The 57671-nt window shown below is 34.4% G+C and carries 49 protein-coding genes and 2 pseudogenes (1 of these 51 running past the window's edge); 39 read left to right on the forward strand and 12 right to left on the reverse strand.

Annotated elements, in window-relative coordinates:
- Positions 1 to 313: 313 nt before the first annotated feature.
- Positions 314 to 1273 (forward strand): OmpA/MotB family protein, encoded by a 960-nt coding sequence (locus tag JJQ60_RS00005; RefSeq protein WP_201915861.1) that lies wholly within the window; start codon positions 314 to 316, stop codon positions 1271 to 1273.
- 55 nt (positions 1274 to 1328) lie between these two features.
- Here the strand turns inward: JJQ60_RS00005 and JJQ60_RS00010 are convergent, their stop codons facing one another.
- Positions 1329 to 1733, reverse strand: coding sequence for a hypothetical protein (locus JJQ60_RS00010; RefSeq protein ID WP_201915863.1), 405 nt, complete (start codon positions 1731 to 1733; stop codon positions 1329 to 1331).
- Positions 1734 to 2043: 310 nt separating this feature from the next.
- On the opposite strand from JJQ60_RS00010, the gene JJQ60_RS00015 reads away from it, so the two are divergent.
- The 9 genes and pseudogenes from JJQ60_RS00015 to JJQ60_RS00055 all read left to right on the forward strand — a co-directional run bounded on the left by JJQ60_RS00015 (position 2044) and on the right by JJQ60_RS00055 (position 10574).
- The gene (locus JJQ60_RS00015; protein ID WP_201915865.1) at positions 2044 to 2580 is read left to right on the forward strand and encodes a hypothetical protein; all 537 of its coding nucleotides are present in this window, start codon (positions 2044 to 2046) and stop codon (positions 2578 to 2580) included.
- Positions 2581 to 2858: 278 nt separating this feature from the next.
- Positions 2859 to 3539: a TerB family tellurite resistance protein gene (locus JJQ60_RS00020; RefSeq protein WP_201915867.1), complete on the forward strand. Its 681-nt coding sequence runs from the start codon at positions 2859 to 2861 to the stop codon at positions 3537 to 3539.
- 240 nt (positions 3540 to 3779) lie between these two features.
- Positions 3780 to 4943, forward strand: a complete 1164-nt coding sequence (locus JJQ60_RS00025) for a tetratricopeptide repeat protein (protein WP_201915868.1) — start codon at positions 3780 to 3782, stop codon at positions 4941 to 4943.
- 23 nt (positions 4944 to 4966) lie between these two features.
- Positions 4967 to 5209 (forward strand): annotated as a pseudogene (locus JJQ60_RS22355) (tetratricopeptide repeat protein); the annotation flags it as partial.
- 57 nt (positions 5210 to 5266) lie between these two features.
- Complete coding sequence (locus JJQ60_RS00035; protein WP_201915869.1) at positions 5267 to 7042, forward strand: CHAT domain-containing protein; 1776 nt, start codon at positions 5267 to 5269, stop codon at positions 7040 to 7042.
- 135 nt (positions 7043 to 7177) lie between these two features.
- Positions 7178 to 7483: a GIY-YIG nuclease family protein gene (locus JJQ60_RS00040; RefSeq protein WP_201915870.1), complete on the forward strand. Its 306-nt coding sequence runs from the start codon at positions 7178 to 7180 to the stop codon at positions 7481 to 7483.
- 296 nt (positions 7484 to 7779) lie between these two features.
- Positions 7780 to 8052, forward strand: a complete 273-nt coding sequence (locus JJQ60_RS00045; protein ID WP_236668997.1) for a hypothetical protein — start codon at positions 7780 to 7782, stop codon at positions 8050 to 8052.
- Between the two features lie 191 nt (positions 8053 to 8243).
- The gene (locus JJQ60_RS00050) at positions 8244 to 8957 is read left to right on the forward strand and encodes a DUF434 domain-containing protein (protein WP_201915871.1); all 714 of its coding nucleotides are present in this window, start codon (positions 8244 to 8246) and stop codon (positions 8955 to 8957) included.
- A 585-nt stretch (positions 8958 to 9542) separates the two neighbouring features.
- A complete protein-coding gene (locus JJQ60_RS00055; RefSeq protein ID WP_201915872.1) occupies positions 9543 to 10574 on the forward strand; it encodes an aldo/keto reductase in 1032 nt (343 codons plus the stop codon).
- Between the two features lie 207 nt (positions 10575 to 10781).
- Here the strand turns inward: JJQ60_RS00055 and radA are convergent, their stop codons facing one another.
- From radA to panC, 5 genes are all read right to left on the reverse strand, one after another.
- Positions 10782 to 12149, reverse strand: coding sequence for a DNA repair protein RadA (gene radA, locus JJQ60_RS00060; protein WP_201915873.1), 1368 nt, complete (start codon positions 12147 to 12149; stop codon positions 10782 to 10784).
- A 112-nt stretch (positions 12150 to 12261) separates the two neighbouring features.
- Positions 12262 to 13422, reverse strand: a complete 1161-nt coding sequence (locus JJQ60_RS00065; RefSeq protein ID WP_201915875.1) for an alpha/beta hydrolase — start codon at positions 13420 to 13422, stop codon at positions 12262 to 12264.
- Between the two features lie 39 nt (positions 13423 to 13461).
- Positions 13462 to 14427: a lysylphosphatidylglycerol synthase transmembrane domain-containing protein gene (locus JJQ60_RS00070; protein ID WP_201915877.1), complete on the reverse strand. Its 966-nt coding sequence runs from the start codon at positions 14425 to 14427 to the stop codon at positions 13462 to 13464.
- A gap of 2 nt (positions 14428 to 14429) precedes the next feature.
- The gene (gene panD, locus JJQ60_RS00075; protein ID WP_201915879.1) at positions 14430 to 14780 is read right to left on the reverse strand and encodes an aspartate 1-decarboxylase; all 351 of its coding nucleotides are present in this window, start codon (positions 14778 to 14780) and stop codon (positions 14430 to 14432) included.
- A 19-nt stretch (positions 14781 to 14799) separates the two neighbouring features.
- Positions 14800 to 15648, reverse strand: coding sequence for a pantoate--beta-alanine ligase (panC, locus tag JJQ60_RS00080; protein WP_201915881.1), 849 nt, complete (start codon positions 15646 to 15648; stop codon positions 14800 to 14802).
- A 111-nt stretch (positions 15649 to 15759) separates the two neighbouring features.
- On the opposite strand from panC, the gene JJQ60_RS00085 reads away from it, so the two are divergent.
- From JJQ60_RS00085 to JJQ60_RS00110, 6 genes are all read left to right on the forward strand, one after another.
- Entirely contained in the window at positions 15760 to 16569 is an 810-nt protein-coding gene (locus JJQ60_RS00085) for a glycogen/starch synthase (RefSeq protein WP_201915882.1), read from the forward strand.
- 82 nt (positions 16570 to 16651) lie between these two features.
- Positions 16652 to 18403, forward strand: a complete 1752-nt coding sequence (locus JJQ60_RS00090; protein ID WP_201915884.1) for a DUF4270 domain-containing protein — start codon at positions 16652 to 16654, stop codon at positions 18401 to 18403.
- A gap of 24 nt (positions 18404 to 18427) precedes the next feature.
- On the forward strand, positions 18428 to 20275 hold the full coding sequence (gene glmS / locus JJQ60_RS00095; protein WP_201915885.1) for a glutamine--fructose-6-phosphate transaminase (isomerizing): 1848 nt from the start codon (positions 18428 to 18430) through the stop codon (positions 20273 to 20275).
- 465 nt (positions 20276 to 20740) lie between these two features.
- Positions 20741 to 23482, forward strand: a complete 2742-nt coding sequence (locus JJQ60_RS00100) for a TonB-dependent receptor (RefSeq protein ID WP_201915886.1) — start codon at positions 20741 to 20743, stop codon at positions 23480 to 23482.
- A 218-nt stretch (positions 23483 to 23700) separates the two neighbouring features.
- On the forward strand, positions 23701 to 26463 hold the full coding sequence (locus tag JJQ60_RS00105) for a TonB-dependent receptor (RefSeq protein WP_201915887.1): 2763 nt from the start codon (positions 23701 to 23703) through the stop codon (positions 26461 to 26463).
- Between the two features lie 28 nt (positions 26464 to 26491).
- Positions 26492 to 28027, forward strand: a complete 1536-nt coding sequence (locus JJQ60_RS00110) for an SGNH/GDSL hydrolase family protein (protein WP_201915888.1) — start codon at positions 26492 to 26494, stop codon at positions 28025 to 28027.
- A 55-nt stretch (positions 28028 to 28082) separates the two neighbouring features.
- Here the strand turns inward: JJQ60_RS00110 and JJQ60_RS00115 are convergent, their stop codons facing one another.
- Positions 28083 to 29357, reverse strand: coding sequence for a sterol desaturase family protein (locus JJQ60_RS00115; protein ID WP_201915889.1), 1275 nt, complete (start codon positions 29355 to 29357; stop codon positions 28083 to 28085).
- Positions 29358 to 29477: 120 nt separating this feature from the next.
- Between JJQ60_RS00115 and JJQ60_RS00120 the strand changes: the two genes are divergently transcribed.
- The 12 genes and pseudogenes from JJQ60_RS00120 to JJQ60_RS00170 all read left to right on the forward strand — a co-directional run bounded on the left by JJQ60_RS00120 (position 29478) and on the right by JJQ60_RS00170 (position 42882).
- Positions 29478 to 30125, forward strand: coding sequence for a TetR/AcrR family transcriptional regulator (locus tag JJQ60_RS00120; protein ID WP_201915892.1), 648 nt, complete (start codon positions 29478 to 29480; stop codon positions 30123 to 30125).
- A gap of 5 nt (positions 30126 to 30130) precedes the next feature.
- The gene (locus JJQ60_RS00125) at positions 30131 to 30922 is read left to right on the forward strand and encodes a class II aldolase/adducin family protein (protein WP_201915894.1); all 792 of its coding nucleotides are present in this window, start codon (positions 30131 to 30133) and stop codon (positions 30920 to 30922) included.
- Between the two features lie 48 nt (positions 30923 to 30970).
- Positions 30971 to 31816: a bile acid:sodium symporter family protein gene (locus JJQ60_RS00130; RefSeq protein WP_201915895.1), complete on the forward strand. Its 846-nt coding sequence runs from the start codon at positions 30971 to 30973 to the stop codon at positions 31814 to 31816.
- A 231-nt stretch (positions 31817 to 32047) separates the two neighbouring features.
- Positions 32048 to 33556 carry a F0F1 ATP synthase subunit beta gene (gene atpD, locus JJQ60_RS00135; protein ID WP_201915896.1) on the forward strand — a complete coding sequence of 503 codons (1509 nt, stop codon included), beginning with the start codon at positions 32048 to 32050 and terminating at the stop codon, positions 33554 to 33556.
- An 89-nt stretch (positions 33557 to 33645) separates the two neighbouring features.
- Entirely contained in the window at positions 33646 to 33924 is a 279-nt protein-coding gene (locus JJQ60_RS00140) for a F0F1 ATP synthase subunit epsilon (protein ID WP_201915897.1), read from the forward strand.
- 192 nt (positions 33925 to 34116) lie between these two features.
- Positions 34117 to 35118, forward strand: a complete 1002-nt coding sequence (locus JJQ60_RS00145; RefSeq protein ID WP_201915898.1) for a hypothetical protein — start codon at positions 34117 to 34119, stop codon at positions 35116 to 35118.
- A 180-nt stretch (positions 35119 to 35298) separates the two neighbouring features.
- Positions 35299 to 36561: a choice-of-anchor B family protein gene (locus JJQ60_RS00150; RefSeq protein WP_201915899.1), complete on the forward strand. Its 1263-nt coding sequence runs from the start codon at positions 35299 to 35301 to the stop codon at positions 36559 to 36561.
- 356 nt (positions 36562 to 36917) lie between these two features.
- Positions 36918 to 38099 (forward strand): annotated as a pseudogene (locus JJQ60_RS22360) (choice-of-anchor B family protein); the annotation flags it as partial.
- A gap of 6 nt (positions 38100 to 38105) precedes the next feature.
- Positions 38106 to 39614, forward strand: coding sequence for a GEVED domain-containing protein (locus tag JJQ60_RS22365; protein ID WP_394369532.1), 1509 nt, complete (start codon positions 38106 to 38108; stop codon positions 39612 to 39614).
- A gap of 26 nt (positions 39615 to 39640) precedes the next feature.
- Positions 39641 to 41017, forward strand: a complete 1377-nt coding sequence (locus tag JJQ60_RS00160) for a hypothetical protein (RefSeq protein ID WP_201915901.1) — start codon at positions 39641 to 39643, stop codon at positions 41015 to 41017.
- A gap of 10 nt (positions 41018 to 41027) precedes the next feature.
- On the forward strand, positions 41028 to 41807 hold the full coding sequence (locus JJQ60_RS00165) for an MbnP family protein (RefSeq protein WP_201915903.1): 780 nt from the start codon (positions 41028 to 41030) through the stop codon (positions 41805 to 41807).
- Between the two features lie 7 nt (positions 41808 to 41814).
- Entirely contained in the window at positions 41815 to 42882 is a 1068-nt protein-coding gene (locus tag JJQ60_RS00170) for a cytochrome-c peroxidase (protein WP_201915904.1), read from the forward strand.
- A gap of 9 nt (positions 42883 to 42891) precedes the next feature.
- Here the strand turns inward: JJQ60_RS00170 and JJQ60_RS00175 are convergent, their stop codons facing one another.
- Positions 42892 to 43434 (reverse strand): GNAT family N-acetyltransferase, encoded by a 543-nt coding sequence (locus tag JJQ60_RS00175; RefSeq protein WP_201915905.1) that lies wholly within the window; start codon positions 43432 to 43434, stop codon positions 42892 to 42894.
- A gap of 78 nt (positions 43435 to 43512) precedes the next feature.
- Between JJQ60_RS00175 and JJQ60_RS00180 the strand changes: the two genes are divergently transcribed.
- The 3 genes from JJQ60_RS00180 (at position 43513) to bioA (ending at position 46668) form a co-directional block, all read left to right on the forward strand.
- On the forward strand, positions 43513 to 44679 hold the full coding sequence (locus tag JJQ60_RS00180; protein WP_201915906.1) for an aminotransferase class I/II-fold pyridoxal phosphate-dependent enzyme: 1167 nt from the start codon (positions 43513 to 43515) through the stop codon (positions 44677 to 44679).
- A gap of 22 nt (positions 44680 to 44701) precedes the next feature.
- Positions 44702 to 45319, forward strand: a complete 618-nt coding sequence (gene bioD / locus JJQ60_RS00185; RefSeq protein WP_201915907.1) for a dethiobiotin synthase — start codon at positions 44702 to 44704, stop codon at positions 45317 to 45319.
- An 83-nt stretch (positions 45320 to 45402) separates the two neighbouring features.
- Positions 45403 to 46668, forward strand: a complete 1266-nt coding sequence (gene bioA, locus JJQ60_RS00190) for an adenosylmethionine--8-amino-7-oxononanoate transaminase (protein ID WP_201915908.1) — start codon at positions 45403 to 45405, stop codon at positions 46666 to 46668.
- A 2-nt stretch (positions 46669 to 46670) separates the two neighbouring features.
- On the opposite strand, the gene JJQ60_RS00195 is transcribed toward bioA, so the two are convergent.
- Positions 46671 to 47105 (reverse strand): cytochrome c oxidase assembly factor Coa1 family protein, encoded by a 435-nt coding sequence (locus tag JJQ60_RS00195; protein ID WP_201915909.1) that lies wholly within the window; start codon positions 47103 to 47105, stop codon positions 46671 to 46673.
- A 134-nt stretch (positions 47106 to 47239) separates the two neighbouring features.
- Here JJQ60_RS00195 and JJQ60_RS00200 point away from each other — a divergent pair, with 134 nt between their 5' ends.
- The 3 genes from JJQ60_RS00200 (at position 47240) to JJQ60_RS00210 (ending at position 50542) form a co-directional block, all read left to right on the forward strand.
- Positions 47240 to 48403 (forward strand): beta-ketoacyl synthase N-terminal-like domain-containing protein, encoded by a 1164-nt coding sequence (locus tag JJQ60_RS00200; protein ID WP_201915911.1) that lies wholly within the window; start codon positions 47240 to 47242, stop codon positions 48401 to 48403.
- Between the two features lie 111 nt (positions 48404 to 48514).
- The gene (gene bioB / locus JJQ60_RS00205; protein ID WP_201915913.1) at positions 48515 to 49618 is read left to right on the forward strand and encodes a biotin synthase BioB; all 1104 of its coding nucleotides are present in this window, start codon (positions 48515 to 48517) and stop codon (positions 49616 to 49618) included.
- Between the two features lie 54 nt (positions 49619 to 49672).
- Positions 49673 to 50542, forward strand: a complete 870-nt coding sequence (locus JJQ60_RS00210; protein ID WP_201915915.1) for a cupin-like domain-containing protein — start codon at positions 49673 to 49675, stop codon at positions 50540 to 50542.
- Here JJQ60_RS00210 and JJQ60_RS00215 read toward each other — a convergent pair.
- The 3 genes from JJQ60_RS00215 to JJQ60_RS00225 all read right to left on the reverse strand — a co-directional run bounded on the left by JJQ60_RS00215 (position 50539) and on the right by JJQ60_RS00225 (position 53543).
- Complete coding sequence (locus JJQ60_RS00215) at positions 50539 to 51021, reverse strand: regulatory protein RecX (protein ID WP_201915917.1); 483 nt, start codon at positions 51019 to 51021, stop codon at positions 50539 to 50541. The genes JJQ60_RS00210 and JJQ60_RS00215 overlap by 4 nt on opposite strands.
- A gap of 398 nt (positions 51022 to 51419) precedes the next feature.
- A complete protein-coding gene (locus JJQ60_RS00220; RefSeq protein WP_201915918.1) occupies positions 51420 to 52958 on the reverse strand; it encodes an Rne/Rng family ribonuclease in 1539 nt (512 codons plus the stop codon).
- A 294-nt stretch (positions 52959 to 53252) separates the two neighbouring features.
- Positions 53253 to 53543 carry an HU family DNA-binding protein gene (locus JJQ60_RS00225; RefSeq protein ID WP_130285404.1) on the reverse strand — a complete coding sequence of 97 codons (291 nt, stop codon included), beginning with the start codon at positions 53541 to 53543 and terminating at the stop codon, positions 53253 to 53255.
- Between the two features lie 130 nt (positions 53544 to 53673).
- On the opposite strand from JJQ60_RS00225, the gene mutY reads away from it, so the two are divergent.
- The 5 genes from mutY to JJQ60_RS00250 form a co-directional block, all read left to right on the forward strand.
- Positions 53674 to 54729 (forward strand): A/G-specific adenine glycosylase, encoded by a 1056-nt coding sequence (gene mutY / locus JJQ60_RS00230; RefSeq protein ID WP_201915919.1) that lies wholly within the window; start codon positions 53674 to 53676, stop codon positions 54727 to 54729.
- A gap of 108 nt (positions 54730 to 54837) precedes the next feature.
- Entirely contained in the window at positions 54838 to 55296 is a 459-nt protein-coding gene (locus JJQ60_RS00235) for a single-stranded DNA-binding protein (RefSeq protein WP_201915920.1), read from the forward strand.
- Positions 55297 to 55320: 24 nt separating this feature from the next.
- Positions 55321 to 56652, forward strand: a complete 1332-nt coding sequence (locus JJQ60_RS00240) for a gliding motility-associated protein GldE (protein WP_201915921.1) — start codon at positions 55321 to 55323, stop codon at positions 56650 to 56652.
- Positions 56633 to 57205, forward strand: a complete 573-nt coding sequence (gene gldD, locus JJQ60_RS00245; RefSeq protein ID WP_201915922.1) for a gliding motility lipoprotein GldD — start codon at positions 56633 to 56635, stop codon at positions 57203 to 57205. The genes JJQ60_RS00240 and gldD overlap by 20 nt, the downstream gene beginning before the upstream one ends.
- Positions 57206 to 57279: 74 nt before the next feature.
- A protein-coding gene (locus JJQ60_RS00250) for a DMT family transporter (protein WP_201915923.1) crosses the window boundary here: on the forward strand, positions 57280 to 57671 show its 5' portion. It continues 484 nt past the right edge of the window; only the first 392 of its 876 coding nucleotides appear in the window; the start codon lies at positions 57280 to 57282; the stop codon falls past the right edge of the window.

A 57671-nucleotide genomic window follows, 5' to 3' on the forward strand; every position in this document is an offset into this window, starting at 1 on the left:
AGAAAAGTAGAAGAAGGTAAAAATAAAATGAGTGTACTAAATGCTGTAAGAAACAAAATTATACACATCATTTTTGCTTTGATTAAAAATCAAACTTTTTATCAAAACCGCTTGAATTTGTCATAGAAATCGAATTGACGAATTTTGGATCAAAAAAGTGAAAATGTGTAACAGATCAATTTAATTTAGTTTCTTCTCCTTGGGGAGAAGGCTAGGATGAGGGGATCAAGACAAAAAACCCTCACCTTAATCCTCTCCCAAAGGGAGAGGAGACTTAGAAATAATAATTTTACTTCAAACAAAACCCCATAATATGATTAAAAAAATCGCATTACTTGCACTGGCAGGAACATTAATGACCTCGTGCGTGTCTTCTAAAGTACATAAAGAATTAGAAGGTAAATATGCTAGTCTTAAACGTAAATATCGGAAGACAAACGATAAATTTACCGCTTTAAAAAGAGCGAACGATGCCGATAAAAAAGCATTAGCACAATTAGAAGACGAATATCAAAAACTCAAAGCCGAAAGAGATAACCTGGAAGGAAAATACAATGCCGCCCAGGCAAACTACAACAACATCAAAGATTCTTATGATGCCCTTGAGCGAAATAGTTCTGCGGCAATTGCTGCCAATAGCAAAAAAAACAGAGAGTTATTAAGCAAACTCGAAGACAAAGAAAGAGCACTGGCCGAAGAACGCACACGTTTAGATAACCTGCAAAGAGATCTTGAGGCGCGATCACGACGCATTAATGAGTTAGAAAGTCTTATTGCTGCCAAAGATGCCAAAATGCAAGGGCTAAAAAATGCTATATCTAAAGCTTTGCGTAATTTTGAAGGCAAAGGTCTTACGGTAGAAGAGCGTAATGGAAAAGTGTATATCTCTATGGAAAACAAACTCTTATTTGAGTCTGGGAGCTGGGCTGTTGGTGCACAAGGGCAAAAAGCAGTAAGACAACTCGGTAAAGTATTGGGTGGCAATCCTGATATTGCCGTATTGATTGAAGGCCACACCGATGATGACCCTTTTACCGGCAATGCACAGTTATCGGGCAATTGGGATCTATCGACCAAAAGAGCCACTGCGATTGTAAACATCTTGCTACAGAATAAGCAAATCGATCCACAAAATCTAACGGCCGCCGGTCGAGGAGAGTTTGCTCCTGTAGCCAGTAACGAAACCAACGAAGGCAAAAGTAAAAACCGACGTATCGAGGTGATCTTAACTCCAAAACTAGATGAGATCACGAAGTTATTGAATGATATCTAAACAAAAAAAGCGACTCATTTGAGTCGCTTTTTTTATGTATTCTGTGTGTTTATTGTTAATTGAATAAACTATCTAGAATATTTTGTACGTCAGCATCTTGATTTTCTGCTAATGTGGTTTTAAGTTCTAAAAGCTTAGCTTGAAAAGTTTCAATAACACGTTCAGAATTCATTTTATCTAATAGAATGTCTTTACCATTAGTAGTTAATAAATGATATTCGAAATGATTTAAATGTTTAGGTTTTGATTTGTCTAATTTTTTTTGAACAGAAACAGCTCCTTTACTTGTAATAATGGAAATCACGTTTCCCGCAGCAGTTACTTTGTCTGTTTGCTCACCTAAATCGGTAGCTAAAGAATATACTCTGTCAAAAATCTCTTTTTGTTTACTCCAATCTTCTTGAGCTTGTGAAGTTACACTTGCGCCTAGCACGAATAGAAGTAGAAATAATTTTTTCATAATGTTTGGGTGTTAAAAAATGTATTAAAAGTTTATAGGTTAATTACACCGGCTATCTAACGCAAAAAACATATTTTTTATTGTTAAAACAACCTTAAAAAGCGCCTCAAAATAGGCATTTTATTCGATAAAAACCAAAAAGTGTGCCAAGAATTTAGTAAACAAAAATAAAATCCTTAATTATGCATATATTGAAAAGGCATACTGTTTTTTATATTTTATATAAAAACATAAAAATAAGAAAAACAGATAACAAAAAAGCGTTGCCAGACGTTTATAATACCCCAATTAATCTAAAACTACAGAACCCATGAAAAGGTTATTGATTTTTATACTAGTACTAGCATCCATGTTTAAAGGAGTGAGCCAGGAAAGCGAAGAAGAGTATCAGGAAGACGAAGGATATCAGAACGAAGAGGAAGTACAAAGTGAAGAAGAGGGACAAGAAGACGAAAATGAAGATGACAACTACTTTGATATCTATAACTATTTTAGTTTCACCAATGATGAGTATGCTAATGCCATGGATAAGGTGAGTGATATGAATCCAGAAGATCAAAATGTCCTAAATAAACTGGTATTAGAAGTTCAAAAAGATAAAGTATTAAAAGATCGCTTGTTTGGAGAGTTGATCGCAAAACCCAAAAAAAAGCATCCGTACAAGGGCAAAGACAGCCCCGGGTTTATGTGTGTCTTACGTGGTCTTATAGAAAACAAAACAGTATATGACGGGATTGTTAACAACGGAGGGGCCGAGGATCAGGCCAGAAATGTTGCAGCACTCGCCGAAAGAACCGTTCGTAGAAAATGCGGTATCGCCAAAAAAGTGAATGGAGAGGAAGAATAGCACAGACTGTTTCCATATTCTGGTAAACTGCCTTAGGGTGAGCTCTTTTAAGCTACCATTAAATTAATTAGTTATAGAGCGTTCCTTCTCCTTGAGGGAGAAGGTTAGGATGAGGGTGCTTTTCACAACAAAAACCCTCACCTTAATCCTCTCCCAGAGGGAGAGGAAACTTAAATTAGAATAAAACAAGAATTTACACGCGCAATTTCAAATTAATAAACCATTCTCAATTATTATTTTATCTTTACCACACCTAAATCTATAAAAATTAAGCTATTATGTTTGTTATCTTCGGAACAAGAGGACTAAAACACACCGTGAGTGATAGTCCCGTGTTAACCAATTCATGCCCAAATTGTAATAATGGAAACCTTGTAAATAAGTTATATCGCCGGTGGTTTACCTTATTTTTTATCCCGGTAATTCCTTTAGATACAGTAGATCGTTTTTATGAATGCGATAGTTGCAAAAGTGCGTATAACGAAAACATCAAAACCATTTTGCAAAAATCGCAGGACGAGATCAATGAAAACCAAAAGCAGGCAAAACTGATTTTTGCCAAAGCATTGGTGGCTTCGATGACGCATATGTCGATTATCGATGGGGATTTTGCGGCAGAAGAAGAACGTGAGATTATGGATGCTATCGAAGGGTTTCCCGAAATGAAAGAAGATCTTATGGCTGTGCATCACCATGTAAAAGAGCATGCTAATAAAGATAACCAGGTGTTTAATTATTTAAATGATGCCAGAAATGCATTATCCTCTGAAGCATTGATTAATATTTTGGCACAAGCAGCCGTAGTATTACTTGCTGATGGCGCTATTGAAAAGGAAGAAGAAAACCTGATGAAAGAATACCTAATCGCCTGCGGATTACCTAAAGAAATGTATCAAAACCTGATCGATCGATTAACACAAAAAGACATCTCTGAGCTCAAAGAAGGGCAGTTGAATTAATGTTCGGTTTTAAATACCCGTCAATTCGAGTACTTCGACCTAAGGGAGGAGTGTATCGAGAATAGGGTATTGAACATAAATTGGAAACGAAATATCAAACTACTCTTTTTACGAAAACGATTAAAAAACAGCCAATAATCATTGGCTGTTTTTTGGTTACAACAGTAACATTTTTGGTTTCTTTGCTATACACCTTAAAGGAAAATTGCTAAAAAAAGGACTCTTAATAGTACAAAACCTATGGACACCAAAAAAACCTTATCCCTGCTAACTCTTATTTTTATTGGATTTTTTATCAATTCGCTACATGCCCAGGTGGCAACTGATACCTTATTGGCTTCTCAGTATTTTAAGAAAGGAGATTCGTTTTTAGAAGAAAGAAAGCTGGACAGTTCTTTGGTGTATTTTAAAAAAGCGTTGCCTATTTATGAGAAGGCTAAAGCTTGGGAAAAAGTGGCTAGTTGCAATAATAAGATTAGTGAAAACCATAGGAGAAATAATGAATATGAAAAATCCTTATCTGCAGCTCAAAATGCACTAAAGATTAGTAAAAATCATTTAAGCAAAAATAATCTTGAAGAAGCCAATGCTTACAACAATATAGGAGGAATATATTATTCCAAATACAAATTCAACGATGCCTTAGAGTTTTATGAAAAAGCATTAAGAATTAGAGAGAATCACTTAGGACTGAATCATTTTCAAACTGGCAATTCCTATTTTAATATTGGACTTGCAAACTACAGAAAAGAAAAATTTGAGTTAGCAATATCTTATTTAGAAAAAGGACTATCTATTAAAACAAATTTTTATGGAAAAAATCATAGGGAGATTGCTGAAAGTAATTATGCAATAGGTCTTCTATATCAAAGAAAGGGAGAGTATGATAAAGTACTACCTTATCTCAGAGAAAGCTTATCAATATTAGAAAACATTTATAAAAACGAGCATCCAAGTATTAGTAGAACTTTAAACCTAATAGGTATAATTTACAAAAATAAAGGAGATTATGATAAAGCTTTAATCTATTACACAATGGCCTTAAACATTGTAAATAAGTTATCTATACAAAAGAATTCTAGATATACTACAAGTTTGCTAAATAATATTGGGGTAGCTTACAAATACAAGGGAGAGTACAATAAAGCTTTAGAGTATCAAAAAAAATCACTTCATACCAATAGTCAATTTAATGGAAAGTATCACCAATATACTGCCAGTAATTATAATAATATAGGAAACATTTATAGATTAAAAAAAGATGTTAATAATGCCTTAGTAAATTATCTAAATGCATTAGAGATAAGAAAAAAAATATTTGCAGAGAATAATTCTAATGTTGCAGAAACCTATAATGATATTGGATCATTATATAATGAACAAAAAAATATAAAAAGGCCATAGAATACTATAAAAAAGCCTTAAAAATTAGGACTTATGTTTTTGGAGAAAAACATGTTGATGTAGCTAGCACGTATCTTAATTTAGGTAAAATACATTTTCAGAAAAAAGATTATAATATCACATTAAAAAACTATCAAAAAGCATTATCAATACAAGAAAATTTATTTGATGAAAATCATCCTAAAGTAGCGAAATCTTACAACTACATTGCAGAAACATATCTAATCCAAAAAGACTATCAAAAAGCACTGACCCAATATGAAAAAGCTCTTGAGGCCAATATCTTTCCTAGCACAAAAGATCAATATTTTGATAAAAAGATATTGCTTACTACCCTTCAAGGCCAAGCCAAAACTTATAAAAAATTATATCAGCAAAATAAAAGTATAGCCAATCTAAATAAAGCAATTACTACTTACCAAAAAGCAGATACCATAATTAACACCATCCGGCAAAGCTTTACCAACTATCAAGACAAAGTTACCTTTGCTAAACAAGCCAAAGAAGTCTATCAAGGAGCCATAGAATCCCAATTATTACTCTATGCTGCAAAAAAAGATCAACAGGCGCTTAAAAAAGCGTTTTATTATGCTGAAAGAAGTAAAGCCAATACCTTAAAAGAACTCTTAAATGATGCCAACGCCAAAAACTTTACAGGTTTACCTACCGATCTTGTGGGCTTAGAAAAAGACCTTAGAATCGATAAAGCCTTTTATCAATCTAAAATAACAGAGGAACATTCACAACCCTTCGACAAGCTCAGGGCAGGTATAGATACCACAAAAATCACCCGATACGAAAACAAACTCTTTGAGATTAATCGTAGACAGGATTCATTAACCGAGGTCTTAGAAAAAAACTATCCTAAATACTATCAGTTAAAGCACAAAAATGATGTAGTTTCGGTTGGTGAGCTCCAGCAACAACTTAATGAGCGTACTACAATGGTTGAGTTTTTTACCTCTGATAGTACCACCTATGCTTTTGCGATCTCTAAAAACAAGATTGCTGTAGAAGAATTAGCAACGGCCGATCTAACTAAAAAAATAGAAACTTTTAGAGCCGTTATCACCTCAAAACATGTAGGCGATTTTAAAACATCGGCGCATCAATTGTATCAAGAGCTTATCGCTCCCATAGCCCACCACTTTGTGGGAGATGAGTTAATTATCATCCCCGATGGTCCGCTTTGGCATCTTAATTTTGAGTTACTACTTACTCAACAAGAAGAGACGAATAATCCTGTAGATTTTTCATATTTGTTACATAACTATGCCATTAGTTATGCCAACGCTGCAAATATCTTGTTTTCTGGTAGTCAAGACACGCCAACATCTAAAAAACAAGAAGAATGTTTGGCCTTTTCGTTTACAGATAGTACTAATATAGTAGATGCTACATCGATGAGTTTAGCTACCCTTAGAGATGCAGGTGATGATCTACCAGGAACACGTAAAGAAATCAAAGCCATTGCCGAGATTATCGATGGTCAATATTATTTTGGATCAGAGGCCATAGAAGCTAACTTTAAGAAAAATGCCAATCAATACAACATCCTTCACCTGGCACTACATGGTGAGGTAGATAACGAACGACCAGAGAATTCTAAACTCTATTTTACAAAAACTAAAGATACTATAGAAGATAACTTGCTCTATGGCCATGAACTCTTTGCTTTGGATATTCCTGCAGAGCTTACGGTATTGAGCGCCTGTAATACAGGATCTGGTAAAATCGCCAAAGGAGAAGGGATAATGAGTTTAGGTACTGCCTTTCAATATGCAGGGACCAAAAGTTTACTCTTAACCAGTTGGGAGGTATCTGATCAAACCACTCCAGCGTTGATGAAATACTTTTATACCAACCTAAAACAAGGGATGAGTAAATCCAAAGCCTTGCAACAAGCCAAATTAGACTATCTAAAAACCGCAGATATCAATAGAACTCATCCTTTTTACTGGGGTGGATTTTATCTGGTTGGAGATACCGCTCCGATACCCTTTAGTGATCATACCTGGTGGTATTGGGTGATAGGGGTAGGTGCTTTGGCAATTTTATTCTTTTCTTTGTTTTGGTATAGAAGGAGGGTAAAGTCATAATTTGCCTTCGACTGGCCAGTGCTGAGCTAAGTGGAAGTACTTAGACTGACGACATTGTAACTATTATCGACAATTATGAAAACGTCTGTCACCCTGAGCCTGTCGAAGGGTAAAAACCTAATATAAAGATCAATAATGAAATACTATTATACCTATATTGTTGAATGCAGTGATGGATCTTTTTATACCGGAATGACTAATGATTTAGAACGAAGGATAGATGAACATAATAATGGCAATAAAATAGATAGTTACACTTATGATAGACGACCTGTAGTTTTAAAGTGGTTTGAAGTATTTACTAATCCTAGTGAAGCCATCAGGATAGAGAAACAGATAAAAGGATGGAGTAGAAGAAAGAAAATAGCTTTAATTGAAGAAAACTGGGATAAATTAATAGAATATTCTAAAAACTATACTCAGTTTAATAATAAAATTTAGGAATAAAATATGTCTTCGACAAGCTCAGACTGACACAGATGTTCTTAATAGATTAGACAATTGTTCTAAGTACTAAATACTAACAACTCAACATAATTCCCTACTTTTGCAATGTACAGATGTACATGTTCTTTGTAAAACCATACTCCATAGTTTTTGAATTTATGTTTAATTAAAAACTATGATTATGAAATGAGCCTTGGAAAAGGGTTTGTTTATGATGTAAGTTTTTGGCGAATTCGATCTGACCCCTAGAGCAGTATATAAAACAGATCAATTGGAAAATTCAAAAACTATTGAATGGAGAGACAATTGTCTCCAAAGAACCAGGTAATTCTATGTTGCCTATTCTGAAATCTAAACAGCCTGTAATTCTTGAACCCATACACTGGGAAGATTGTAAAACAGGAGATATTGTTTTTTGTAAAGTAAGAGGAAACTGTTTTACACATTTAGTCAAAGGCAAAAATGTGAAACGAGGATTACTAATCGGTAATAATCGAGGCCATCTAAACGGATGGACCAAAAATGTATATGGCAAAGTGATAGAGATATTACCCATGTCATAGAAGTAGCGCTAAGAGCGCTTTTTTTGTTTATAAATATCATATTTATTGATCTGAGTTTGATACAACATTTATGTTCAATATAAAAATTACGTCAGTTTGAGTGTTTTTGTGGTAGCAAAAATGTATCGACCCTTCGACAAGCTCAGGGTGACGAGTAATTTTTCACCAAAAATGTTTCTTATTTATTAAAGATGCCAACCCGAAACCGAGGAAAAGAAGCTAGCGACGATCGCCTGTTTGGAGATCCACAAATGAAGCAAAATATGAAAGAAGCGGCAAAAGACATGTGTTATTTGTTGTCTCGTGGTTTTGCCGAAAAATCTTCAGTACAATTGGTGGGTAATCGGTATAGGCTTAACGCCCGACAGCAAAAAGCACTGCAGGGTATGAGTGCCAGTGAACAACAAATTACATCACGAAAAAAACGAACCGTCTTACCAAAACAATTAAAGGGTAGACATGTAGCCATAGACGGATTTAATTTGCTCATCATTCTGGAAAGTGCCTTGTCAGGAGCGTATATCTTTAAAGGCCTCGATGGATACTATCGGGATATCTCTGGGGTGCATGGGACCTATAAAAGGGTTCAAAAAACCGAAGAAGTACTTGTAATGGTAGGAAATGTTCTTAATACTTTAGAAGTCGCATCTGTACACTGGTATTTTGATACCCCAGTATCTAATAGTGGTAGACTTAAAACAATACTTCGAGAAATAGCAGAACAGCATCATTTTCTGTGGACTATAGATTTGGTGAATAACCCCGATAAAGCCCTGGCAGAATCTAATGATATTGTAATAAGTTCTGATGCCTGGGTATTAGATAGGGCTCAAAAAAACGTTAACCTAGTCGCACACCTTTTAGATGGTCATATCAAAGATGCCAATGTCATTTATCCAGAATAATACTTCAAAATAACATTTCCCTAACTCAACATAGCCGTTTACTCATTCTGCCTTCTGTAAAACATAATCCTGCTTTACATTTGGGATATACCTATCAAAATTAAATTGTTGGATGTTGGAGGAATTAATTTTTTAGGTTGGTTAGTTGTGAAGGGCAGATGCGACAAGGGGGTAAGTCGTATCTGTTTTAATTAAAAAAAGAGCTTGTCATAACGATAAGCTCTTTTTCAGGTTAAAATTTGGGCAGTCAGTCATTACCCTTCTTTATTTGGATCAAACCATATCATACCCCCTACCTGATATAGTATATATAGTTTGAATACCTAAAGAAGTATGTAGAAATAATTATTCCAAAAGTTCGTAGTATAGTTTAATTGTTTGTAAAAACATGATTTACAAGTGATTATAAGATATATTTTATTTGAGGGTTTTTCAAGAATTGTAGAGGTAATACGATCCTAATGTGGATATATTTCACATCATTTTTCTTTGGATAGATTTATTATGATAATTTTTACAATAGTTTAAGTGAAGAGTTTCTACTTTTGGAAGCATTAATCGACTAAATAACTAGAGTTCTATACTATGAAATACACTACATTACCCAATACCAATATTAGAGTTAGTAAAATATGTCTGGGAAGTATGACCTGGGGTGAGCAAAACACTGAAGCAGAAGGGCATCAACAGATAGATTATGCAATTGATCAAGGGGTAAATTTTATAGATACCGCAGAGTTATATTCTGTTCCTTCGAAAAAGGAAACCCAAGGAAGTACAGAAAAAATTATAGGAACCTGGCTTCAAAAAACAGGAAAGAGAAATGATGTAGTTATTGCATCCAAGATTGTTGGGCCGGCGCCATTTACAGAACACATAAGAAGTGGTAAGTTTATCAAGACTGAAATTGAAGATGCGATACACAAAAGTTTGCAAAGATTACAAACAGATTATATTGATTTATATCAATTGCATTGGCCAGAACGACAAACTAATTATTTTGGTAAACTAGGATATACCCATGATAAAGATGATGCTTGGACCGATAATTTTGCCGAAGTACTACATCATCTGGAAGGGTTTATTAAGGCGGGCAAAATAAGACAAATAGGAGTATCTAATGAAACGGCTTATGGTGTGATGCGTTATGTTGAAGAAGCCCGAAAAGGAGCGTCAAAAATGATAACGATCCAGAATCCATACAATTTATTAAACCGAAAAGATGAAATAGGATTAACAGAGGTGCTACATCGTGAAAATATTGGGCATTTACCATATTCTCCTCTTGGTTTTGGAATGCTAACCGGTAAATATTTAGAAGAAATCCCTAAAAACTCTAGAGTAGATTTATTTCCAAATTATAATCGTTATATGAATGAGAACAGTTTTAAAGCGACTAGGGCGTATAACGAAATTGCTAAAAAACATGGGATTAGTCTTACTCAAATGGCGTTAGCATTTGTTACTGATCGTCCATTTGTAACTAGTAATATTATTGGAGCTACATCTTTAGAACAGTTAAAAGAGAATATAGATAGCATTAATCTTACACTTTCTGATGAAGTTTTAAAAGAAATCCAGGCCGTTCATGACAATATTCCTAATCCGGCGCCTTAAATTAATATGAATTATGAGATAATTTTGGGTATAATCAAAAGCCGTCAAATTGAGTGGTTTTTCATAGTGAAACGAAGAAAAATTGTATCGAAATTAGGCTTTTACATGAATTTACTTGTCTTCGATAGCCCTGCTGAGCTTGTCGAAGTACATTTTTCTATCGAAAATTACTCTGACTGACGTAAATTTTCTTATTACTCACATAATTTATCCAAACAAATACTCAACTACGTCTTCAATTTTAGCAACTAATTGAACTTTGATTTGAGTATTTCGCAATGATATTTTATTGTATTTAGAAATAAAGATTGTAGAGAAACCAAGTTTCTCTGCTTCTTGTATGCGTTGGTCTACTTTGGTAACCGGGCGTATTTCTCCGGCAAGGCCAACTTCAGCTGCAAAACAATAATCTTTTGGGATTGGGAGGTCTTCACTAGAGGATAAAATTGCTGTAACTACTGCAAGATCAATAGCAGGATCGTCAACCGATATTCCTCCGGTAATGTTGAGAAACACATCTTTTGCTCCTAGCCTAAAACCTGCACGTTTTTCTAAAACGGCAAGAATCATATTAAGTCGTTTTAGGTTATACCCTGTTGCACTACGTTGAGGTGTTCCATACACCGCAGTACTTACCAATGCCTGGATTTCAATCATTAAGGGTCGCATACCTTCTAGTGTAGAAGCTATGGCTGTACCACTTAATTCTTCATCTTTTTTAGAAATCAGGATTTCACTGGGATTATTCACTTCACGTAAACCGCTGCCTTGCATTTCGTAGATACCTAGTTCTGAGGTAGACCCAAATCTATTTTTTAAAGCCCGCAGGATTCGATATACATGATTGCGATCACCTTCAAATTGCAATACCGTATCCACCATATGCTCCAGGATTTTGGGTCCGGCAATATTACCATCTTTTGTTATATGTCCAATTAATATGACTGGCGTCGCCGTTTCTTTGGCAAATTTGATCAGTTCTGTTGTGCATTCTCTGATTTGAGAAATGCTTCCGGCACTACTTTCGATATAATCACTATGTAATGTCTGAATAGAATCAATGATCACGATATCAGGTTCGGTCGCTTCAATTTGTCTAAAAATATTCTGAGTCTTCGTTTCAGTTAGGATAAGGCAATTATCAGTTTTAGATTGTATGCGTTCTGCCCGCATTTTGATTTGTTTCTGACTTTCTTCGCCAGAAACATATAAAGTTTTATAAGGTAGTTGAAGACTAATCTGAAGTAAAAGTGTACTTTTTCCTATGCCAGGTTCTCCTCCTAATAATGTTAAAGATCCTGGTACTAAACCACCACCTAGTACACGATTGAGTTCGGCATCATCTGTATTATACCGGGCTTCCTGGCTAGTATCAATTTCTGAAATTCGTAAAGGTTTAGCTACTTTACTAGCTTTTGAAGTAGAAGAAGCATTTTTCCAGTCGGCGGTAGAAGGTTTCTGAACCACTTCTTCAGCAATAGTATTCCATTCCTTACACGATGTGCATTGTCCTTGCCATTTGGCATATTGAGCTCCGCAATTCTGACAGAAAAAAACAGTTTTGGTTTTAGCCATAACAAAATAATGAGGTGTAAAAATACTATTATTTAGATGTAAAACTAAAAGAGTGTGTATAAAAAAAAGACCCTTAAAAAGGATCTTTTATATTCTTTGTTTTGAGAAGGTTTTAGTAACCAAAATCTTCTTTAATTTTGTTTACTTTGTCCAGCATATAATCTTTTGTAAGGAAGGCAACTTCAGAAAGCTGAAAACCGTTTTCATACGCTCTCATTGCCTTTTTAGGTTCTCCGGTTTGCTCATAGAACATTGCCAGGTAGTAATGACCAAGCATAGTATCAGGATGTTCTTTTAAGGCTAATTTACCTAATGGTTCTAATTCGTTCCATCTTTCATTTTCGTCTCTTGCCTTTTTTTCGATAGCCGTAGATACCGCAATAAAGTCATTTACACGTATTTTACGTTTAAAACCATATAATTTCTCGGTAGTTCTATACATATCTACCAGGTGATCATAGACAGAAGTTTCTAATGGAAGTAATACTTCTTTATAGGTTTTTTTGCTTATTGGACGATACATTTCAAAAATAGCTTCTAAAGCTCTGGGGATTCCTCTTCCTACCAGTGTATAATGCGAGGATTCTTCAAAATTGTCAAAGAAATAATGCACTTCTGGATTTTCGATAGCTTGCAATTTTTCATCTAATGAAACAAGATCTTTTTTGATATTCTCGGCATCATTGGTTGCGGTAGCAAGATAATACCAAATGTCATTCGATGAACTCAATACATTTTCGATACGTTCTCCCATAGGAGGTCCAAATTCTGGGCTTAGACATATATATCCTTGAAATATAGGATTGTCTTTAAACAAGAAATAGTTAATAAAGTTAGCTGTGTAATCATGACCAACAATAATTTTTAATTGAGCGGTACGATAGGTTTTGTTGATATACGGAACAAGTTCCTGGCCTATAAATTCGAAAAACTCTGCGCCTTTTTGAGAAGGAAGAAACTCTGCCACATCATATCTGCAGTCGTCCTCTCTGGTTTTGCGTTGATTAACTCCAACTACAATAGATTCGGGCATATCTTCCCAATACGAAAAGTAGTCTACATTTCCGGTAACGGGTTCAAATAAGTAATCTCCATCAAGGACAACAATTAACGGATACGTCTTATCAACATTTTTCTTATAATTTCGAGGAAGTTGTATCTTTAATTCTCTGTTCTGATCTAATTTTATGGATCTAAAGGATTCGTATATGGCTTGAGAATATCCTGTGGTACAGAATATGAATCCTATTATAAAAATTCCAATTTTTTTCATAAGTACATGATTATGGTTAAGCACCGGACAATATATAAATTATTTCTCTCTGTTTAAAATAGGAAGAAATAAAAACGATAACGCACCAATAATTATATTTATTGCGGTTTGAGATCCCCATAAGATCCACCCAAAGGCTTCACCAGCAGATTTGTCTACATTAAAAAGTAATAATATTGCTGCCGTAGCGATCGGGAAAGCTCCAATTCCTCCATTAGTTGTAGACATAGCAATAGAACCTGCTACAAAAGTTGCAAGCATAGGTCCAAGAGATAAATGTGCAGTTTCTGGCACGGTGAATTTTATCACATAGAACATGGCTACATACAAAATCCATATTAAGAACGTATGAAAAATAAATGCCTTTCTTTGTTTTATCTTTGAAATACTTTTGATTCCTTCTAAAATTCCATTTCCGAAATTACGGATTTTGGTGAGGATTGGATGTTTTGAATTTTTTAGCACTCTTAAAAAAAGAACTCCCAAAATTATTAAACCAAGCAGAGCAACAAGAGTAATCACTGGACTTGCTATTTTTTCTTGTAAATATGAGAGTAGAAGTTCTGACTGAAACAATAGGGTAATGGCAATAATTAATAAAAGCATTAAAGAATCAATAACCCTTTCAGAGATAATAGTGCCAAAAGCTTTTTTAAATGGAATTTTTTCGTAGGTAGAAATTGTACCGCCTCTAATAATTTCTCCAGATCTTGGGATTCCCATATTGCATAAATATCCTGCCATAACAGCCATGTAGCTATTAGATAATTTGATCGAATGACCAAGAGGTTGCAACAAAAAATTCCATCGATAAGCTCTAGAAAGGTGGGAAGCAATACCCATCAAAACTGATATAAGCACCCATATTGGATTGGCTTGAGAAATATATTGAAGTGTTTTTTGTCGTTCTTCGTGCGTGGCAGAAGCAATAGAATACCAAATTAAAAAAACTCCCAGGGCAAGTGGGAGTATGATTTTAAAAAACTTTATCAGTTTATCCTTCACTTTTACTTAAGTAAATTATTTTCCTCGTTAGGGAAAAGAAGTTTCGGTTTGAATTTTTTAGCATCTTCGATATCCATCATAGCATAGGTGATTAATATAAGTACATCTCCTTTTGCTACTTTTCGTGCAGCAGCACCATTTAATGTGATTTCACCACTATTTCTGGGCCCAGGTATGGCATAGGTTTCTAGTCGCTCGCCATTATTATTATTAACGATCTGCACTTTTTCGCCTTCAATAATATTGGCGGCATCCATTAGATCTTGATCGATGGTTATACTACCAATATAATTTAAATCGGCACCAGTAACCTTAACGCGATGAATTTTTGATTTTACTACGTGTACAAACATGTTACAAAGTTAGTTATTTTTAGTTTAGGGCAATGTTATCTATAAGTCTAATTTTTCCGGCAAATACAGCAATAAATGCTCGGTATTTAGTGTCTTTTCGTTTTCTTTTTATGGATTTCAAATCTGATACCTTGGCAATTTCAAAATATTCCAATTCCAATTCAGTATTATTTTTGAATTGATCTGATACCCATTCATTTAGCTTACTAACACTTTTTGTGCCAAAATCTTTTTTTACCTGCTTAAGTGTTTTGTAAATTAATGGCGAAGCTTCGAGTTGGCTGTTGTTTAGCCTTTTATTTCTGGAACTTAATGCTAAACCACTTTCTTTTCGATATATCGGACAGCCAACCACCTGTACTGACATTTTTTCAATTTCGACTAATTTTTTAACGATTTGTAATTGTTGAAAATCTTTTTCTCCAAAATATGCTTTTGTTGGAGATGTTATGGTAAACAAATGTTTTAGTACAGTTCCAACGCCATCAAAATGTCCTGGTCTGAATTTACCCTCCATTTCATTTTCGAGCCCTTTAAAGTTGTACTTTGTAGATTCTGGTCGTTCGCCATAAATTTCTTTGGCTGTTGGAGCAAAAACAATAATTTCTTTGGATAATCCAGACAAAAGATCAACATCAGAAGCCAAAGTTCTTGGATAATTTACTAAATCTTCTGAAGTATTGAATTGAGTTGGATTTACAAAAATACTTACAATAACAGCTTCGTTTTCTTTTAAAGCTTGTTCTACTAATGCAAGATGACCTTTGTGTAAAGCCCCCATAGTCGGGACAAAACCAATACTTTTGTTTTGTTTTTTTAGAGTTGCAACATTAGCTGTTATGTCTCGTCTTTTTTCGTGTACTTGCATTGAGATGAAACTTAAAGGCGTGCAAAAATAAGATATTACTGGCAGACTGCATAAATTTTCGTAATTTTGCAAAATTAATTCCAAAAGGAGGACGATAAAAGTATCGATTATATGAAAGATAAGAGGATATTGTACGTATCATCAGAAGTAATACCTTACCTGCCAGAGACTGAAATCTCATCAATGTCGTTTGAAGCACCGAGAATGGTAAACAATAAAGGAGGACAAATTAGAATTTTTATGCCTAGGTATGGCAATATCAATGAAAGAAGACACCAATTGCATGAGGTGATTCGTCTTTCTGGTATGAATTTAGTAATTAATGATTTAGACATGCCCCTGATCATTAAAGTAGCTTCTATACCTAAAGAGCGTATGCAGGTGTACTTTATTGATAATGAAGATTATTTTAAAAGAAAGGCAACACTGACCGATGAAGAAGGAAATTTATTTCCTGATAATGATGAGAGAGCTATCTTTTTTGCAAAAGGTGTAATAGAAACCGTTAAAAAACTGAATTGGTCTCCAGATGTAATTCATGTTCATGGATGGTTAGCTTCTCTTTTGCCATTGTATTTAAAACACTATTATGCAAATGAACCTCTTTTTGGTCATAGCAAGATTGTTACTTCGGTATATGGTAATGGTTATGAAGGGATACTGGATAAAAATATGATGGAAAAAGTAAAGTTTGATGGTATTGGAGAAGAGAAAATCAATGATCTGGCAGACCCAACATATGCTAACCTTATGAAGGTAGCTATAAATAATTCTGATGCTATTATTGTTGGATCTGAAGAAATTCCTGAAGAACTTACAAAACACCTAGAGAGTATTGACCAACCCGTTTTAGAATATAAAAAGCCAGATGAATTTGCAGATGCTTATGAAGCCTTCTATGAGACAGAAGTTTTGGTTTAGGCAGAAGTAATTATTATGCGAATTCCATTTTCATACTAGTTAATGCTGAAGTATGATCTTAGAAAACAATAGACAAAAATTGATGAAATTGATAAACGTAGTACCCAAAATACTAGCTATAGTAGCTATTATTTTTACAATTGTATCCTGTGATGATGATTTTAATTCTGTTGGTAGCGAAATTATAGGGGATGTTAATTTTGAGGATAAGCTATATATTGCAAAACCCATTGCTTTCAATAAAAAATTCGAAAAAGTACAAACAAATAGTCTGATTAGGTCAATTCAGGGAACTCAAATTGACTTTCATGCTAATTTATTAGGAGTGTATAATGATCCAGTGTATGGGCCTTCTACTTATAGTGTATTGTCACAAGTACAACCCATACAGTTTCCTATAGCATTTGAAGATAATGCCGTTTTGGATAGTGTAGTTATAAGTTTACCATATTTTAGTAATCTAATAAGTACACAAACCAATGATGCTGGTCAGGTTACCGGAAATACGTATACATTGGATTCAATTTATGGAAATCAGGCCATTAGATTATCAATATACCAATCGGATTATTTTTTAAGAAATTTTGACCCGGAGTCTGATAATAGTCAGGTGTATTACTCTGACGATCTCCAGGGATTTGGTTCAGCAATTGAAAAACCAGAAAATCTGTTGCAAACTATCGATAGTTATATACCATCTAATGCTGAAATAGTTTTGGATGTTAAAGATGAAAACAACAATGGAGCTGTAATAGATTCTACAAGGGTAAGTCCTAGGCTAAGAGTTAAGCTTTCTGATGATGTTAGAGATAAGTTCAAAACACAATTTTTAGATAAATCAGGTAGCACAGAATTAAGTAATTTAAATAACTTTCAGAATTATTTTAGAGGTATTTATTTTAAAGCAGAGGCACTAACAGGTGGTGCCGGAAGCTTGACATATTTTAATATGCGAGAAGGGGATGTTATTTTGCATTACACCTTTGATAAGGTAGATACTCAGGATGAGGATGAGGATGGAAATGTTACTGAAATCATTAGAGAAAAAGGAACTTTGGAGTTGGGGTTTGCAAGTACTATTGTAAATTCGATAACGACAGATCTAAACCCCACTATCGCGGATGAATTGAGAATAGAAAATCAGGATACGATTAATGGTGAAGCGAATCTTTATTTAAAAGGCGGAGATGGTTCAATTGCTGTACTTGATTTATTTAATCGCTATGTGGAAACCGATGCCAGTGGAAATTTTGTTTTAGATGAAAACGACAACCCAATATTTATCGAAACTCCTTCAGAAATTACAGATAATGATAAAACAGAATTGGATTTTCTTAGAACTCAAGACTGGTTAGTTAATGAGGCTAGTTTTAAAGTATATATCAATCAAGGTAGTGTAACATCAGGTGATGCAGAACCAGAAAGAATTTATATCTTTAACTTAGAAACAGGACAACCTCTTATAGATTATAGCTCTGATGGTACACTTAGTAATGATGATCCTGTAAATTCGGTTACTAATCATTTAGAGAGAATTAGTAGAGGTTCTGACGAAAGAGGAGAATTTTATAAAATACGATTAACACAATACGTTATTAATCTTTTAAATGATGAAGATTCAGATAATGTAAAACTAGGGTTATCGGTTTCTCAAAATGTTAATAGTATTTTAAGTGCATTTGGGAATACTGACCCATCAAAAGCAGATGAGCTAATCCCCACCTCATCAATAATATCTCATGAAGGAACTATTCTATATGGAAATACAGAAAATGTTCCTGAGGCAAAACAATTGAAACTGGATATTTTTTATACCACTTCAAAAAGTAACTAACAATAACACTTAAAACTTAAAATTATGTGCGGGATAGTAGGGTACATAGGTCACAGAGAAGCTTATCCAATTGTATTAAAAGGATTAAAAAGACTAGAGTATAGGGGATATGACTCGGCAGGGATCGCTCTTTATGATGGAAATGACATAAAACTGTCAAAAACTAAAGGTAAAGTAGCGGATCTTGAAGAAAGATTAACAAAAGAAATAAGCACCGAAGGAACAATCGGGATAGGGCATACAAGATGGGCAACTCATGGTGTGCCAAATGATGTGAATTCGCATCCGCATTATTCTAATTCTGGAAACTTGGTTATCATTCATAATGGAATTATAGAAAATTATGAATCCCTTCGTAAAGAATTATTAAAACGAGGGTATAATTTTACATCAGAAACCGATACAGAAGTATTAGTAAATCTAATAGAAGATGTAAAAACCAAAGAGAACGTTAAGCTTGGAAAAGCGGTACAGATAGCTTTAAATCAAACTATAGGTGCATATGCAATCGCTGTCTTTGACAAACAAAAGCCAGATGAGATAGTAGTCGCAAGGTTAGGTAGCCCTTTGGCTATTGGAGTTGGCGACGATGAGTTTTTTATAGCCTCAGATGCTTCCCCTTTTATAGAATATACCAATAATGCGATCTATCTTGAAGATGGTGAAATGGCAATTGTTAGAAGAGGTAAAGAAGTTAAGGTTCGAAAAATTCAAGATGATAGTTCTGTAGAACCTTATTTACAAGAGTTGCAAATCAACCTTGAGCAAATAGAAAAAGGAGGCTACGATCACTTTATGCTAAAAGAAATTTATGAACAGCCTAATGCAATAAGTGACACGTATAGAGGAAGAATGAGGGTTGCAGAAGGGATCATAAAAATGGCAGGAATTGATGATAATCTTGCAAAGCTTCTTAATGCAAAGCGTATCTTAATTATAGCATGTGGTACATCGTGGCATGCTGGGCTAGTAGCAGAATATATATTTGAAGAATTAGTTCGCATACCTGTTGAGGTTGAGTATGCTTCAGAATTTAGATACAGAAACCCTGTAATACACCAAGATGATGTTGTAATCGCGATATCACAAAGTGGAGAAACTGCAGATACTATGGCAGCCATTAAGCTTGCTAAAGAACGTGGAGCTTTTGTATTTGGAGTTTGTAATGTAGTAGGATCGTCTATTTCAAGAGAAACACATGCTGGAGCTTATACCCATGCAGGGCCAGAGATTGGAGTTGCATCGACTAAAGCATTCACTACTCAGATTACAGTATTGTCATTGATAGCATTAAAGCTAGCTGAGCGTAAAGGAACAATTTCTAACAGTGATTTTCATTATTATTTACAAGAATTAGAAAGAATTCCTGAAAAGGTTAAGCAGGCATTAGAGTCTAATGAGCATATTAAGTTTATAGCAGACACCTATAAAAATGCAAAAAACTTCTTATATCTAGGTAGAGGTTATAATTTCCCTGTTGCCTTAGAAGGGGCTTTAAAACTAAAAGAAATATCATATATCCATGCAGAAGGATATCCGGCTGCAGAGATGAAGCATGGTCCAATTGCACTAATTGATGAGCATATGCCAGTGGTTGTAATAGCTACTAAAAAAGGACATTATGAAAAAGTGGTAAGCAATATTCAAGAAATCAAATCCAGAAAAGGAAAGATTATTGGAATAGTAACTGAAGGAGATGTTACTGTAAAAGAGCTTGCAGATCATGTGATTGAAATTCCGGAAACTGAAGAGTTTCTAACACCGCTGCTTACTACAATACCATTACAATTGTTATCATACCACATTGCAGTAATGCTAGATAAAAATGTGGATCAACCAAGAAATTTAGCTAAATCAGTAACTGTAGAATAACTGATCTAGGAATTTAGTATAGCAAATCTAAAAAGACCGCCTTATTATGGGTGGTCTTTTTTTATTGAGAAACTGATATTTTTTGGTTCATAGATATTGTGTTTACTAAAAAAAGACAGATAATCCAGTGGCTAAAACACATTTCATATTGGGGTTTCTTTAGGTGCTACGGTTTTCACACGATATTTATACGTAATGTCAATTAATTTGTTAAATCTAATTTTTTTTGCTTAGTTTTATATGTAAACATTTGTAAATCAGTTTTTTCTATTCAATTAACACAGCAAGTTTGGAGGTTTCTTTATGAAATTTTGCAAGATTATTAGTCGTTGAAAAACAATTTTTTACGATAAAATGCGCTTTTTCTTTGTTTTTAATGAAAAAGGTTTAATTTTGCATCCCAAATGTTAAATTTTTATTATGCTTGCATAAGGAAATACTAACTTAAATTAAAATAATCTACTTATGAAAACAATTACACTAGTTTTAATGCTTTTTGTTGGCGCTATCGGTGTTTCACAAAATGTAATAAACGGTAGGGTTATAGATGGTTTCGATGAACCAATACCTGGCGTTAGTGTTACAGTGAAAGGTACCGAAACTTCAACTATTACCGATTTTGACGGTAATTTTTCTTTATCAACAGATAAAGATTTTCCATTTACATTAGAAGCATCAAGTATTGGTTTTGACCCTACAACAGTTGTGGTTACATCTGATACTCAAGAAGCTTTAATAGTTTTAGAAGATATTACATTTTTAGATGAGCTAGTAATCTCAGCGTCAAGAGCGCCAGAAAGATTATTTGAGTCTCCTGTAAGTATTGAACGTTTTGGTATTAAGCAAATCAAGAATACTACAGCAGCAGATTTTTATGGAGGTTTAGAAAACATAAAAGGTGTAGATATTAATACAAACAGTTTAGTGCTTAAATCTGTTAACACCAGAGGTTTTGCAACATTTGCAAATACACGTTTTGTACAGCTGGTTGATGGTATGGAAAATACAGCTCCTATATTAAATTTCGTTTTAGGAAACTTAGTAGGTATGAGTGAGCTTGATGTTAATAATATAGAATTATTGCCTGGTGCATCTTCGGCATTATATGGTGCGAATGCATTTAACGGTATACTTTTTATGAATAGTAAAAACCCTTTTGATCATCAAGGTATCAGTGCCTATGCAAAAGGAGGTATTACTTCTCAAGAAGCAGCTGGTGATAATGAGTTTTATGATGTTGGAATTAGAATGGCACATGCTTTTTCAGATAAGTTTGCTGGTAAAGTGAATTTCACGTTTTTAAATGGTACAGATTGGTTAGCTGCAGACTTGCAAGACTTAAACAACCCAGGTGCTACAAGATTAGATCCTGGATACGATGGATTAAATGTATATGGAGATGTTGTTGCTCAAACCCTAGATAGAGTAGGACAGCAATTAGTGGCTATTGGGGCTTTAGACCCAACTTCAGCAAGTTTTTTACCAAACACACTTGTAAGTAGAACGGGATATACCGAAGCAGATCTTAGTGATAATAAGGCCGAGAGTTTAAAATTTGACGCATCACTACACTATCGTCCGTTTGCAAATGATTTTGAGATTATATACAACGGTAAATTTGGTAGAGGTACTACAGTTACGCAGGATGCAAACAGAACTTCGTTACGTAATTTCTTTTTACAACAGCATAAATTAGAGATAAAAAATGATAATTTCTTTGTAAGAGGATATATTACAGATGCAGATGCAGGGGATTCTTATGATATCCGATTTACTGGTATTAACCTTAACAGAGTTTGGAAGAGTGATAACCAATGGTTTGGTGAATATGCAGGAGCATATCTTCAGGCATTAGCTGCAACTGGATCAGAAGAACAAGCACATCTAGCGGCTAGAGGAGTTGCAGATACAGGACGTTTAATCCCAGGAACTCCTGAGTTTCAGCAAGCCTTTGATCAAGTAACATCAAATCCAGATTTAACGGAAGGATCTAGGTTTCAGGATGAATCTAATTTTAGACATGCAGATGCAAACTATAATTTTAGTCATGTAACCGGAGATTTTGCTGACATCCAGGTTGGAGGATCTTTTAGAGAATACAAGCTAAACTCATTTGGTACGGTATTTACAGATGCTGATGGACCAATTAAGTATTCAGAATATGGTGTGTATACACAGATTCAAAAGAAATTATTAAATGAAGAACGATTAAAACTTACAGGATCTGTACGTTATGATAAATCTCAATTGTTTGATGGTAATTTTTCACCAAGGATATCTGTAAGTTATACTTTTGGTCCTAATAAAACACGTAACCTTCGTGCTTCATATCAAACAGGATTTAGAAACCCAACTACACAGGATTTATATATAGGTTTAGATATTGGTGCAAATGCCTTATTAGGTTCTGCTCCTGATAACTTAGATAGATACGTTATTGCCGATCCTTCAGGAAATATAATAACAGGTAGAGATGCATATGAAAACTCATATTCTCTAAGTTCAGTACAGGCAGGTAATCCAACTGCTGCTAATATCGATATTGTAAAACCTGAAAGAATTACGGCTTATGAGGTAGGATATAGAGCACAGTTTGGGTCAGTAATCTTAGATGGTAGTGTATATTATAACCAGTATGAAGATTTTATTGCTAACGAGAATGTTGTTGTTCCTGGAGTTGGTAGAGTTAATGGTACGCCTGCAGAACAACAAGCTGCGTTACTTGCAATTTCAGATATTCAAACTAGAAAAATATTTACTGCTTCGACAAACTCTGATGTTGATATCAATTCTTATGGTTTTATCGCTGGAGTTACGACTCAAGTAAACGGTTTTGATTTAGGTGTAAACTATACATTTGCAGAACAGGATTTTGATCAAAGTGACGATCCGAACTTTAGAAGTGCTTTTAACACACCAAAACACAAAGCAAAAGCATCTATTGGTAAAGTAGATTTATTCCAAAACTTTGGTTTTAATGTTGATGGTATCTGGAGTGATGACTATTTCTGGGATGCTGATTTTGGTAGCGGAGAAATCCCTTCTTATACTGTAATCAATGCTCAGATCAACTACAGAATTCCTTCTCTAAAGGCTAAATTAAAAGTTGGAGCAAATAACCTATTAGGAGAAGAATACTTTACTGCAATTGGTTCAGGATTCATAGGTTCACAATATTATATAGGATTGACTTTAAACAATCTATAAGAAACTACGTTAATCTTTTAACACATGTTTTTAAACCTGTCTGTAAAATCAGACAGGTTTTTTTGTTTTCTTAACTGAAAAAAAATAACACATCAGTCTATTGTCAATACTGTTGATTAAGCGTTTTATTTGCTATAAAAAAACAAAGGTTTAACAGATTTATTAAAAAATTCATAAAAAAACGTATATTGTTGTCGTAACTATAAAATTTTTGGGGCATGAGAAAAATTACATTAGTGGTAATGCTGATAGTAAGTGTTATTGCTACTGCGCAAACAACAATTAAGGGAACGGTGGTAGACGACAGTAATCAACCGATCCCCGGGGCAAACATAGCACTACAAGGTGCTGGAGTAGGTACTGTCACAGATTTTGACGGTCTTTTTTCTTTAACTGTAGACCAGGTACCACCATTTACGATTACAGTTAGTAGTATTGGTTTTGAAGCTACCTCGGTCGTTATTTCTTCTGATATACAGGATTTAAATGTCGTATTAAAGGAAGGTAATGAGCTTGATGAAGTGATCGTTTCTGCATCAAGAACGCCAGAACGTATTTTCGAATCTCCTGTAAGTGTGGAGCGTTTTGGGATTAAAGAAATTAAGACGACACCTTCAGTCGATTTTTATGATGGTTTGGAAAACTTGAAAGGTGTTGATATCAACACTAATAGTTTAACATTCAAATCAGTAAACACTAGAGGTTTTGCCACATTTGCAAATACACGTTTTGTTCAATTGGTTGATGGTATGGATAATACAGCGCCAGCATTAAATTTTGTTCTCGGTAATCTTATTGGGATGACAGAGTTAGATGTAAATAGTGTAGAATTATTGCCAGGTGCATCATCCGCACTTTATGGAGCAAATGCTTTTAATGGGATTTTATTTATGACCAGTAAAAGCCCTTTTGATCATCAAGGTATTAGTGCTTATGCAAAAGGAGGGATTACTTCACAAGAAGCTGCAGGAGACAATAACTTTTATGATTATGGAGTTAGACTTGCACATGCATTTTCTGATAAGTTTGCAGCTAAAGCTAATTTCTCTTACTTAAGAGGTACAGATTGGTTCGCTAATAGCGAAGTTAATGTCCTAAATCCTGGAACAAACAGATTAGATCCTAATTATGATGGATTAAATGTTTATGGTGATGAAGTAAGTACTAATATTAGAGGAGTTGGTGAAGTACTTGTTGATAGAGGGATACTTCCTGCAGGCGCCGAGAATTTATTACCAGACGCTAATGTTAGTAGAACAGGATATTTAGAAACCGACTTAAATCAAAATAGAGCAGAAAGTGTAAAATTTGATGCGGCAATGCATTATAGACCTTTTGCAGATGATTTTGAAGTGATTTATCACGGAAAAATAGGTAGAGGAACAACCATTTATCAAGGAGCAAACAGATATTCTATACGTAACTTTTTTATACAACAACATAAGTTAGAATTTAAGAATGACAATTTTTTTGTTAGAGGATACATAACAGATGAAGATGCTGGAGATTCTTATGATATCAGATTTACAGGAATAAATATTAATAGATTATGGAAAGATGATCAAACTTGGTTTGGAGAATATGCAGGGACTTTCGCTCAAGCAACTTTGGCAGGTCAATTACCAGAACAGGCACATGCCCTTGCAAGACAGGTGGCAGATACTGGTCGTATTTTACCTGGAACTCCTGAGTTTTTGCAAGCTTTCCAAACTGTAACATCAGATCCGGATTTAGCTACGGGGTCAAAGTTTCAGGATGCAACTCAATTGAGACACGGGGATGTTAACTATAACTTCAGTCATATTACTAGCGATTTTGCAGATATACAAGTAGGAGGATCATTTAGAGAATATAAACTAAACTCTTCGGGTACCATTTTCACAGATTTTGACGGTCCTATTCGCTATTCAGAATTTGGTGTATATACACAAATTCAAAAGAAATTTGCAGACGAAAGAGCTAAAGTAACAGCTTCGGTGCGTTACGATAAGTCAGAGCTGTTTGACGGTAACTTCTCCCCGAGATTATCATTGGGATATACGTTGGGTCAAGATAGAAACCATAATATTAGAGCTTCAGTACAAACAGGGTTTAGAAATCCTACAACGCAGGATCTCTATATCGGATTAGATGTAGGTAGAGCGGTACTGGTAGGTTCTGCAGAAGATAATTTAGACAGAGATGTTAGAACCTTTGATGATGTTAGTGGAGAAGGACGAAGTATACTAGGTTCTAATTCGGTGACCATTGTTGGTAGGTCTGCTTACGAAAATTCTTTTTCGGTAACTTCAGTAGAAAATGGAGCTCCTCAGGCCTCTACAGCGAGCCCTGTTGAACCAGAAAAAATACTTGCTTTTGAGCTTGGGTATCGCGGTAAGGTAAATAAATTTATTATTGATGTAAGCGGGTATGTCAATCAATATACCGATTTCATTTCTCAGCAAAACGTTATTATTCCGTACTATGGACAAGTAGGGGATCAAAGTTTATCGCTATTGGCACTACAAAATGATGATTTTAGAGTATACCAGGCCTATACAAATTCTAATGTAGACATAAGATCTTTTGGAGCTACAGTAGGGGTAAATACAAAACTCCCTATGGATTTTGATATAGGAGTAAATTATACGTACGCAAAACAAGATTTTGACCAAGAAGATGATCCAGATTTTATAGCTAGTTTTAATACACCTGAACATAAAGTAAAAGCTACTTTTGGACATACAGATTTGTTTAAAAACTTTGGATTTAATACAAGTTTTAGATGGAGTGATAGCTACATATGGGAAGCTTCGTTTGGAAACGGAGATGTTCCTTCTTTTTCTGTAATCGATGCACAGATAAATTATAAAATTCCAAAATTGAAAACTACCCTAAAAGCTGGGGCGACAAATATTGGAGGGGATGAATATTTTACCGCATTTGGTACTGGATTCATAGGATCTCAATATTACATAGGTTTATCAATTAATAATTTATAATCAAAATTTATAACAAAGAAATTAAGATATGAATACTCAATATAAATGGCTATTAATCCTAGTAATTTTTGGGTTTATAGGTTGCGAATCAGATGATGACGCTCCAGCAACAGCAGGCGAAGTAGCGGTTACTTCAGGAAATGCAGATTTTTCAAATTTTGTCGCTTTAGGAAACTCTTTAACCGCAGGTTTTACAGATGGCGCATTGTTTATTGCCGGGCAAGAAAATTCTTATCCCAATATATTAGCTCAGCAGTTTGCTAAGGCTGGTGGTGGAGAGTTTAGTCAACCTTTAATGAATGATAATATAGGAGGTGCTTTGTTAGGAGGAATGCCAATTTTATCGCCAAGATTTTATTTCTTTTCAGATCCGGATCCGGCAGAGCCAAACTTATCGGGGCCAAGATTATTAGGAACCGAACCGGGTGATGAGCAGCCAGAATTACCTACAACTGAAATATCAAGTCCGCTTTCTGGTACATTTAATAATATGGGAATACCTGGAGCCAAAAGTTTTCATCTGGTAGCTCCTGGATATGGAGATGTAGCTGGAGTACCCGTAGGAACGGCTAATCCCTATTATGCTAGAATTGCTTCTAGCGCAACATCAACTGTGTTAGAAGATGCAATGGCACAGAACCCAACATTTTTCTCGTTATGGATTGGTAATAATGATGTCTTAGGATATGCTTTATCAGGTGGAGAATCTGATCCAAGTATGGCAGACCCAATAACAGATATTGCAATGTTTACTAATGCATACAACACATTAGTAAATACATTGACTTCTGGTGGAGCAAAAGGGGTTGTTTTTAATATTCCTGATGTAACGTCAATAGCACATTTTACAACAGTTCCTCATAACCCTATCCCGTTAGATGCAGCAACTGCTGCTGGGGTAAATGCAGCATATGCTCCTTATAACGCAGGTATTGTAGGAGCTTTTGCCTTTTTGGTTGGTAATGGTATGATAACGCAGGAAGAAGCAGATCTCGAAATAGCAAAAAGAACTATAACCTTTGCAGAAGGAGAAGGAAATGCTGTAGTTATTCTGGATGAAAACTTAACGGATTTAACAGGTATAAATATGGATTTGGTGCCAATTAGACAAGCTACTGCCGATGACCTTTTAGTACTTCCTGCAAGTAGTTTTATTGGAACCCAGGTTGTACCTGGAAACCCATTGACTACAAATGGAGTTGCTATACCTTTAGCAGATAAATGGGTTTTAACCCCAGAGGAGCAAGAAGAAATAGCTGCGGCTACTACAGCATTTAATGCGGTTATAGATGCTGCTGTGCAACAAGAAGGCTTAGCTTTTGTAGATGCTAATGAACTTTTAGACCAAGTGTCTGAAGATGGGATTCAATTTGATGAATTCTTAATACAGGGTAATTTGGTGTTTGGAGGGTTATTTTCATTAGATGGAGTGCATCCTACAGCTCGCGGTTACTCATATTTAGCAAATGAAGCTGCGCAAGCGATTAATGCAACGTATGGATCTACTTTACCCATGGTGAAAGCAGCAGATTATCCTACTTTTTATTCAGCCGCGCTTCGATAGAGAAAAATGAAATATTGTAAAAAAACCCATTTGAAAATCTTTCAAATGGGTTTTTTTATGCAATCTCATGATTTGATCTATAGATATACTTTCTTTCGATACATTGAAAATAAATGGTTAGAACAAGTGAAATAAACAAATATGCAATGATCATATAGGTCGCTCCATTAAATAGCACATCAATATTAAACCAATGACCTTGTTGAATTATTAGGTATAATCCAAATCCAAGTTTAAGTACTTCGGTGTATACCGAAATAATATGGCGATCCATTAAAGAGGTGTAAGAAAATATCGAAATAGCCAAAAATATGGCATAGTTTATAATGTCAAAAAACTCAAAGTCACCAAAGCTAATTAGCATATAATACATCAAAGCCAGAGTAATGATTAATTGCATCCAGGACCATATTTTTAAGAATAGAGAGCTTTCGGTCTTGTATTTTTCTCTGGTATATGGATCCGTAATAATTTGAATAGGGTATTTTTCTTTTACATCATCTGGTCGCCATCCTGTCGGCATGTACCATATTCTTATCTTATCCCACCAATTTTTTGTTCTCCAGGCATCTTTTAGAATTCCCCAGGCATGCATAAAATTGATTAAAAATGGATTCCATGTGTTAACTGGTTTTTTCACCCCATATACTGGAGGTTTATCAGGTAATTCTTCTTGAAAAGTTCCAAAAAGCCGATCCCAAAAAATGAATATTTGCGAATAGTTTTTGTCCAAATACTCATCATTAATAGCATGATGAACTCTATGGTGTGACGGGGTTACAATAATGTATTCTAAAAATCCCATTTTATTTACTAATCGTGTATGATACCAGAATTGAGCAAATAAATGAATAGGAGCTACTAAGGCAATAACGTTTGCCGGAATGCCTAATAGTGCCAACGGAATGTATAGAAAGAAATAGATAGAGACGATAGCAGAAATACTCTGCCGAAGAGCACAAGCCAGATTAAACTCTTCACTACTATGATGTATAATATGTCTATTCCAGAAAAGGTTTATAGTGTGATTAAATCGATGTGACCAATATCCAACAAAATCTAAACCGATGAAGGTTAAAAAATACACCAATACAGATGATTTGATTTCAATTAAAGCCATTTTATCAACCATCCAATCATAGCTAATAATAATTATGGCCAGACCCGTTAGACTTCTTAGTGTATCAGTTATTCCAGAACTTAAACTTGAGATTGTATCCATAGCCTCGTTCACAGGTATTCCTTTCCATCTACTCACGAGGTACTCTATAAGGATAAGAAGTATAAATCCAGGAATCGCATAGCTCAATGCAGTTGCATACGTTTCCATTATTTTCCTTTTGAGTAAAAATACAAAAATTAATCATTCATAATTTTGAAATTTCATTATAATTAGTATATTCGTACTAATTATAATTATTAATTAGTTTATTTATACTAAATACTTGTTATGTCGAATACAAAATCAGAAATTATTAGACATGCTGTTCTTCTTTTTAACAAGAAAGGTTTCTTCAATGTAAGTATAAAAGATATTGCTGATGCTATGAAAATAAGCCCAGGTAATTTGACATATCATTTCAAGAAGAAAGAGCACTTATTATCTGCTATTCAAGATGAAATACTAAGTAGCTCTGTTGATATCATGCCTAAAGGGCGATATATTACCCTAGATCATTTTGAAGAAATGTTTAGCAGGTTTTATAACGTACAACAACGATATAGCTTTTTTTTCCTTGACATATCTTACCTTATTGTAGAGTACCCTTCAATTTTAGATGTATATAAAGTGGCTACAAAAAAACGATTTTCTGAGGCTAGAAAATTAGTTGACCATTTTATTGCAACAGATAGATTACTTGCAGAAAATGATCGAATAGATTATGATGTTGTTATTCATAATCTTTGGATGGTAAGCACATTTTGGACTACAAGTACAATGTTAATTGACAAAAAGAAGAGTGCTTTACTAAATAACTCTCCGATAGATGCATTGTGGGGGATTTTATCTCCTTACCTCACTACAAAAGGATTTGATGAATATCAAGAGATTATACACTTTAGTAAAGAAAATACAAATACGAATTCTAAAAAATAATAATCATGGCAGTACCTAACCCACCTATAGAAATGTTTCCTGAAAATACTCCATTTCCACCAAAGTTTAAGGATGTAAAGCAAGAAAGAGACTATCTAAAAAAGAAGCTTACGGGAGCTTTCAGAATATTTGGCAAATTTGGTTTTTCTGAAGGAGTTGCTGGACATATTACTGTTCGGGATCCAGAACATAAAGATCACTTTTGGGTAAATCCCTTCGGACTTTCCTTTAATTTAATAAAACCATCAGACCTATTATTAGTTAATCATAATGGAGATGTTGTAGAAGGAAATTTGCCACTGAATAGAGCGGCTTTTGCTATTCACTCTCAAATTCATGCTGCAAGACCAGATGTAGTTGCTGCTGCTCATGCACATTCTGTATATGGTAAAACATTTTCTGCTTTAGGAAAAGAGCTTGCCCCTATTACACAAGATGCCTGTGCCTTTTATAAAGATCATGCTTTGTTTAATGATTACTCTGGGATAGTAAATGAGTTAGAAGAAGGGAAAAGAATAGCAAAAGCACTTGATGATAATAAGGCAGCTATACTTCAAAATCATGGTTTGATAACAGTAGGACATACCATAGATGAAGCCGCCTGGTGGTTTATTACCATGGAACGTAGTTGTCAGGCACAATTGCAGGCGATGCAAACTGGAGAGAAATTAGTGGAAATAGATCATCAAACAGCAATGAAAACACGAGCAGAACTTGGTTTTCCTTTAGCAGGATATTTTCAGTTTCAACCCATGTGGCAGGATATAAGTGTATCTTTAGATTTTATAAGAGTATAATCCAAAAGAAAATCTAGAGTACAATTTTAATACAAATACAAACAACAAATGAATGAAACTGGTACTATAATTATTGCGATTTCTTTAATGATCATTATGTTTGGGATGGGGTTATCCTTGACAAAGAATGATTTTAAAAGGATAGCGCAAAACCCAAAAGCAGTTGTGCTAGGGTTGTTAAATCAATTGATTTTTTTACCTGTTATAGGATATATACTTGTGAGCATATTAGATTTAAGACCAGAGATTTCTATCGGTATTATGATTTTGGCTGCTTGTCCGGGTGGTGCTACATCTAATGTTATCGCACACTTAGCAAAAGGGGATACAGCATTATCAGTAACCCTGACAGCCGTATCAAGTGTAATTACCATTGTTACAATACCTTTCATTGTTCAATTTGCGCTTTTAGAGTTTTTAGGAGAATCAGAAAAAGTAGTACTTAATGTTCCGCAGATGATAGGACAATTGCTTGTTATAGTTATTATACCTGTTTTTATCGGTATGTTGATAAGAGCAAAGGCAACACAATTTGCCCTAAGAATGGGCAAACCAGTTAGAATAGCTTCTGTTGCTTTACTGGTTTTTATAACCACGGCATTGTTTGTAAAAGAAAGTCACAATATTATACCTTATTTTAAACAGGCAGGATTGCCAACAATATTACTAAATTTTACCAGTATGATATTAGGGTATACCACGGCATATTTGCTTAAACTAAAAAAACCACAGGCAATAAGTATTGCTGTAGAATCTGGTGTGCAAAACTCTGCATTGGCGATTACTATAGCCGTTGTAACGTTGCAGAACACAGCTTTTGGTATTGCAGGAGCTATTTATACCTTGGTAATGTATGTTGCAGGTTTTGCAATTATACTTTTTGGAAGAAAGTAGTTTGTAAAACAAATATTTAGGAAACTTCTGTCGTATTGTTTTACAGTATTTTGCTTGAAAAAAGAGGGTAAAAAAAGGTATATTTCTTCACTTCAAAAAAACAAAACAAAAGGAGTTATTTTTTTCATTTTAAAAGACTATATTTGCAGCCTGAAAAAAGGTCGTATTTCATATAGTTAAATATAAGATCTTTTTATCATAGTTAAATACTAAACATTAAATAGTTAGATAATGTCTAAAGTTACAGGTAAAGTATCTCAAATTGTAGGTCCGGTTATCGATGTTGAATTCGCAGCTGGGACTGAATTACCAAAAATTTACGATTCATTAGAAATTAATAAAACAGACGGTAGTAAACTAGTGTTAGAGGTTCAGTCTCACATTGGTGAAGATACTGTACGTACCATCGCTATGGATTCAAGTGATGGATTGAGTAGAGGAATGGAAGTTGCAGGAACAGGGGCTCCAATCCAAATGCCAATCGGTGGTGATGTATATGGACGTCTATTTAATGTAATTGGAGATGCAATTGATGGTCTTGGAGATCTTCCAAAAGCAGGAAAAGATGGCCTTCCAATTCACCGTCAGGCACCAAAATTTGAAGATTTATCAACTTCTACGGAAGTTTTATTTACAGGAATCAAAGTAATTGATCTTATTGAGCCTTATGCAAAAGGAGGTAAAATTGGATTATTTGGTGGAGCTGGAGTAGGTAAAACAGTATTGATTCAGGAGTTGATTAATAATATTGCAAAAGGTCACGGTGGTCTTTCTGTATTCGCAGGAGTAGGAGAAAGAACTCGTGAAGGTAATGACTTACTTCGTGAGATGCTTGAATCAGGAATTATCAAATATGGTGATGACTTTATGCACTCTATGGAAGAAGGCGGATGGGATCTTTCTAAAGTAGATAAAGAAGTAATGAAAGAGTCGAAGGCTACTTTCGTATTTGGACAGATGAACGAACCTCCTGGAGCACGTGCGCGTGTAGCACTTTCTGGTCTTACTATTGCAGAATATTTCCGTGATGGAGCAGGAGATGGTCAAGGAAAAGACGTGCTTTTCTTCGTAGATAATATATTCCGTTTTACACAAGCAGGTTCAGAGGTGTCAGCACTTCTAGGACGTATGCCGTCAGCGGTAGGTTACCAACCTACTCTAGCAACAGAGATGGGTGTGATGCAGGAGCGTATTACTTCTACAAAGAAAGGATCGATTACATCAGTACAAGCAGTATATGTACCTGCAGATGACCTTACAGATCCAGCACCGGCAACTACGTTTGCCCACTTAGATGCAACTACAGTATTGTCTCGTAAAATTGCTGAACTTGGTATATATCCAGCTGTGGATCCGTTAGATTCTACGTCAAGAATTCTTACGGCAGATATTCTTGGTGATGAGCACTATAACTGTGCACAACGAGTAAAAGAGTTATTACAGCGTTATAAAGAATTACAAGATATTATCGCTATCCTTGGTATGGAAGAATTGTCTGAAGATGATAAATTAGCAGTAGGACGTGCACGTCGTGTTCAACGTTTCTTATCTCAGCCATTCCACGTTGCAGAACAATTTACAGGAATCCCAGGATGTTTAGTAGATATTAAAGAGACAATCAAAGGATTTAATATGATTATGGATGGTGAGTTAGATCACCTTCCTGAGGCTGCATTTAACCTTAAAGGATCTATCGAAGAGGCTATCGAAGCTGGTGAGAAAATGTTAGCTGAAGCATAATTAGAGGTGAGAAGTTAGTATTCAGTAATGAGAAGTATCTCTTCGTAATTTCTAACTACTAACTACTAACTACTTAATACTAAAAAGATATGTATTTAGAAATAGTAACTCCAGAAGCAGTATTATTTAGTGGCGAAGTCAATTCGGTTGCTGTACCAGGTGTTGATGGAGAATTTCAGATGTTAGACAATCACGCACCTATAATTTCTCTGCTTACTAAAGGCAATGTAAAGGTGTATGGTGATATGAATTTAGAAGAAGAAGTAGCAGATAAATTTACTAAAGGTGAAAACGGTGCAACATTACTTCCTATAAATTCGGGAACTATCGAAATGAAAGATAATAAAGTAATTGTCTTAGCTGACTAAGAAATTATTTTTATAAAATAGTAAAAGCATCCTCTAATTTAGAGGATGCTTTTTTTATTATCGATTTAGATTGAATTAACACACATAACACTAAGTAAATAATATCATAAAATAGACATAAGCTACGACTAATCTTTTCCAAGAGAAAATGATTAACTTTAGTTAATCAACTAACCTAATCATACTCTTAAAATGAAAAAACGTATTCTATTTGTGGTATTATTGACCACTTTTTTAAGTTGCGAAAAAACAGAAGATTTATTTACAGAGCAATCGCAAACTAAGAATTTTAATATTCAAAACTTTTACTTGGATCTGGCATATTATCATGCACCTGTGCATTATCAAGATGTGGATCGAACAGGTTCACATGGTTTAAAAGGTAAAGCAGATTATATTACTCGATATGATTTTGATGGAGATCTTAATGCAAAAAATAATTGGAACAATATTGCTAGCTCATCTAGAAAGGGAAATGCAGTAGGCTACTATTCTGTTGTAGAAACTACAACACATTACTTTATTATCTATGCATTCTTTCATCCTAGAGACTGGACAGATATTTGGTTTTTGTATCGGTTAGATGAACATGAAAATGACCTTGAAGGAGTGCTAACTATTGTTAAAAAAGATGACACTACCTACGGAAAAGCTCTAGGAGTAGTAACCGTATTTCATTCTGATTTTTATTCCTATAAAGCCCCAAATTCTGAACTTACCAGTGGAAATGAAGGAATAGACGGTACACTAACATTACAAAATGATAACGGCTTAAGTCGTTTTAAAACTTCAGCAGAAGCAAAAGGACACGGTATAAAGGCTCATGCTAAGCAAAAACCAGGAGGAAGCGATTATGTAGTGTATTATCCAAGTAAAACGACAAGTGAATATCCTTCAGATATTTATGATAGAAATGTAAAATATAAGTTGGTCAATATTTTTGAAAATGGAGGTATGTGGGATCAGAGATTTAATACCAGTTTGTTTAGTAATGCAAAATCATTTCAGAAATCTTATGGGAATGGATCTGCAAATGCTCCTTGGAATTGGGACGATAAAGATGATGGAGATAATCAGGGCTTGCTAAAAGGTGGTATTGCATATTATCCTGCTCATCTGGTAGATGAATATTTTAATGGGCTGGGTAATTTTAGCAAGACATATATCTATAACCCCTATCTCGATATTGAATAAATACATGATATTATTTATTAACTAAGGCCATTTATTGGCCTTTTTTTATTGTCGAAATATAATTTAAAATCCAAAAGTATGGTAAAACATCATCTAACGAGTAAGAAATATCTTATAAAATTTGCCTTTTCATAAGAAAACCCCAAAAAGTTTGGTATTTTTGATAGATATCCTCACATAATGGAAAAATATTTTAACACAACCTGTTCTTTTGTATTAATACTACTTTTTTTGAGTTGTAGTAGTGATGATGATGGTAACATTGATTTAGGAGGTACGGATATAGATCAACCAACCGATCCCAATGTATCTAATCTCTGTGAAAACGGTATTGCAGGAGGAATCTATCCTTGTAATGGGTTTGATTTAGTATCCAGAATTTCTTTGGGCGCTATGGCTGCTGATAGAGGTAATGATAGCTGGGGGTGGACAGATCCGACCACTGGAAAAGAATATGCACTTATCGGTCTCGATAATGGAACTGCATTTATTGATATTTCAGCTCCAGATACTCCAATATATTTGGGAAAATTACCTACTGCAACAGTGAATAGTCAATGGCGAGATGTAAAAGTCTATCAAAATCACGCTTTTATTGTTAGTGAAGCTGTAAATCATGGAATGCAGGTTTTTGACCTTACCAGATTACGAAGTGTAACAAATCCGCCACAAACTTTTGACGTAGATTTTCATTTTACTGATTTTGGTAGTGCGCACAATATTGTTATTAATGAAGATTCTGGTTTTGCATATGCGGTGGGGACAAGTAGAAGTGGTGTTTATCAAGGAGGACCTGTATTTATTAATATACAAGATCCAAAAAACCCTATTGCTGCTGGAGGATTTCTTTCTTCTGGAGATAGAGCGTATAGCCATGATGCACAAGTGATAAACTATCAGGGTCCAGATACCGATTATACAGGTAAAGAAATACTAATTGGAAGTAATGAAATAGAAGTAGTCATTGCAGATATCACAGATAAAGATAGCCCTACTACTATAGCTACTATTAAATATTCAGATGTAGGATATACGCATCAGGGCTGGTTTACAGAAGACATGAAGTATTTTATATTAGGTGATGAAACCGATGAACAAGGAATAGGGTTTAATACTCGAACTATTATTTTTGATTTTACTGATCTTGATACTCCTAAATTTCATATGAATTATACGGGTCCAACACCCGCCATAGATCATAATGGATATGTGAAAGGAAATTTATTTTATTTGGCTAACTATAGAGCCGGTATTCGTGTTATAGATATTTCTGATATTGAGAATAAAAATATTAATGAAATTGGTTTTTTTGATACATACCCAACCAGTGATAGTGCAAGTTTTAATGGCGCCTGGAATGTATATCCTTATTTTGATAGTGGAAACATTGTGATCAGTGATATTGAAAAAGGATTCCTGTTAATTCGTCCTAGCACTCCATAATAAGCCATAAAAAATAATTAATTTCTCCCCAATAATGGGCGTATAAAAGCTCAATAACAAAATCTTTATTTTGACTACTTTGTTATGATGTCAATCTGTTTCAGAAATTCAGTGTAATTGACATGTACTATAATCTTAATTTTCAAGTGTTTTTTTAATAAGACTATACGTTTAAACCACAACTAGTATAGTTCCTTGTGGCGAAGTATGTTAATATATGTTAAAAATATACTTATTTTGTTTGCCTTTTCTCTATATCCTAGAATAAAATCAATAAATTAGTTAATTATTTGAATTTTAAACTATTAAATATGACATAAAACTAATTTTTCCTAACTCTTAAAACACAAACTCAAATGAAAAATTTAACTACTACACTATTGCTACTATTTGTAGCAGTGTATTCGTATAGCCAAACTCCATGTCAAAATGGATTGGCTGGTTCCTTTCCCTGTAATGATTATGATTTAATGTCTCAGATTTCTCTTTCTACCATGAGTGCTGGTGCAGGAAATGATAGTTGGGGATGGACAGATCCAACCAATGGAAAAGAATATGCAATTATTGGCCTTAATAATGGTACAGCATTTATAGACATATCTAATCCAACTAATCCTCTTTACTTAGGTAAATTACCTACTGCAACTAGTAATAGTTCATGGAGAGATGTAAAAGTATATAGCGATCATGCTTTTATTGTAAGTGAAGCTTCTGGTCACGGGATGCAGGTTTTTGATCTTACACGATTACGTAATGTATCTAACCCACCGCAAACATTTACAGCAGATACCAGGTATACAGAATTCGGAAATGCTCACAACATTGTAATTAATGAAGATACAGGTTATGCCTATGTTGTGGGAGCGCAAAGAAACTCTGGCCCGTACAGGGGAGGCCCACTTTTTATTAATATTCAAGATCCAAAAAATCCAATTAATGCAGGAGGATTTTTATCTGGCGGGCAAAGAGCATACACACATGATGCTCAGGTAGTAACGTATACAGGCCCCGACAGTAATTATACAGGTAAAGAAATACTAATAGGGAGTAATGAAATTGAAGTGGTTATAGCAGATATTACGGATAAAAATAACCCTATTACTATATCAACAATTAAATATTCAGATGTGGGATATACGCATCAAGGGTGGTTTACAGAAGATATGAGGTATTTTATATTAGGCGATGAAACAGATGAGCAAGGAGTTGGGTTTAATACCCGAACTATTATTTTTGATTTTCTAGATCTAGATAACCCTAAAGAGCATATGACATATACGGGCCCAACTGCCGCCATAGATCATAATGGATACGTAAAAGGAGATAAGTTTTATCTAGCGAACTATAGAGCCGGGATTAGAGTTATTGACATTTCCGACATTGGCAATAAAAATATTACAGAAATAGGTTCTTTTGATACATACCCTTCCAATAATGGAGCTGCATTCAATGGAGTTTGGAATGTTTATCCATATTTTAATAGTGGTAATATAGTGATAAGCGATATTGAGGGCGGATTTTTCTTAGTACGTCAAAGTACCCCTGTGGTATGTCAGGCTACTACGCCAACATCAGTTACAGCTTCAAATATAGGGTCAACAGATGCCACGATAAGTTGGAGTTCAGTAGCAGGAGCAACTTATGATATTAGATATCGAGCTGTAGGTACTTCTTCTTGGACAAGCATGTCGGTCTCTAGTACCTCATATACCATTTCTGGACTTTCGCCAACAACACAATATGAAGTTCAGGTAAGAAGTAAATGTTCAGGCGGTAGCACTTCTCAATATAGTACTTCTACTAATTTCACTACGATAGCGGTACAACTAAATTATTGCGACTCTAACGGAAATAACGTTTCAGATGAGTACATTAGCAATGTAACATTAGGTACAATAAATAACAATTCAGGAGCGTCTTCTGGAGGATATGTGTTTTATAGTAATCTAACAACAGACCTAGCAAAAACAAGTGCTAATACAATCACAATTACTCCTACATGGACCGGTACAATATATAGTGAAGGATACAGTGTCTGGATAGATTATAATCAAGATGGAGATTTTGCAGATTCTGGTGAGCAAGTATGGTCCCAAAGCGCAACTCGAGATACACCGGTTAGCGGTGCTTTTACAATTCCGTCAAATGCTGCATTAGGTTCAACCAGGATGAGAGTTTCGATGAAATATAATGCGATTCCAACATCTTGTGAATCTTTTCAATACGGAGAAGTTGAAGATTATATTGTAAATATAACCGATGATGGTGGTCCTGGTGGAGATGCTTGTACAGGAGGGATATCTTCTTTTCCTTATAGCCAGGGATTTGAAAACACCTTGGGCTCATGGTCACAATCCTTAGCTGATGATATCGACTGGACAATAGATTCTAATGGAACTCCTTCAAGAAATACCGGTCCATCAAATGCAGATCAAGGAACGTATTACCTATATGTTGAAGCTTCAGGAAATGGAACCGGATATCCGAATAAACAGGCAATTTTAACATCACCTTGTTTTGATCTTAGCACTGCCGCTTCTGCAACTTTCTCATTTGCATACCACATGTTTGGTGCCGCTAATATGGGAAGTATAGCTGTTGAAGCCTCATCAAACGACGGAGCTTCTTGGACAAGTATATGGAGCCAAACGGGTAATCAAGGAAATTCGTGGAATACGATTAACCTTAATATCTCTCAATACGTAGGTGGAGCATTAAAATTGAGATTCAATAGGGTAACTGGGTCTACGTGGCAAGCAGATATTGCCATTGATGATATTTCAATCACTACTAATAGTGCTGCTAATAGTACTGCCGCTATAGACAATAAAGTTAAATTGATTATTTACCCTAATCCAGTAGAAGCTGCTATTAATATCTCACCAACTATTAATAAATCTGCTAACTACGAAATTAGGAATTTCTTAGGGCAATTGATAAAAGAAGGTACCGTTATTAATACTATAGATGTAAATAGTTTAAAATCGGGAGCATATTTCCTAAGAGTAGTTACCGATAACAAAGTTTTATCAAGTCGTTTTATTAAGAAATAACAATAAAACAAACAAAGATTTAAAAAATGAAATTTTCTAAGTACGTTTTGCTTTTGATATTTGCTTCAGCGTTATGTACTACTGCTGGATGTAGTAGTGATGATAGCGAACCACAAAATCCAGTTAGCGAACCAGACCCAGATCCTGTTGTAGGAACCGACGATCAGATAGACTGGGTTAAAACTTTTGGAGGAACAAATGAAGATAATGCACTGTCACTAGTGGAAGCTAGTGACGGTGGTTATGTTCTTGCTGGATATACACAAAGTATTGATGGAGATATTACTGATAAAAGTGCTACCGATAGCGATTATTGGGTGTTAAAGCTCTCAAATACAGGAACTATTTTGTGGAGCAAAACATATGGAGGTTCTGCAGATGATAGAGCAGAAAAGATTATTAAAACCACCGATGGAGGATATGCCCTTGTTGGGTATAGCCGAAGCCTGGATGAAGATGTTGCAGCAAATGCTGGCCTACAAGATTATTGGATTGTAAAAATAAATGCTGAAGGAAATATACAATGGGAAAAAAGCTTTGGATTTTCTGGAATTGATAGGGCATTTTCTCTAGTTCAAACGCAAGATGGCGGATATTTTATAACCGGATTTCTTGATGTTACTGCTAGTGGTGGAGAAGGAAACGATAATCGCAGTAGTACTCAAAGACATGGTGTAGGAGAGTTTTGGGGAATCAAACTTGATGCTTCAGGAGAAAAAGAATGGCGCCGATATTTTGGAGGAACTAATAATGATCGTAGCTACGATGCTGTTCAAACACAAGATGGTGGATTTTTAATGATAGGCTCTTCAGAAAGTGTAGATTTTGACGTCACGAATAGTAAAGGAAGCTATGATTTTTGGGCTGTAAAAATTAATGCAGAAGGAACAAAGTTATGGCAAAAATCATACGGAGGATCAGAGATTGATGTGGGGTATGCAATTGCCGATAGCGGAGACGGAAAATTTCTTATTGTTGGAGATTCTAGAAGTGCAGATGGCGATATTACCAAAGCAAAAGGAAATGCAGATCTCTGGGTGATCCAAATAGATGGAAATGGTAATCTAATTTGGGAAAAATCCATAGGAGGTACCGAGTTTGATACCGGTAGAAGTATTTCTAAAATGCAAAACGGAAATTATGTTATTGCTGGTAACTCGAGAAGTAGCAATGTCGATATAACACAAAATAAAGGGCAAAGTGATGCTTTGAGTATCATTATCAACAGTAATGGAGAAACGCAATGGAAAATTACTAATGGAGGAACTCAGGCAGAGTTTGGTGAAGGTTGCATAGAAACAAGCGACAAGAAAATTGTTATTGTAGGCAATTCTGAAAGTAGTGACTTTGATATCCCAAATAATAAAGGGTCCAAAGACGCATTAATAATTAAATATAAATAATGAACACAAAATGAAAAAAATAATATATATCCTTTTTGCAATAGTAATAAGTGTATTATCATGTAAAGATGATGATAATAACCCTATCGTACCACAAGAGACATTTGGAACGGTTGTACTTGATTTTAAAAATACAATCAATAATCAAGGTATTGAGTTAGGTACAGATTCGTATACTAATCAAAGTAATGAAGAGTATACGATATCAGAGCTGAAATATATCATCAGTAATATTGTTTTAATTAAAGCCAATGGAGAAGAGTTTGTATATCCTGTAGACCGAAGCTATTTTGTGATCAATGAAGAAGTTGTAGCAAGTCAAAAAATAAGCCTAGCAGATATAAGTGCTGGTGAGTATACAAAGATTAAATTTGGTTTTGGAGTAGAAGCAGCTAAATACCCATTTGAGTCGGGTACGGCAGATTTTATTCCTACAGCTGAAGAAAACGGAATGTTATGGTCTTGGTCTGCAGGATATAAATTCCTTAAATTTGAGGGCAAATATACATTTGGTGCAAACGTTGATCAAGATTTTGTAATTCACGTAGGTAGTCATGGTGCTACATTAGATAATTATCAAGAAATAATAGTAGAGTTACCTAATACTTTAACTATAGCAGAATCATCATCACCAGAAGTGGCAATAAATGTAGATATTGCTAAGGTTTTTGATAGTACCAATACACATTCTTTGGATAAAGCAAGCAATGTGCAGGTGGACCCGGTAAATGCTCCAATAATTGCAAAAAATATTAGCACTATGTTTAATGTAACAAGTGTTACTAATTAAAAGAAGGTTGAAACTACTCTCATTTTATATAATAGTTATCCTTTTTGGAGCTTCATGTAGCTCCGAAAAGGATGATTATGTTTCTATTACACCTGCAGAAGAAGAGAACCAAAATGCTAAATTAGAATTTACGGTTCCTGCAAATTTTCCAGAACCTAGTTATAATGTTTCACTCAACCCTCCTACCGAAAAAGGTTTTGAGTTGGGTAAGAAACTATTTTATGAAGGTAAACTAGCGTCAGATGGTGTAATATCTTGTGGGTTTTGTCACATACAAGATTTTGCTTTTACTCATCATACACATATCGTTAGTCATGGGGTTGATGGTGCTTTAGGTACACGTAATGCACAACCATTACATAATATGGCATTTATGAAAGAATTTACCTGGGATGGTGCTGTGATGCATTTGGACCTGCAACCTATAGTGCCAATTACTGCAGAAGTTGAAATGAATGAGACCTTTAGTAGTATTCTCAAAAAATTAGAAGACGAGCCAGAATATGTAAAATTGTTTGCTGAAGCATTTGAAGATCAAAAAATCAATTCTGAGAATATGCTTAAGGCACTTTCTCAATTTATGATCATGATGGTTTCTGCAAATTCTAAATATGATAAGATAGAAAGAAACGAAGGCTCTGTTTTTACGGATCAAGAAAAGGCAGGTTTTGACCTTTTCAGTGCAAAATGTGCTTCTTGCCATTCGGGGACCCTTTTTACAGATCAGTCCTATCGTAATAATGGTCTAGCTGTAGATCCACAGTATAATGATATCGGAAGAAAACGAGTAACGGGGTTTGAAGCCGATATGCAAAAGTTTAAAGTGCCGAGTCTAAGAAATATTGAACTTACGTTTCCATATATGCACGATGGTAGATTTAGAACATTAGAAGACGTTTTAAATCATTACAGTGATGGTATGGTAGACTCTGAAACTCTGGACCCTATGTTTAAAGATCAAACAGGTAGCTTAGGAATACCAATGACTGATCTTGAAAAACAACAAATTATAGCCTTTTTAAAAACATTAACAGACGATGATTTTGTTAACGATCAGCGTTTTTCTGAATTTTGATATATAAGGTTACTTCCAATCCCACTTGACAATATGCCAAGTTACCTTGTCAGCATCATATACTAGCAAATCCTTAAACCCTACGGCATAGTGTGCTTGCAATGATCGATTATTATTTGCGGCAACTTCGGTAATGAGCAGGTCATATTTCAATTTCAATTCATCTCGCATTTTATAGTATAACCCTCTAAAGATTCCTTGTTTTCGATATTCTTTATCAATACATATTTGACCCATTACAACATATGATTTTTTAGGATTTATTTGCGTGTCTATTTTGGTAAACATGGGTTTTAAAACTTCTATTTCGTTCTTGAAATCTTTTACCATACATAAGGCGTATCCCGTAACAGCGTTACCATGTTTTGCAATAATATGAGGCTGCTTATCATTCATTTTTTTCAAAATTTCCAAATCATGTTGCACAGTTACAAAACCTTCTTTCTGTTTTTCGTTTTTAGAAATCGAAGAGGATAAATTGTTTTTCTGAAGTTGAATTATTTGTTCTAATTCTTTTAAAGTAGTAGCTATAGTATAGTCAATCTTTTTCATTCTAATATAGATGCTTTAATAAGAGTAGATAAAGTTAATGCATTGCCTATCTTTGTAAAGATAACCAAAGCTAAAGGATTGAAAACATTTCCCGATAAACTTCAAAAAAAACTAAACCAAAGAAAGGATAATAATGCTTTGCGTAAACTTCCTTCGCGAAGCACTTTGATTGATTTTTCATCTAATGATTATTTAGGTTTTGCCGTTGATAAAGATATTTTTGATCAAACTCATCAGCTCTTAAAAGAAAAAAAAATACATCAAAATGGAGCGACAGGTTCTCGGTTGTTGTCTGGGAATCATGGCCTATATAATGATGTTGAGACAATGTTGGCTGATATTCATAATGCAGAAACAGCTTTGATTTTCAATTCTGGATATGATGCTAATGTGGGATTTTTTTCTTCAGTTCCACAAAAAGGCGATATCATTCTGTATGACGAATTAATCCATGCTTCAATTCGAGATGGTATTCAAATGAGCAACGCAAAAGCTTATAAATTTGCTCATAATGATTTACAAGATTTGCAAAAAAAACTTCGGAACGCTAAACCTGAGAAAAGAAACGGTCATACTGAGCATGTCGAAGTATATGTAATAACAGAATCTGTTTTCTCCATGGATGGCGATTCTCCAGATTTAAAAGGTTTTGTTGAGGTTTGCGAAGGCTATAAATGCCGTTTAATTATAGATGAGGCCCATGCAACTGGGGTTTTTGGTGAGAAAGGTGTTGGTTTACTTCAAGAATTAAGATTAGAAGAAAGAATTTTTGCAAGAATCAATACTTTTGGGAAAGCACTGGGATGCCATGGAGCGGTAGTTTTAGGGTCGGAAGATTTAAAAAACTATCTGGTTAATTTTGCGCGGAGTTTTATCTATACAACAGGATTACCACCGCATTCGTTAGCTACAGTTCGGGTAGCTTATTCAGCTTTACAGAGTACTTCAGAAATTGAAAAACTTAAAGACAACATTCGTTTTTTTAATCACACACTCAAAATCAAAAATCTGGAATCAAAATTTATAGAAAGCAACTCGGCAATACATTGTTGTATTGTTTCTGGAAATGAACATGTAAAACATGTGGCTTTAAAAATTCAGGAAAACGGATTTGACGTAAAACCCATTTTATCTCCTACGGTTCCTGAAGGAAAAGAACGATTGCGTTTTTGCCTACATAGCTTTAATTCTAAAGAAGAAATTAGCAAAGTATTAGGGTTGTTAGCTACCTTTGTTTTAGACTAAAAAAAGAGGTGATAAGAAGTTTATGAAAAAAATATTCATTACAGGAATAGGAACCGATGTTGGAAAAACAATAGCCTCGGCAATTGTGGTTGAGGCATTGCAGGCAGATTATTTTAAACCTGTACAGGCTGGGGATTTAGAGTTTTCAGATACCGATAAAGTAAAACAACTGGTGTCTAATTCGAAATCTAAATTTCATGATAATAGCTATGCGTTAAATACTCCAATGAGTCCTCATGCGGCGGCAGAGATTGATGAAATAACTATCGAGACGAGTAAGATTATTCTTCCGAAAACAAAACATAATTTAGTTGTAGAAGGTGCAGGTGGATTATTAGTGCCTTTAAATGACAATGAGACTATTTTAGATTTGATCACACCAGAATATAAAGTGATTGTTGTATCTAGGCATTATTTAGGAAGCATAAATCACACATTAATGACCATAGAAATATTAAAAAACAAAGGATATAATCCTGCGATTATTTTTAATGGAAATGAACACAAAACAACGGAAGATATTATCAAAAAAATGACGGGTGTAGAAATTATAGGGCGTATTGATGATGAACCTTATTTTGATACTATAGTTATTCAAGAATATTCAACTTTGTTCAAAGACAGGTTAGAATCATTTTAATTTGTGATTCAAATCTATACCAGAGTCCATTTGCTACAATATTAACTGTACTAAAATTTCCACGTTTGTGGATCAAAATAATTATGACTTTAAAAGAAAGAGATAAAAAGCATCTTTGGCACCCCTTAACTCAACATAAGATTCATCCCGAGGCATTGCCTATTATAAAAGCTAAAGGAGCAGTTTTGTATGGCGAGGACCAAAAAGAGTATATTGATGGTATCGCTTCTTGGTACACAGCAATGTATGGTCATTGTAATGATTATATTCTTGATAAGGTAAAACAGCAAATGTGCCAATTGGATCAGATTGTATTTTCTGGATTTACACATGAACCAGCAATTCGATTATCAGAAGAGCTAATTAAGATTTTGCCTAATAATCAAGAGAAAATATTTTTCTCAGATAATGGATCCACAGCCAATGAAGTCGGTATCAAAATGGCATTGCAATACCACTTTAATAAAGGTGAGAAACGAAATACAATTATTGCATTTGAAGATGGGTTTCACGGTGATACTTTTGGAGCAATGTCTGCTTCTGGGTTATCAGTATATAATGGGCCTTTCGAAGATTTTTTCATTGATGTAAAACGTATTCCTACGCCAAATAAAAAAAACATAGAAAGTGTTCTGGAAGCATTGCATTCGATTATAGAAACTCATAAAGTAGCTGCATTTATTTATGAACCCTTGGTTCAAGGTGCAAATGCAATGCATATGTTTGAGGCGAAACATCTTGATCTAATCCTAAGAATTTGTAAAGAACATGCAATTATAACTATTGCAGATGAAGTGATGACTGGTTTTGGTAAAACTGGTAAAAACTTTGCATCTGATCATATAGAAACAAAACCTGATATTATTTCTATGTCTAAAGCACTTACTGCGGGGTTTGTACCCATGGCAGTGACAAGTTGTACAAAAGAAATTTATGATGCATTTTTAGATGATTCCGTTGGAAAAGCTTTTTTTCATGCCCATACCTACTCTGCTAATCCAATTGCATGTGCTGTAGCAATAGCAGGGATAGAGTTGTTACATTCTAAAGAAATTCAAGATAATATTCAGAGGATAATTAAATCACATACACAGTTTAACGATAAAATCAAAAATCATCCTAAAGTCAAAGTTACTCGACAACAAGGAGTCATATATGCCCTGGATTTAAACATAGAAATGGACCGATATGGAAAGAAACGATATGAGATTTTTAATCACTTTATGAAACAAGGTGTCTTTTTAAGACCATTAGGGAATACTATTTATATTCTTGCGCCGTATGTGATTTCCATGAAACAACTAGATGTTATTTATAATACGATTATCGATTTGTTAGAAACTATATAGAGCTATTGGAAATCCTGTTCATACCCTAACAGGTCAATCTGCTCATCGGTTTCAGAGATAATAACATACATTTCTGTATATGTCCACTCATCATTTTGCTTGGTGCCAACAACATATAATTGTGCTTCTCCTTTTGGGCCTTTTATAGGGATTGAAATATCAGCAGATCCGACATTATTTTTGTACGATAAATTACCATTCATAATACCATTAGTTTCTATGGGTTCTCCTAATATATCAACTACATAATCATCTTCATTAACCATGGTTATAGCATCTTGGTAAGGAACAGATTCTGTTATTAATTCGCTTACTCCAAATATCAATGAGCCCAGAAAAACAAAAAATAATATAATCAAAGTAAGACATCCTCCTACAGGAACTGCCCAACCCCAATTTCTACTAAACCAACTTTTATGTTCTATATGATCATTCATAGTGAGTGCTAATATAATTTGTTTTAAAGATAAGTATCCAAAATTTAGTTTTTGTTACTAACATTATAGTTTAAAGTATTGCAAAAAATATAAAATTTATTGAACAAACTCATACATTTGCCAAAACTTAAAAATTGCAGCAAACAATATCAATAACTGGGATTTCTTCCATTTCTTCATTGGGTATTTCTCCCGAAGAGATATGGAAAAGATATAAAGATCAGGCTCATTGCATTTCTTTTAAAGATTTTAAAGAAGAATCTACCCCTATAGCAAGCCTTAGTAAAGAGGTGCAAGCAGTAATTGATGATTTAAGAAATGAAAGTCATCACTTTGAATCATTAGATAATTCTGTGCTTTTTGGGGTTTACGTTGCTCGTGAGGCCATTAAAAATGCTCAATGGCGAGGTGATCTTGATTTTGGTATTAATATAGGCTCTTCAAGAGGTGCAACAGGACTTTTTGAAAAATATCATAAAGAATTTCTTGAAAATGGAAAATCAGCTACTTTAAGTTCGCCTACGACCACATTAGGTAATATTTCATCCTGGATTGCTCATGATTTACAAACTAATGGACCGGTGATTAGTCATTCGATTACTTGTTCAACAGCATTGCATGCGATGCTTAATGGCGTGGCTTGGTTACAATCGGGGTTGGCAGATAAGTTTTTGGTAGGCGGCAGCGAAGCACCACTAACAGCGTTTACGATTGCTCAAATGAAAGCATTGAAAATTTATGCTTCAGATGTCACATCAAAATATCCTTGTCAAGCAATGAATTTAGAGAAAAAAAGAAACTCTATGTTTCTGGGTGAAGGAGCTGCTGTAGCTTGTTTAGAAAAAGGATATAAAGAAAATGCATTAGCTTTGATAAAAGGAATTGGGTATGCTACAGAACCCTTAAAACACAATATATCGATTTCTTCAGAAGCAGACTGCTTTCAAAGATCTATGAAAATGGCATTAGGAGAAAATTCGGTAGATGAAATAGATGCTATAGTCATGCATGCTCCAGGAACAGTAAAAGGTGATTTGGCAGAATATAATGCAATAAAAGCTGTTTTTGGTAACACTATTCCCGCCTTAACAACCAATAAATGGAAAATAGGCCATACATTTGGCGCTAGTGGAATATTAAGCCTAGAATTAGGAATTCTTATGTTGAAGCATCAAGAATTCATACCCGTTCCTTTTATAGAGAACAAAGCTGTTCCTGAAAAAATGAATAAAATTATAATAAATGCTGTTGGCTTTGGCGGAAATGCAGTTAGTATTTTGCTAGAATCTAATAGGTAGAATTAACACCATTAACTATAAATTATAACTTAAAACAAGTGAATTTGATCTTTGTAATTTGTGTTTTTTGAAAGGAAACAATTACTTTTGAGGATTCACATACCTTATTTTATGAGCGTTATTAGACACGATTGGACGAAAGAAGAGATTTTAGATATCTATAACAAGCCCTTAATGGATTTGCTTTATGAAGCTGCAAGTATTCATAGAGAGCATCATGATCCTAACACAGTACAGGTCTCTACCCTATTATCAATAAAAACAGGAGGTTGTCCAGAAGATTGTGGATACTGTCCTCAAGCGGCACGTTATCATACAGATATCGAAGCAAATGACCTTATGAGTGTGCAACAAGTAAAAGCTCAGGCACTTCGTGCAAAGGCATCAGGTAGTTCACGAGTGTGTATGGGAGCTGCATGGCGTAATGTTAAAGATGGTCAGGAGTTTGATAATGTTCTTGAAATGGTTCGTACTATCAATAAGCTCGATATGGAAGTGTGTTGTACTCTAGGAATGATTACAGAAAATCAAGCACAACGTCTTGCTGAAGCTGGATTATATGCTTATAATCATAACCTGGATACTTCTGAAGAATATTATAAAGAAGTAATTTCTACTCGAGGATATGAAGATCGTTTACAAACGATTGATAATGTACGTAAAACAAATGTAACAGTTTGTAGCGGTGGTATTATTGGTATGGGAGAAAATGTTGAAGATCGTGCAGGAATGCTAGTAGCATTGTCGAAACTAAACCCTCAGCCCGAATCAGTCCCTATTAATGCTTTAGTAGCTGTAGAAGGTACGCCAATGGAAGATGAAAAACCGGTTGCTATTTGGGAGATGATAAGAATGGTGGCAACGACCAGAATTATAATGCCAAAGACTCAGGTTCGACTTTCGGCAGGAAGAACAGAAATGAGTAGAGAGGGACAAGCAATGTGCTTCTTTGCAGGAGCAAATTCTATTTTTGCTGGTGATAAATTGCTTACGACTCCTAATCCCGATGTAAATGAAGATATGGAGATGTTTAAGATGTTGGGTCTCAATCCTCAAAAACCATTTGTAAAAAAGGCTCAACCAGAAACTATTGAAGCTAAAGATTCAAAGTTTGAACCTCTTGGAGAAAAACCAAAATGGTCTAGGCCTGATCACACTATCGACAGAAACGAAACTGCAAAGCAAAAAGCTAAAGGGATCATTGCTGATAAATAAAAATGTAACGGGTGTCTTTTATAATGTAGGGTTTTAAACTTATTTTCATAGTCTATGGAATTAAATTTAGAGCAAATACAAAGAGTTGGAACAATTACTAGGGAAGATTTTCTGGGTACATATGTTGCATCGCAAAAACCAGTCGTAATTGAACACTTGATCGAGGACTGGCCGGCCTATCAAAAATGGAATTTATGTTACCTTAAACAATTAGCAGGAGAAAGAACTGTGCCCTTATATGATAACAGGCCTGTAGCATCAGAGCGAAAATTTAATGAGCCTCATACAAGTATGAAAATGGGAGATTATATCGATTTGCTCAATAAAAAACCCACTAATTATCGTATCTTCTTGTATAATTTACTTAAAGAAGTACCAGAGCTTCAGAATGATTTTAGTTATCCTGACCTAGGATTAAAGTTCATGAAAAAATTGCCCTTTTTATTTTTTGGAGGTAGTGGAGCAAAGGTATTTATGCACTATGATATAGATTTAGCTAATATTCTTCATTTTCATTTTCATGGTGAAAAGCGCTGTATTTTATTTCCGCCCTCAGAGACAAAATACTTATACAAAATACCACATTCATTGATGTCTCACCAAGAAATAGATTATACAAATCCAGATTTTGAAAAATGGCCTGCATTAAAGAAAGCCAAAGGATATATTGCAAATTTAAAACACGGAGAAACATTATATATGCCTGAAGGGTATTGGCATCAGATGACTTATTTAACTCCCGGTTTTTCGATGAGTATACGATCTGTAGCTAAAAATATGGGTAATTTTACTGAGGCAACGTACAACGTTTTTATTATGAGATATTTGGATAATTTTATGCGTAAAGTAAGAGGACAAAAATGGATAGAGTATAAGAATTCAAGAGCTATCTCAAAAACCAATAAAATGAATGGTTACGATTAGAAAGGGATCAATTCATTCACTTTTTCATACACCAAATTTGTTTCCCAGCCTCTGTATAAAAGATAATCGACTAATTTTTTTCGCTTTTTGTTTTTATCGGTTTCTTTAAGTGTGCTGTATTTTTTCTCTGCAAGCTCATGAAAAGTGTGTAAATAGTCTTTTTCTGAGATTTCTTTTAATGCAGTTTTTAGATTGTATTCAGAGATGCCTCTATATTTTAACTCTCTAATAATACGTTTTTTACCCCATTTCTTAATACTAAATTTTCCTCGAGCATAACTTTTTGCGAAGCGTTCTTCATTAAGAAAATTATGTTCTAAAAGATGTAAGATAATTTTTTCTCTAGCTTCAGGAATTAGCCTCATAGTGCTAAGTTTATCCTGTATATCCTTATGACATCTTTCTTGGTAGGCGCAATATCGTTCCATTTTCTTAATGGCTTCGGTAAAGGTTATAGATTGTTTGGGTGATGTATGCATATGAAGCACAAATATAGGAACCTTTTTTGTGGTATAGATGTTTTATGTCAGTCTTAGTTGTGTTTCTATGGTGTATGCTTATATTATGAAATTCCTCTGCACTAAGGCAGAGGAATCTAAAAACTCAACTCATCAAATTGATGGATGTCATTATTTGTAGTATTACATCTTAATTTCAATTGAGCCTACCCCTAGGTTTTCAATCAAATATTAGATTTTGCTACATATAACAAATTATTTCTAAATGAATTTGATCATTTATAATGCAAGGATAAGGCATGCCAGTTTCATTTTTAGAGACTGGAAATTTTTTTTCACTTTTTTTATAATAAGTTTAATAGAGTATTGATTAGTAAGAACAAAAAAACCCGGTTTCTTGATAGAAACCGGGTTTTATCTTATTTTATCAATTCACCATTTTTATCGTGAAAATGATATTCTAAATACGTGTAAGCGTCTCTAGGTACAATCTTAACCCATCGTTTATGATCAAAAAACCATTTGGATCGGGTGGATGGAAATCCTTTTGTTAAAAAAGCTGCTATAAAAGGATGTGCACTTAGTGTTATCTTTTTATGATCTTTTTTAATTAATTTTTCTAATTCGACTTTAATTTTTTCTACCAAAACTATAGGCGCCTCAACTTCGCCATTTATTCCGTTTGGATCTTCCTCGCGGGTTTTGATGTTCATTTCTGGTCGCACGCGTTGTCGCGTGATTTGAATCAAGCCAAATTTACTTGGCGGTAATATTTTATGTTTCGCCCTGTCATCTTTCATCTCTTCTTTCAAATGGTTGAAGAGTGTTCTACGGTTATCTGCATTATTCATGTCTATAAAATCGACTACAATAATACCTCCCATATCTCTTAGACGCAGTTGGCGGGCAACTTCAGATGCACTGATTAAATTTACTTCCAGTGCTGTATCTTCTTGGTTTTTGGCTTTGTTAGATCGGTTACCGCTATTTACATCAATTACATGCATAGCTTCTGTATGCTCAATAACTAAATAAGCGCCCTTACTCATAGATACCGTCTTGCCAAAACTCGTTTTGATTTGCCTTTCGATACCATATTTTTCGAAAATTGGTACTTTAGGATTATGAAGTTTTACAATTGATTCTTTTTTGGGTGCAATTTCTTGCAGATACTCTTTAATTCTACTGCACAAATCTTCGTCATCAACGACGATTGAAGTAAAGGAGTCATTAAAAACATCTCTAAGTATAGAGGATGCTCTATTCATTTCTCCTAGTACTTTTGACGGATGATGCGCTTTGTACATTTTTTTGCACATACTTTGCCATCTTCCGATCAGATTTTGCAAATCTTTGTCTAGTTCTGCTACTTTTTTGCCTTCTGCTACAGTACGTACTATAATTCCGAAACCTTTGGGTTTTATACTTTTTACAAGTCGTTTTAAACGTTCTTTTTCTTCAGAAGATTCTATTTTTTGAGAAATAGAAATTCGGTTTGAAAAGGGAACTAAAACAATATATCTTCCAGCAATCGATAGCTCTGAGCTAATTCGAGGGCCTTTGGTAGATATTGGTTCCTTCACTATCTGTACAAGTAGTGATTGATTTGATTTTAACACATTGGTAATTGTACCGTGTTTATCAATATCGTCCTCAAAAGGAAAATCCTTAAGAGAATAATTTTTTAATTTACCTGTGCTTACACGTTTAATGAATTTAAGTAATGAAGATACTTGAGGACCGAGATCGTGATAATGCAAAAATGCATCTTTTTCATAACCAACATTAACAAATGCGGCGTTTAGACCCGGGACAGATTTTCTGATTTTGGCGATAAAAATATCACCTACCGAAAAATTACTATCGTCTTCTTCCTTATGTAATTCAATTAGTTTTCCATCTTTTAATAAGGCAAAATCTGTAGAGGAACCAGATCTAATGATCAATTCTTTGTTCACTCTGTTACGATTTTTATCCACCTCGAAAATTCATCGAGACAGATGGATTATACAAATTTTTTCACAGGAATTTATGTAATTCCATTGAAATAAGCTTTTATATTAGGTAGTATATAAAGCTACATTTCGATTTCAAAGAACTTAACTTTTTAAACAGAAAAAGTAGTTAGAAAACTACTTTTTCTTGTGGCGGTTGGCTCTTCTTCTCTTTTTACGCTTGTGCGTAGCTACCTTGTGTCTTTTACGTTTTTTACCACTTGGCATAGTGTAATTATTTTATTTATTGTTATTATATTATTTTACTTCTACGTTTGTCTTTACACCTTCTACAAATACTTTTGCAGGTTTAAATGCTGGTATATTGTGTGCAGGAATCTTTATAGTCGTATTTTTAGAAATGTTACGGCCAGTTTTTTCTGCTCTGGTTTTGATGATAAAGCTACCAAATCCTCTTAGGTATACATTATCTCCACTTTCTAGAGAGTTTTTTACTTCTTCCATAAATGTTTCAACAGTTGCTTGAACATCTCCTTTTTCAATTCCTAGCTTTTCTGAAATTCTTGCTACAATATCTGCTTTAGTCATTATTATTCCTATTTAGGGGTTTTTAAATTTTCAAGGGGGCAAATATAAGAATTTAAAATCCAAAATATCAATACTTAAGATTAAATTATCATCTTTAAACATTTAATTTTACAAAACTTATAATTTTGTTATGAAATTTTCTAAAAAACTCATTTCGTGGTATTTACAAAATAAAAGAACAATGCCATGGAGAGAAACTAAAAATCCTTATCACATTTGGCTTAGTGAAATTATACTTCAGCAGACTAGAGTGGCGCAAGGATTACCCTATTATTTGTCATTTATTGACACTTTTCCTACAGTTTTTGATTTAGCCAATGCAAATGAAGATGATGTTTTGAAGTTATGGCAAGGGTTAGGGTATTATTCTAGGGCTAGAAACCTTCATATAACAGCAAAATATGTGGCCAATGAGTTACAGGGTGTTTTTCCTTCTAATTATAAAGATTTATTGGCACTCAAAGGGGTTGGAGATTATACGGCAAGCGCAATAGCATCTATATGTTATGATGAACCAGTTCCTGTTGTAGATGGAAATGTGTACCGTGTGCTTTCTCGATTTTTCGGAATTAAAACTCCTATTAATACTACAGCGGGAGTGCGTGAGTTTAAAGAGCTGGCTATAGAATTAATGGATCATGATGAACCTGCTAACTACAATCAAGCAATTATGGAGTTTGGAGCTTTACAGTGCAAACCTAAGAGTCCATATTGTATTGTGTGCCCCTTAAACGATAGTTGCGAGGGGTTAAAAAATGGATGGATAGATACATTGCCGGTAAAACTTAAAAAACAAAAGATTAAAAAACGATATTTCAATTATTTGGTATATTCAATAAATGGAAAACAAACAATACTGCAGCAAAGGAAAGGAAATGGGATTTGGAAAGGACTCTATGAGTTTCCGTTAATAGAGGTCGAAGAAAATGATAGAGATTCTATTATGTCTAATGCTTTTTTTCAAAAAATGATAAATGGTCATGAATATAAAATAACACAATATCGTGAAGAGCCAATAGTTCATAAGTTATCTCATCAACATCTGTATACCAGGTTTTATATTGTAAATGTGAACAAACTTCCTGCACTTACAAAAGAGCAAAAGATTATTGATTTTGCTGAAACTCACACCTATCCGGTTCCTATTTTGTTAGGTAATTTTATAGAGGAGTTTTTTAAGGTATGATGCTTTTTTATTACATTTATAAAACAAAGTTGTTAAGAAATAAGATGAGGTGTATAGCGTTATTATCTTTAGTTTGTTATTTCTTTGCAGCTTAAAATTATAATTAATATGTCTGGAACACTAAATAAAGTAATGCTAATAGGGCACACGGGAGATGAGGTAAAAATGCATTGGTTTGAAGGCGGTGGGTGTATCGGTAGGTTTCCACTGGCAACTAATGATTCTTATGTCAATAAGAGTACAAATGAGAGAGTAACTACTACAGAGTGGCATAATATTGTGGTTCGAAATAAGGCAGCGGAGATTTGTGAAAAATACCTTAACAAAGGTGATAAAATTTATATTGAAGGTCGTCTTAAAACCAGAAAATGGCAAGATGAGCAGGGCAAAGATAGGTATAGCACTGAAATTCAATGTACAGATTTTACTTTTCTCACACCTAAGAATGAGAGCCAATCTTCTGGACCTATAGCTCAACAGAAACCGCAGACAAGTGTACCTGTGGCTGATCCACAGCCGGTTGCTCTGGCATCACCAGATACTGAAGAAGATGATCTTCCGTTCTGATATGTTTAACTAAACCAATATAATTTGGACCCTGATCCTGAACCTTTATTGATTTTATTATTAGCATTTGATATCATGCAAACCATTAATTTGGTTTTGCTTGTCGTTTTGCTCATTTTTTCTGCACTAATATCTGGTAGTGAAGTAGCATTATTCTCTTTAACTCCAACGGATCTAAAAGATGAAGAAAATACCTCAAAGAACCTTAGAATCGTTTCTAAACTATTAAATAATCCTAAAAAATTATTAGCCACAATATTAGTTGCCAATAACTTTATCAATATTGCTGTCGTTTTACTTTTTGATGCCTTAGGCGAAGTATATTTTAAAGACTTAGATTATGTTTGGCTCGGTTGGATTAATGTAAGATTTGTGGTAGAAGTAGGTGTTGCAGCATTTTTGATCTTGCTTTTTGGTGAGATTTTACCCAAAATTTATGCAAGCAGAAATAAGGTAAAATTTGCTAAGTTTATGGCAAAACCTTTGGGAGTATTGGATTGGTTAATTACGCCAATTAGTATGCCAATGCGAAGAATTACTATGCGAATTCATGATCGATTAGGAAAACAAAAATCAAACCTAAGTGTTGATCAATTATCGCAGGCGTTAGAGTTAACATCAGATCAGGATACGACCGTAGAAGAGAAGAAAATCCTTGAAGGAATTGTATCTTTTGGTAACACAGATACAAAACAAGTCATGCGACCACGTATCGATATCTTTGCACTAAATAACGAAGCACCATATAAAGAAATTCTTCCAGAGATTATAACCAATGGATATTCCAGAATTCCGGTGTATGAAGAAAGTATTGATAAGGTAATCGGCATTCTTTATGTTAAAGATTTATTACCGTATATAAACGAAAAAGACTTTGATTGGTTATCCTTGTTGCGAGACCCCTATTTTGTTCCTGAAAATAAAAAGCTGGATGACCTGTTGAACGATTTCAAAAATAAAAAGAATCACTTAGCCATTGTGGTAGATGAGTATGGCGGAACAAGTGGTTTAATTTCTTTGGAAGATATTATAGAAGAAATTGTAGGTGATATTAGTGACGAGTTTGATGATGAAGATCTTATATTTTCAAAATTAGATGATAATAATTATGTTTTTGAAGGTAGGACTGCACTAAAAGACTTTTATAAAGTCTTAAAAATTGAAGACAATAGTATTTTTGAAGATAATAAAGGAGAAGCAGAAACAATCGCAGGGCTGTTGCTTGAGATTTCCGGAAGTTTTCCAAAGCGAGGAGAAAAGATTACATTAGACAATTATTTATTCAAGGTAGAATCGTTAGATAGCAAACGCATAAAGCAAGTGAAATTAACTATTAATGAAAAAAAGAATATTTAAGCTCCTTTTATTAATTGGTACGCCTTTATTATTTTCATGTAAAGGGGAGGTTCTTCCTAAGCCGGAAGGAATGCTCAGATTAAGCTACCCTAAACCAGAATATAAAGAAATAGGATTGCCATGTCCTTATATTTTTGAAAAAAATGAGCTCTCGGAGCTTAAAAAAGCTAGAAGAAACAGGGCGTGTTGGTATAATCTGAAATATAATGATATGAAAGCAACCTTGTATCTTTCGTATTATAGAATAAATAATAACTTGGATTCGCTATTGAGAGATGCTCAAAATCTTACTCAGGAGCATTTTATCAAGGCAGATGGTATAAAGCCAGAAGAATATGTCAATTCTGAGAAAGAAGTGTACGGGATGATTTATAAAGTATCTGGAGATGCGGCCTCTCCATCTCAGTTTTATGTTACTGATAGTGTAGATCATTTTCTGGTGGGCTCGGTATATTTTGAAGTGAAACCTAACTATGATTCTATACTGCCAGCTGCTAATTACTTACGTAATGATATAAAACATCTTATAGAAACACTTCAATGGAAAGATTAGTATTTAGTTAATTTTCTTCTAAAATTGTTTTACACACTAGTAATTTTATCACATTTGCAGTTTACTAAAGGGAAATGCAAAACACAAAATTAAAATGGATATACCTCATAATACTATCATTAGTTTGGGGGAGTTCTTTTATCCTTATTAAAAAGTCACTTACGGGTCTTACACCAATGCAATTGGGAGCTTTGCGAACAGTATTTGCTGCTCTGTTTTTGTTTTCTATTGGGTTTAGAAGTATAAAAACCATCCAGGGGAATGAGTGGAAATGGATAGCGATCTCTGCTTTTGTGGGAACGTTTATTCCAGCGTTTTTGTTTGCTTTTGCCGAAACAGAAATTGATAGTGGAATTACATCGATATTAAACTCTATGACTCCCCTGATTACTTTTGTTTTAGGAATTGTACTGTTCTCTATCCGTTTTAACAAAAATCAGCTTATTGGAGTTATTGTCGGTCTAAT

This window comes from Aquimarina mytili (assembly GCF_016735115.1).
Taxonomy (GTDB): domain Bacteria; phylum Bacteroidota; class Bacteroidia; order Flavobacteriales; family Flavobacteriaceae; genus Aquimarina; species Aquimarina mytili.

Coding starts and splice junctions, on each gene's coding strand:
- JJQ60_RS00005 (WP_201915861.1), top strand. CDS start 314: ATGATTAAAAAAATCGCATTACTTGCACTGGCAGGAACATTAATGACC.
- JJQ60_RS00010 (WP_201915863.1), bottom strand. CDS start 1,733: ATGAAAAAATTATTTCTACTTCTATTCGTGCTAGGCGCAAGTGTAACT.
- JJQ60_RS00015 (WP_201915865.1), top strand. CDS start 2,044: ATGAAAAGGTTATTGATTTTTATACTAGTACTAGCATCCATGTTTAAA.
- JJQ60_RS00020 (WP_201915867.1), top strand. CDS start 2,859: ATGTTTGTTATCTTCGGAACAAGAGGACTAAAACACACCGTGAGTGAT.
- JJQ60_RS00025 (WP_201915868.1), top strand. CDS start 3,780: ATGGACACCAAAAAAACCTTATCCCTGCTAACTCTTATTTTTATTGGA.
- JJQ60_RS00040 (WP_201915870.1), top strand. CDS start 7,178: ATGAAATACTATTATACCTATATTGTTGAATGCAGTGATGGATCTTTT.
- JJQ60_RS00050 (WP_201915871.1), top strand. CDS start 8,244: ATGCCAACCCGAAACCGAGGAAAAGAAGCTAGCGACGATCGCCTGTTT.
- JJQ60_RS00055 (WP_201915872.1), top strand. CDS start 9,543: ATGAAATACACTACATTACCCAATACCAATATTAGAGTTAGTAAAATA.
- radA (WP_201915873.1), bottom strand. CDS start 12,149: ATGGCTAAAACCAAAACTGTTTTTTTCTGTCAGAATTGCGGAGCTCAA.
- JJQ60_RS00065 (WP_201915875.1), bottom strand. CDS start 13,422: ATGAAAAAAATTGGAATTTTTATAATAGGATTCATATTCTGTACCACA.
- panD (WP_201915879.1), bottom strand. CDS start 14,780: ATGTTTGTACACGTAGTAAAATCAAAAATTCATCGCGTTAAGGTTACT.
- panC (WP_201915881.1), bottom strand. CDS start 15,648: ATGCAAGTACACGAAAAAAGACGAGACATAACAGCTAATGTTGCAACT.
- JJQ60_RS00085 (WP_201915882.1), top strand. CDS start 15,760: ATGAAAGATAAGAGGATATTGTACGTATCATCAGAAGTAATACCTTAC.
- JJQ60_RS00090 (WP_201915884.1), top strand. CDS start 16,652: ATGAAATTGATAAACGTAGTACCCAAAATACTAGCTATAGTAGCTATT.
- glmS (WP_201915885.1), top strand. CDS start 18,428: ATGTGCGGGATAGTAGGGTACATAGGTCACAGAGAAGCTTATCCAATT.
- JJQ60_RS00100 (WP_201915886.1), top strand. CDS start 20,741: ATGAAAACAATTACACTAGTTTTAATGCTTTTTGTTGGCGCTATCGGT.
- JJQ60_RS00105 (WP_201915887.1), top strand. CDS start 23,701: ATGAGAAAAATTACATTAGTGGTAATGCTGATAGTAAGTGTTATTGCT.
- JJQ60_RS00110 (WP_201915888.1), top strand. CDS start 26,492: ATGAATACTCAATATAAATGGCTATTAATCCTAGTAATTTTTGGGTTT.
- JJQ60_RS00115 (WP_201915889.1), bottom strand. CDS start 29,357: ATGGAAACGTATGCAACTGCATTGAGCTATGCGATTCCTGGATTTATA.
- JJQ60_RS00120 (WP_201915892.1), top strand. CDS start 29,478: ATGTCGAATACAAAATCAGAAATTATTAGACATGCTGTTCTTCTTTTT.
- JJQ60_RS00125 (WP_201915894.1), top strand. CDS start 30,131: ATGGCAGTACCTAACCCACCTATAGAAATGTTTCCTGAAAATACTCCA.
- JJQ60_RS00130 (WP_201915895.1), top strand. CDS start 30,971: ATGAATGAAACTGGTACTATAATTATTGCGATTTCTTTAATGATCATT.
- atpD (WP_201915896.1), top strand. CDS start 32,048: ATGTCTAAAGTTACAGGTAAAGTATCTCAAATTGTAGGTCCGGTTATC.
- JJQ60_RS00140 (WP_201915897.1), top strand. CDS start 33,646: ATGTATTTAGAAATAGTAACTCCAGAAGCAGTATTATTTAGTGGCGAA.
- JJQ60_RS00145 (WP_201915898.1), top strand. CDS start 34,117: ATGAAAAAACGTATTCTATTTGTGGTATTATTGACCACTTTTTTAAGT.
- JJQ60_RS00150 (WP_201915899.1), top strand. CDS start 35,299: ATGGAAAAATATTTTAACACAACCTGTTCTTTTGTATTAATACTACTT.
- JJQ60_RS00160 (WP_201915901.1), top strand. CDS start 39,641: ATGAAATTTTCTAAGTACGTTTTGCTTTTGATATTTGCTTCAGCGTTA.
- JJQ60_RS00165 (WP_201915903.1), top strand. CDS start 41,028: ATGAAAAAAATAATATATATCCTTTTTGCAATAGTAATAAGTGTATTA.
- JJQ60_RS00175 (WP_201915905.1), bottom strand. CDS start 43,434: ATGAAAAAGATTGACTATACTATAGCTACTACTTTAAAAGAATTAGAA.
- bioD (WP_201915907.1), top strand. CDS start 44,702: ATGAAAAAAATATTCATTACAGGAATAGGAACCGATGTTGGAAAAACA.
- bioA (WP_201915908.1), top strand. CDS start 45,403: ATGACTTTAAAAGAAAGAGATAAAAAGCATCTTTGGCACCCCTTAACT.
- JJQ60_RS00195 (WP_201915909.1), bottom strand. CDS start 47,105: ATGAATGATCATATAGAACATAAAAGTTGGTTTAGTAGAAATTGGGGT.
- bioB (WP_201915913.1), top strand. CDS start 48,515: ATGAGCGTTATTAGACACGATTGGACGAAAGAAGAGATTTTAGATATC.
- JJQ60_RS00210 (WP_201915915.1), top strand. CDS start 49,673: ATGGAATTAAATTTAGAGCAAATACAAAGAGTTGGAACAATTACTAGG.
- JJQ60_RS00215 (WP_201915917.1), bottom strand. CDS start 51,021: ATGCATACATCACCCAAACAATCTATAACCTTTACCGAAGCCATTAAG.
- JJQ60_RS00225 (WP_130285404.1), bottom strand. CDS start 53,543: ATGACTAAAGCAGATATTGTAGCAAGAATTTCAGAAAAGCTAGGAATT.
- mutY (WP_201915919.1), top strand. CDS start 53,674: ATGAAATTTTCTAAAAAACTCATTTCGTGGTATTTACAAAATAAAAGA.
- JJQ60_RS00235 (WP_201915920.1), top strand. CDS start 54,838: ATGTCTGGAACACTAAATAAAGTAATGCTAATAGGGCACACGGGAGAT.
- gldD (WP_201915922.1), top strand. CDS start 56,633: ATGAAAAAAAGAATATTTAAGCTCCTTTTATTAATTGGTACGCCTTTA.